52 protein-coding genes and 1 pseudogene (1 of these 53 running past the window's edge) are annotated in these 55515 nt (G+C 66.9%); 13 read left to right on the top strand and 40 right to left on the bottom strand.

All coding sequences use genetic code 11. The annotated features are described in order from the left end of the window. Positions 1-175: the beginning of a 2,5-didehydrogluconate reductase DkgB gene (gene dkgB / locus UB43_RS00700; RefSeq protein ID WP_045207432.1), read on the bottom strand. Its footprint begins 629 nt before the window's first position; only the first 175 of its 804 coding nucleotides appear in the window; the start codon lies at positions 173-175; the stop codon falls past the left edge of the window. 21 nt (positions 176-196) lie between these two features. Then, the gene (locus UB43_RS00695; protein WP_045207429.1) at positions 197-1396 is read right to left on the bottom strand and encodes an MFS transporter; all 1200 of its coding nucleotides are present in this window, start codon (positions 1394-1396) and stop codon (positions 197-199) included. Between the two features lie 154 nt (positions 1397-1550). On the opposite strand from UB43_RS00695, the gene UB43_RS00690 reads away from it, so the two are divergent. Continuing rightward, on the top strand, positions 1551-1916 hold the full coding sequence (locus tag UB43_RS00690) for a GFA family protein (protein WP_045207427.1): 366 nt from the start codon (positions 1551-1553) through the stop codon (positions 1914-1916). Positions 1917-2089: 173 nt separating this feature from the next. On the opposite strand, the gene UB43_RS00685 is transcribed toward UB43_RS00690, so the two are convergent. Continuing rightward, positions 2090-3541, bottom strand: a complete 1452-nt coding sequence (locus UB43_RS00685; protein WP_045207425.1) for a sodium:solute symporter family protein — start codon at positions 3539-3541, stop codon at positions 2090-2092. A 383-nt stretch (positions 3542-3924) separates the two neighbouring features. On the opposite strand from UB43_RS00685, the gene UB43_RS00680 reads away from it, so the two are divergent. From UB43_RS00680 to UB43_RS00670, 3 genes are all read left to right on the top strand, one after another. Continuing rightward, positions 3925-4533 carry a DedA family protein gene (locus UB43_RS00680; protein WP_045207423.1) on the top strand — a complete coding sequence of 203 codons (609 nt, stop codon included), beginning with the start codon at positions 3925-3927 and terminating at the stop codon, positions 4531-4533. A 67-nt stretch (positions 4534-4600) separates the two neighbouring features. After that, positions 4601-5482, top strand: a complete 882-nt coding sequence (locus UB43_RS00675; protein WP_045207421.1) for a Dyp-type peroxidase — start codon at positions 4601-4603, stop codon at positions 5480-5482. A gap of 259 nt (positions 5483-5741) precedes the next feature. After that, entirely contained in the window at positions 5742-6161 is a 420-nt protein-coding gene (locus UB43_RS00670; RefSeq protein WP_045207418.1) for a cupin domain-containing protein, read from the top strand. A 120-nt stretch (positions 6162-6281) separates the two neighbouring features. On the opposite strand, the gene UB43_RS00665 is transcribed toward UB43_RS00670, so the two are convergent. Next, a complete protein-coding gene (locus tag UB43_RS00665) occupies positions 6282-7616 on the bottom strand; it encodes an MFS transporter (protein WP_045208814.1) in 1335 nt (444 codons plus the stop codon). A gap of 535 nt (positions 7617-8151) precedes the next feature. Here UB43_RS00665 and quiC point away from each other — a divergent pair. Together quiC and UB43_RS00650 are read left to right on the top strand one after the other, a co-directional pair. Beyond that, complete coding sequence (gene quiC / locus UB43_RS00655; protein ID WP_045207415.1) at positions 8152-10062, top strand: 3-dehydroshikimate dehydratase QuiC; 1911 nt, start codon at positions 8152-8154, stop codon at positions 10060-10062. Between the two features lie 98 nt (positions 10063-10160). Further along, on the top strand, positions 10161-10826 hold the full coding sequence (locus UB43_RS00650; RefSeq protein ID WP_045207412.1) for a TetR/AcrR family transcriptional regulator: 666 nt from the start codon (positions 10161-10163) through the stop codon (positions 10824-10826). Positions 10827-10962: 136 nt separating this feature from the next. Here the strand turns inward: UB43_RS00650 and UB43_RS00645 are convergent, their stop codons facing one another. The 6 genes from UB43_RS00645 to UB43_RS00620 all read right to left on the bottom strand — a co-directional run bounded on the left by UB43_RS00645 (position 10963) and on the right by UB43_RS00620 (position 17673). Further along, a complete protein-coding gene (locus UB43_RS00645) occupies positions 10963-11811 on the bottom strand; it encodes a shikimate dehydrogenase (RefSeq protein WP_045207410.1) in 849 nt (282 codons plus the stop codon). A gap of 5 nt (positions 11812-11816) precedes the next feature. Next, positions 11817-12257: a type II 3-dehydroquinate dehydratase gene (gene aroQ, locus UB43_RS00640; protein ID WP_045207409.1), complete on the bottom strand. Its 441-nt coding sequence runs from the start codon at positions 12255-12257 to the stop codon at positions 11817-11819. A 426-nt stretch (positions 12258-12683) separates the two neighbouring features. Next, complete coding sequence (gene lpdA, locus UB43_RS00635) at positions 12684-14108, bottom strand: dihydrolipoyl dehydrogenase (protein ID WP_045207407.1); 1425 nt, start codon at positions 14106-14108, stop codon at positions 12684-12686. After that, positions 14108-15391, bottom strand: a complete 1284-nt coding sequence (locus tag UB43_RS00630) for a dihydrolipoamide acetyltransferase family protein (RefSeq protein WP_045207405.1) — start codon at positions 15389-15391, stop codon at positions 14108-14110. The genes lpdA and UB43_RS00630 overlap by 1 nt, the downstream gene beginning before the upstream one ends. Next, positions 15392-16444 carry an alpha-ketoacid dehydrogenase subunit beta gene (locus UB43_RS00625; RefSeq protein ID WP_017518320.1) on the bottom strand — a complete coding sequence of 351 codons (1053 nt, stop codon included), beginning with the start codon at positions 16442-16444 and terminating at the stop codon, positions 15392-15394. Then, positions 16441-17673: a 3-methyl-2-oxobutanoate dehydrogenase (2-methylpropanoyl-transferring) subunit alpha gene (locus tag UB43_RS00620; protein WP_045207393.1), complete on the bottom strand. Its 1233-nt coding sequence runs from the start codon at positions 17671-17673 to the stop codon at positions 16441-16443. The genes UB43_RS00625 and UB43_RS00620 overlap by 4 nt, the downstream gene beginning before the upstream one ends. Before the next feature lie 287 nt (positions 17674-17960). Here UB43_RS00620 and UB43_RS00615 point away from each other — a divergent pair, with 287 nt between their 5' ends. Next, positions 17961-18422, top strand: a complete 462-nt coding sequence (locus UB43_RS00615) for an Lrp/AsnC family transcriptional regulator (RefSeq protein ID WP_024762520.1) — start codon at positions 17961-17963, stop codon at positions 18420-18422. 206 nt (positions 18423-18628) lie between these two features. On the opposite strand, the gene UB43_RS00610 is transcribed toward UB43_RS00615, so the two are convergent. Then, positions 18629-19591, bottom strand: a complete 963-nt coding sequence (locus UB43_RS00610) for a GlxA family transcriptional regulator (protein ID WP_045207390.1) — start codon at positions 19589-19591, stop codon at positions 18629-18631. Positions 19592-19852: 261 nt separating this feature from the next. On the opposite strand from UB43_RS00610, the gene UB43_RS00605 reads away from it, so the two are divergent. Continuing rightward, entirely contained in the window at positions 19853-20095 is a 243-nt protein-coding gene (locus UB43_RS00605; RefSeq protein WP_045207389.1) for a DUF2790 domain-containing protein, read from the top strand. A gap of 1 nt (position 20096) precedes the next feature. On the opposite strand, the gene UB43_RS30225 is transcribed toward UB43_RS00605, so the two are convergent. The 11 genes and pseudogenes from UB43_RS30225 to UB43_RS00555 all read right to left on the bottom strand — a co-directional run bounded on the left by UB43_RS30225 (position 20097) and on the right by UB43_RS00555 (position 32440). Next, the gene (locus UB43_RS30225; protein ID WP_371319001.1) at positions 20097-20852 is read right to left on the bottom strand and encodes a methyl-accepting chemotaxis protein; all 756 of its coding nucleotides are present in this window, start codon (positions 20850-20852) and stop codon (positions 20097-20099) included. Positions 20853-20954: 102 nt separating this feature from the next. Then, positions 20955-21119: pseudogene (locus UB43_RS30220) on the bottom strand (HAMP domain-containing protein); the annotation flags it as partial. Positions 21120-22252: 1133 nt separating this feature from the next. Then, entirely contained in the window at positions 22253-23590 is a 1338-nt protein-coding gene (locus UB43_RS00595; protein WP_045207386.1) for a hypothetical protein, read from the bottom strand. Positions 23591-23817: 227 nt separating this feature from the next. Next, positions 23818-24765: a helix-turn-helix domain-containing protein gene (locus UB43_RS00590; RefSeq protein WP_045207384.1), complete on the bottom strand. Its 948-nt coding sequence runs from the start codon at positions 24763-24765 to the stop codon at positions 23818-23820. 92 nt (positions 24766-24857) lie between these two features. After that, positions 24858-25892 carry a phosphotransferase enzyme family protein gene (locus UB43_RS00585; protein ID WP_045207381.1) on the bottom strand — a complete coding sequence of 345 codons (1035 nt, stop codon included), beginning with the start codon at positions 25890-25892 and terminating at the stop codon, positions 24858-24860. 9 nt (positions 25893-25901) lie between these two features. Then, entirely contained in the window at positions 25902-27176 is a 1275-nt protein-coding gene (locus UB43_RS00580) for an aspartate aminotransferase family protein (RefSeq protein ID WP_045207378.1), read from the bottom strand. Next, positions 27169-28488 (bottom strand): amino acid permease, encoded by a 1320-nt coding sequence (locus tag UB43_RS00575; RefSeq protein WP_045207375.1) that lies wholly within the window; start codon positions 28486-28488, stop codon positions 27169-27171. Before UB43_RS00575 ends, UB43_RS00580 begins: the two co-directional genes overlap by 8 nt. A 434-nt stretch (positions 28489-28922) precedes the next feature. Continuing rightward, a complete protein-coding gene (locus UB43_RS00570) occupies positions 28923-29624 on the bottom strand; it encodes a YebC/PmpR family DNA-binding transcriptional regulator (RefSeq protein ID WP_045207373.1) in 702 nt (233 codons plus the stop codon). A gap of 75 nt (positions 29625-29699) precedes the next feature. Next, complete coding sequence (locus UB43_RS00565) at positions 29700-30125, bottom strand: PaaI family thioesterase (protein WP_045207372.1); 426 nt, start codon at positions 30123-30125, stop codon at positions 29700-29702. Continuing rightward, complete coding sequence (locus UB43_RS00560; RefSeq protein WP_045207370.1) at positions 30122-30922, bottom strand: RNA polymerase sigma factor; 801 nt, start codon at positions 30920-30922, stop codon at positions 30122-30124. The genes UB43_RS00565 and UB43_RS00560 overlap by 4 nt, the downstream gene beginning before the upstream one ends. A gap of 117 nt (positions 30923-31039) precedes the next feature. Continuing rightward, complete coding sequence (locus tag UB43_RS00555) at positions 31040-32440, bottom strand: PLP-dependent aminotransferase family protein (protein ID WP_045207367.1); 1401 nt, start codon at positions 32438-32440, stop codon at positions 31040-31042. Between the two features lie 183 nt (positions 32441-32623). Here UB43_RS00555 and UB43_RS00550 point away from each other — a divergent pair, with 183 nt between their 5' ends. From UB43_RS00550 to UB43_RS00540, 3 genes are all read left to right on the top strand, one after another. Next, the gene (locus UB43_RS00550) at positions 32624-33397 is read left to right on the top strand and encodes a class II aldolase/adducin family protein (RefSeq protein WP_045207365.1); all 774 of its coding nucleotides are present in this window, start codon (positions 32624-32626) and stop codon (positions 33395-33397) included. A gap of 81 nt (positions 33398-33478) precedes the next feature. Further along, positions 33479-34507 carry an ABC transporter substrate-binding protein gene (locus UB43_RS00545; RefSeq protein ID WP_045207362.1) on the top strand — a complete coding sequence of 343 codons (1029 nt, stop codon included), beginning with the start codon at positions 33479-33481 and terminating at the stop codon, positions 34505-34507. 638 nt (positions 34508-35145) lie between these two features. Continuing rightward, on the top strand, positions 35146-36051 hold the full coding sequence (locus tag UB43_RS00540) for a LysR substrate-binding domain-containing protein (protein ID WP_045207361.1): 906 nt from the start codon (positions 35146-35148) through the stop codon (positions 36049-36051). 3 nt (positions 36052-36054) lie between these two features. Here the strand turns inward: UB43_RS00540 and UB43_RS00535 are convergent, their stop codons facing one another. The 3 genes from UB43_RS00535 to UB43_RS00525 form a co-directional block, all read right to left on the bottom strand. Continuing rightward, the gene (locus UB43_RS00535) at positions 36055-37542 is read right to left on the bottom strand and encodes a DHA2 family efflux MFS transporter permease subunit (RefSeq protein WP_256204886.1); all 1488 of its coding nucleotides are present in this window, start codon (positions 37540-37542) and stop codon (positions 36055-36057) included. Between the two features lie 101 nt (positions 37543-37643). Next, on the bottom strand, positions 37644-38771 hold the full coding sequence (locus UB43_RS00530) for an HlyD family secretion protein (protein WP_045207360.1): 1128 nt from the start codon (positions 38769-38771) through the stop codon (positions 37644-37646). A gap of 11 nt (positions 38772-38782) precedes the next feature. Beyond that, the gene (locus UB43_RS00525) at positions 38783-39271 is read right to left on the bottom strand and encodes a helix-turn-helix domain-containing protein (protein ID WP_045207359.1); all 489 of its coding nucleotides are present in this window, start codon (positions 39269-39271) and stop codon (positions 38783-38785) included. 636 nt (positions 39272-39907) lie between these two features. Here UB43_RS00525 and UB43_RS00520 point away from each other — a divergent pair. Then, positions 39908-41236 (top strand): OprD family porin, encoded by a 1329-nt coding sequence (locus tag UB43_RS00520; RefSeq protein WP_045207358.1) that lies wholly within the window; start codon positions 39908-39910, stop codon positions 41234-41236. A 255-nt stretch (positions 41237-41491) separates the two neighbouring features. Further along, positions 41492-42136, top strand: a complete 645-nt coding sequence (locus UB43_RS00515; RefSeq protein ID WP_045207356.1) for an alpha/beta hydrolase — start codon at positions 41492-41494, stop codon at positions 42134-42136. Between the two features lie 6 nt (positions 42137-42142). Here UB43_RS00515 and UB43_RS00510 read toward each other — a convergent pair whose 3' ends face one another. The 15 genes from UB43_RS00510 to UB43_RS00450 all read right to left on the bottom strand — a co-directional run bounded on the left by UB43_RS00510 (position 42143) and on the right by UB43_RS00450 (position 55352). Continuing rightward, positions 42143-42406: a hypothetical protein gene (locus tag UB43_RS00510; protein ID WP_045208809.1), complete on the bottom strand. Its 264-nt coding sequence runs from the start codon at positions 42404-42406 to the stop codon at positions 42143-42145. Positions 42407-42444: 38 nt separating this feature from the next. Further along, complete coding sequence (locus UB43_RS00505) at positions 42445-42822, bottom strand: hypothetical protein (protein ID WP_045207353.1); 378 nt, start codon at positions 42820-42822, stop codon at positions 42445-42447. Positions 42823-42879: 57 nt separating this feature from the next. Further along, entirely contained in the window at positions 42880-44244 is a 1365-nt protein-coding gene (locus tag UB43_RS00500; protein WP_045207350.1) for a DUF1329 domain-containing protein, read from the bottom strand. A gap of 13 nt (positions 44245-44257) precedes the next feature. Continuing rightward, a complete protein-coding gene (locus UB43_RS00495) occupies positions 44258-46189 on the bottom strand; it encodes a DUF1302 domain-containing protein (protein ID WP_045207347.1) in 1932 nt (643 codons plus the stop codon). A 149-nt stretch (positions 46190-46338) separates the two neighbouring features. Beyond that, complete coding sequence (locus UB43_RS00490) at positions 46339-46896, bottom strand: hypothetical protein (RefSeq protein ID WP_045207345.1); 558 nt, start codon at positions 46894-46896, stop codon at positions 46339-46341. A 1-nt stretch (position 46897) separates the two neighbouring features. Next, positions 46898-48139: a sterol desaturase family protein gene (locus UB43_RS00485; protein WP_045207343.1), complete on the bottom strand. Its 1242-nt coding sequence runs from the start codon at positions 48137-48139 to the stop codon at positions 46898-46900. 242 nt (positions 48140-48381) lie between these two features. Beyond that, positions 48382-48567 carry a helix-turn-helix domain-containing protein gene (locus UB43_RS28955; RefSeq protein ID WP_256204885.1) on the bottom strand — a complete coding sequence of 62 codons (186 nt, stop codon included), beginning with the start codon at positions 48565-48567 and terminating at the stop codon, positions 48382-48384. A gap of 162 nt (positions 48568-48729) precedes the next feature. Then, a complete protein-coding gene (locus UB43_RS28950) occupies positions 48730-48939 on the bottom strand; it encodes a helix-turn-helix domain-containing protein (RefSeq protein ID WP_256204884.1) in 210 nt (69 codons plus the stop codon). 138 nt (positions 48940-49077) lie between these two features. Beyond that, complete coding sequence (locus UB43_RS00480; protein ID WP_045207341.1) at positions 49078-50097, bottom strand: AraC family transcriptional regulator; 1020 nt, start codon at positions 50095-50097, stop codon at positions 49078-49080. Between the two features lie 91 nt (positions 50098-50188). After that, on the bottom strand, positions 50189-50893 hold the full coding sequence (locus UB43_RS00475) for an SDR family NAD(P)-dependent oxidoreductase (RefSeq protein ID WP_045207339.1): 705 nt from the start codon (positions 50891-50893) through the stop codon (positions 50189-50191). A gap of 128 nt (positions 50894-51021) precedes the next feature. Continuing rightward, the gene (locus tag UB43_RS00470) at positions 51022-51300 is read right to left on the bottom strand and encodes a gamma-butyrobetaine hydroxylase-like domain-containing protein (RefSeq protein WP_045207338.1); all 279 of its coding nucleotides are present in this window, start codon (positions 51298-51300) and stop codon (positions 51022-51024) included. Then, entirely contained in the window at positions 51297-52268 is a 972-nt protein-coding gene (locus UB43_RS00465) for a HEAT repeat domain-containing protein (protein ID WP_045207336.1), read from the bottom strand. The genes UB43_RS00470 and UB43_RS00465 overlap by 4 nt, the downstream gene beginning before the upstream one ends. Further along, entirely contained in the window at positions 52265-53113 is an 849-nt protein-coding gene (locus tag UB43_RS00460) for an ABC transporter ATP-binding protein (protein ID WP_045207334.1), read from the bottom strand. The genes UB43_RS00465 and UB43_RS00460 overlap by 4 nt, the downstream gene beginning before the upstream one ends. Then, positions 53110-53898, bottom strand: a complete 789-nt coding sequence (locus UB43_RS00455) for an ABC transporter permease (RefSeq protein ID WP_045207333.1) — start codon at positions 53896-53898, stop codon at positions 53110-53112. Before UB43_RS00455 ends, UB43_RS00460 begins: the two co-directional genes overlap by 4 nt. A 47-nt stretch (positions 53899-53945) precedes the next feature. Beyond that, on the bottom strand, positions 53946-55352 hold the full coding sequence (locus UB43_RS00450; RefSeq protein ID WP_045207332.1) for an ABC transporter substrate-binding protein: 1407 nt from the start codon (positions 55350-55352) through the stop codon (positions 53946-53948). Between the last annotated feature and the right edge of the window lie 163 nt (positions 55353-55515).

The raw sequence follows: 55515 nt of genomic DNA, 5'->3' as shown, positions 1-55515 counted from the left end.
GCTCGTCACGCTTGACCCTGGCGCCGGCGATGGCCTCGCCGACGTCGGCTTCGTTGCCGTAGATCTGTGCGGTGTCGATGGCACGGTAGCCCAGGTCCAGCGCAGTGCGGATCGAGTCGATGACGGTCTGGCCCTTGAGGCGGAAGGTGCCGAGGCCGAAGGCGGGAACGCTCATGGAAGAACTCCTTGTGGTCGATCAGTGAGTGGGAACCGCGCCGACGGTGCTCGGTTCCATGGAATTGCGCCGGTCCAGACGGCCGCTCAGGGCGGTCAGGCCGAAGGCGGCGAGAGTGACGACAGCGGCGATCCAGGGCGTATGGCCCAGGCCCAGGTGGCTGACGACTAGACCGCCCGCCCAGGAACCGCCGGCCACGCCGAGGTTGAAGGCGGCGATATTGAAGCCGGCGGCCACGTCCACGGCGTCCGGCGCCACGCGCTCGGCCTGTTGCACGACATACACCTGCAGACCGGGGACGTTGCCGAAGGCCACTGCGCCCCAGGCCAGCACCGTCAGTACCACCAGCCAGGGGTTGCCGGCGGTGAAGGTGAGCACCAGCAGCACCGAAGCCAGCAGGCCGAAGATGATTTTCAGGGCGCTGACCGGGCCGCGCTTGTCGGCCAGGCGGCCGCCCCAGATATTGCCGATGGCCACCGAGACACCGTAGGCCAGGAGTACGGCGCCGACCATGTTCGGGCTGAATCCGGCCAGGTCCTGGAGGATCGGCGCGAGGAAGGTGAAGGCGATCAGCGAGCCGCCGTAGCCCACCGCAGTCATCGCATAGACCAGCAGCAGGCGCGGTTGCAGCAGCACGCGGGCCTGGCGCAGCAGCGGTGCCGGCGGCGTGTGCTGGATGTTCTTCGGCACGAACAGCAGGCTGCCGAGCAGGGCGACCACGCCGAAGGCGGCGACCACCAGGAAGGTCACGCGCCAGCCCAGGTGCTGGCCGATGAAGGTGCCCAGCGGGATACCGGTGACGAAGGCCACGGTCATGCCGCTGAACATGGTGGCGATGGCGCTGGCGGCCTTGTCCTTGCTCACCAGGTTGGTGGCGATGATCGAGCCGACCGAGAAGAACACGCCGTGGGCCAGGCCGGTGAGGATCCGCGCAATGATCAGCGATTCGTAGCTGGGCGCCCGCCAGGCCACCAGGTTGCCGACGGTGAACAGCGCCATCAGGCCGACCAGCAGCGCCTTGCGCGGGATGCGCCCGGTCATGGCGGTGAGCAGCGGTGCGCCGATGGCGACGCTCAGGGCGTAGAGGCTGACCAGCAGGCCGGCGGAGGGCAGGGTGACGCCCAGGTCGGTGGCGATGGTGGGAATCAGGCCGACGATGACGAACTCCGTCGTGCCGATGGCGAAGGCGCTCAGGGTCAGCGCCAGGAGAGCGAGTGGCATGGTGGGGGGCTCCGGACGAATGGGATGCGATGGAGGCATTGTCCGGAAGTCAGGCTTTGAGAAAAACGCGGTGAACGTCAAAGGATAGTTGAGCAGAAGTCACGAATGGTTCGACGGTCTACGCTGGAGGTCATGTCACCCGAGGAGTGGGACCATGCACTACACCGGTAGCTGCCACTGCGGTGCAGTGGCCTTCGCCTTCGAAGCCGACCTGGATGAACTGGTGCGCTGTGATTGTTCGCTGTGCGGCAAGCGCAATGCCCTGATGGCGACTGTGCCAAAGGACCAGTTCCGCCTCACCCGCGGCGACCAGGCGTTGCGCCTGTACCGCTGGAACAGCGGCGTCGCGCTGCATTATTTCTGCGGGACTTGCGGCATCTATGTCTACCACCAGCGCCGCAGTAATCCGGCGCTGCTCAGCGTGAATGCCAGCTGCATCGACGGCCTCGACCCCGAGTCGATCCCGACGCGGCGGGTGGACGGCAAGAGCATGAGCACGGTAGCCGGGCCGAGCGTGTAGGAGCGAGCTTGCTCGCGAACCCGCCCTCGCAGCGGGGCTGTTCGCGAGCAAGCTCGCTCCTACGATGGGGCATCGCATGGGTGTTCATCCGTGGGGCGCGTTGTGGCCATCCTGGGCCGCGCCCACAAAAAAGCCCCGCACAAGGCGGGGCTTCTTCTTTATCCAGGTGGCGATCAGTTGGCGGCAGCGGCGGCCATGTCCGCCACGCTCTCGCCACGGTGTGCGCTGAACTGCGGAGCCAGCGACCCGACGACCATGCCGATGGCGCTGCAGATCAGGCCAACCAGTTGCGGCGGCCAGAAGTCGCCTTCCTGGTAGCCCAGTTCCAGCGATACCCAGCCGATCAGGCCGCAGGCGATGGCGGTCAGGGCGCCCTGGGTGGTGGCGCGCTTCCAGAACAGGCCGAAGAACAGCGGCACCACGGCGGCGACCAGGGTCACCTTGTAGGCGTTGCCGACCATCTCGTAGATGCTGGCGTTGGACAGCAGGGCGAACAGGCAGGTGGCGACGGTCATCGCCAGTACGCTGCAACGCATGGCCAGCAGGGCCTGGCGGTCGTTCATGTTGGGCAGGAAGTGCTTGACGATGTTCTCGGTCAGGGTCACCGACGGAGCCAGCAGGGCGCCCGAGGCAGAGGACATGATGGCCGAGAGCAGGGCGCCGAAGAACATGATCTGGGCGAACAGCGGGGTACGTTCCAGGATCAGGTGCGGCAGGATCTGCTGGGAGTCTTCGGCCAGCCAGTGCTTGACCATCTCCGGCTCGATCATCGAGGCGGCGTAGATCAGGAAGATCGGCAGCATGCAGAAGACCAGGTAGCAGCAGGCACCGGTCATGGTGGCGCGCTGGGCGATCTTCTCGGTCTTGGCCGACATCACGCGGGCATACACGTCCTGCTGCGGGATCGAGCCGAACATCATGGTTACCGCGGCGCCGAGGAAGGCGACGATGTCCTTGGCCGAGGTGCCGTGCAGGAAGGTGAACTTGCCTTCGCTGGCGGCGTGGCTGATCACGTTGACCGGGCCACCGGCCATGTCGCCGATCAGCCAGACCAGGTAGAACAGGCCGCAGACGATGATGATCATCTGCAGGAAGTCGGTCAGCGCCACCGACCACATGCCGCCGAACAGGGTGTGCAGCAGGACGATGATGGTGCCGATGATCATGCCCTGGGTGGTGGTCAGGCCACCGTCGGAGAGCACGCTGAAGACCACGCCCAGCGCAGTGATCTGCGCGGCGACCCAGCCCATGTAGGAAATGATGATCACCAGGCTGGTGAAGATTTCCACGTGCTGGCCGAAGCGCTTGCGGAAGAAGTCACCGATGGTGAGCAGGTTGAGGCGGTACAGCGGGCGGGCGAAGACCACGCCGACCAGCATCAGGCAGCCGAAGGAGCCGAAGGGGTCTTCGATGATCCCGGCGAAGCCTTCTTCGAGGAAGGTGGCGGGAATCCCCAGCACGGCTTCGGAGCCGAACCAGGTGGCGAACACCATGGTCACGACGAGGGGGAAGGACATGCTCCGGCCAGCGGCGGCATAGTCCGAGGAGTTGTGCACGCGGGTGGTGGCGTAGAAACCGACAGCTACGGTGATCACCAGATACACCGCTACAAACCAGATCAGCATTTGTTCGTTCCGTTGGCTCGCCGGGAACCATGCTGCCGAGACGAAGCTCGGGCAGGTGGGCCACGACTGACAAAGTTGTTTTTGTTGGGTTGCGCGGCCGAGGTCATCCGGTGCACCAGGCAGTGGGAGCCGGAAAAACGTAACCAGTTGCGACAACGGGCCGCAGTCTGCCAAATCCGTCAAATATGTCAAACACTTGAGTTGCGCATGAGCGAAAAAAATTACATCTCAAGACGAATGGTGTAGTTAAAGGATTGATTTGATTGGTTGCTAACGATTCTGACTGACCAGTTAGTCGTTTATTTTTTACAGGGCATGTTCGATAAGCAGAACATTCCACAAGCCGCTAGGCTCTTGGCACGGCACGATTTCGAAGGACCTTCATGTTCGAGCATCTCGACCTCGCCCAACTGCTTTCCAGCTACGGCTATCCGGTGCTTTTCCTCGGTTGCCTGCTGGAGGGCGAGTCGATGCTGCTGTTGGCGGGCATCGCGGCGCACCAGGGGCTGCTCGGCTTCACGCCGGTGGTGGTCTGGGCGACGCTGGCGGGAACGCTGGGCGACCAGTTGCTGTTCTGGGGCGGCCGCCGCGCGGGCGACCGTGCCGTGCCCTGGCTGCAACGGCGCGGGCTGGCCATCGAGCGGGTCACCGGGTTGATCGAGCGCTATCCGCACCTGTCGATCTTTGCGGTGCGCTTTCTCTACGGAATGCGGCTGGCCGGGCCACTGCTGATCGGCGCGAGCCGGGTAGGGCCGCTGCGTTTCCTGCTGATCAACCTGCTCGGCGCTTTCTGCTGGGCGCTGCTGTTTGCCAGTGCCGGGTACTGGGCCGGTCAGTTGCTGGAGCAGTGGCTGGGTAACCTGCGGCCTTACCGACTGCCGATGTTCGTCGCGGTGGTGCTGGTGTTCGGTGGCCTGGCGTTGTGGCGCTACGGGCGGCATCGGCACAAGCGCAAGCTCGACACATCCGCGAACCGATCGCCAAGTCCTTGATACAGAGCGGTTTGGATTCGTGCGCGGGGCGATTAGAATCGCCGCTCTTTCGTTCAAGGACGCTGTCATGAGCCTTTACCAGCCCGGCATTCTCGCCACCCCGGTTCCCGCCCACGCCCGCCACCTGTTCTTCGATCTGAAGTCGCTGCAGGATCTGCCCGCCGCGCTGGATCGCCTGATGCAGTTCGCCGATGGCGAGCGTGCAGTGGTCGGCTTCGGCGAGTCGCTGGTGCGTGCGCTGGGCCGCCGTATCGAGGGGCTGCGCGAGTTCCCGGCGATCTCCGGCGTGGGCGTCGACAACCCGTCCACCCCGCATGCGCTGTGGGTCTGGCTGCGTGGTGACGAGCGCGGCGAATTGCTGCTGCGCACCCAGGAAGTCCAGGCCCTGCTGGCCCCGGCGCTGGAGCTGGGCAGCCTGACCGAAGCCTTCCGCCACGGCAGCGGCCACGACCTGACCGGCTACGAGGATGGCACCGAGAACCCGCAGGACGATGACGCCATTGCGGCTGCCATCGTCGAGGGCGACGCCGGCCTGGCCGGCGGCAGCTTCGCCGCGATCCAGCAGTGGCGTCACCAGTTGCAGGACTTCGCGGCGCTGCCGCAGCACGAACGTGACGACATCATGGGCCGTCGCCTGAGCGACAACGAGGAGCTGGACGACGCGCCGGAGTCCGCCCACGTCAAACGCACCGCCCAGGAGAGCTTCGAGCCGGAAGCCTTCATCGTGCGCCGCTCCATGCCCTGGACCCAGGGCCAGGACGCCGGGCTGATGTTCCTCGCCTTCGGCTGCACCCTGGATGCCTTCGAAGTCCAGCTGCGTCGCATGAGCGGGCTGGAAGACGGGATTACCGACGCGTTGTATCGCTTCAGCCGCCCGCTCACCGGTGGCTATTACTGGTGCCCGCCGCGCAAGGATGGGCTGCTGGACTTGAGCGCGCTGCTCGGCTGATCCTTTGCCGCACCTCGAAAGCCCCGCCAGCGTGCGGGGCTTTTTTATGGCCGCTGCACGGCCAGATCGCGGGCATGGCCCGCTCCTGCAGGGGAGCGACGTGTTGTTGTAGGAGCGGGCCATGCCCGCGAACCCGATGTGGCACAGGAGGCCCGGCGGTTACCAATGGCACCCTGATCTTCCGCGGAATTGGCTGTTGGTCCGATGCACCCCGAGGCGTAGCGTGAACCCCACGTTCCCACTGCCCGAGGTACTCGCCATGCACGCATCCACGACCCTGAAACTGTTGTTCGCCGGCCTCGGCCTGGCCCTGAGCCTGCCGGTGTTCGCCCATGGCGATGCGGCCAATCCCGAGAAGATCGAAGTCCAGCAGGAACAAAAACTCCCCGACGCCGCTGGCAAGAAGGGCCTGATGATCACGGTGTCCTACGAGCCGGGGCAGGCATCCGGTGCCCACGTGCACAGCGGCTCGGTGTTTGCCTACGTGCTCGAAGGTGCGGTGATCTCCCAGCTGGAAGGGCAGAAGCCGGTGACCTACCGGGCCGGCCAGTCCTGGTACGAGGCGCCGAATACGCCGCACCTGGTCTCGCGCAATGCCAGCGACAAGAAGCCAGCCAAATTGCTGGTGTGGATGCTGCTGGACGAAGGCGCGCCGGTGCTGACGCCGCTGAAGCAGTAAGCGCAAAACGCAGAACCCCGCCGATTGGCGGGGTTCTGCTTTAGGGTCCGGGCAGGAATTCGTAGGGCGCATGACGCGCCAGCGTTATCCGCCGCTGGAGTGCCCTGCGCAGGCTGAGCATCACTCCGCCGCGCCGGGCACCTTGCGCGGGGCCATGAAGAACATCCAGGCCAGCGCGAGGAAGTACATGGTGGGGATGATGGTGAAGAGGATCGCGTAGTTGTTGTGGGTGACGGTGAGGATGTAGCCGACGATCTGGGTCATGAACATGCCGCCAATCGCCGCGAACATGCCGCCGAAGCCGAACACCGTGCTCATCAGGTGCTTGGGCGTGTAGTCCATCACCAGGCTCCAGATGTTCGCCGTCCAGGCCTGGTGCGCGCCCACGCCCAGGGCGATGGCGGCCACGGCGATCCACAGGCCGCTGGCCTTGGCGGCGAAGATCACGCCGATGATGGCGCAGGCGCAGATGAACATCGACAGCAGGCGCGCATGGATGGAGTTCATGCCGCGGCCGATCAGCCAGGACGAGAGGATGCCGCCGCCGATGCTGCCGAAGTCGGCGGTCAGCCAGATCAGCATCAGCGGGATGCCCATCTGGGTGACGCTGATGCCCAGGCCGTACTGCTGGTTGAGGAAGGGCGGCAGCCAGTAGAGGTAGAACCAGAACACCGGCGCGGTCAGCGAGTAGGCCAGGGCGAAGGCCCAGGTGCCACGCATGCGCAGGATGGTGGAGAAGGGCACGCGCTCGGCGGGCGGCTCGTCGGCTTCCTGGATGTAGTCCAGCTCGCTCTGCTTCACCGTCGGGTGCTCTTCGGGGTTGAAATACTTCAGGCTCCACAGCACCACCCAGACGAAGCCCAGCGCGCTCATGCACAGGAAAGCCGCCTGCCAGCCCCAGGCCGCAAGGATCAGCGGCAGCAGGGCGGGGGTGACCATGGCACCGACGTTGGTGCCGGCGTTGAAGATGCCGGTGGCCATGGCCCGCTCGCCAGCGGGGAACCACAGCCGCGTGGTTTTCACGCAGGCCGGGTAATTGGCGGCCTCGGTCAGGCCGAGGATGAAGCGGCAGACCATGAAGCCGGCCGCCGAGCTGGCCAGCCCGTGGGCGCCGGTGGCGAAGCTCCACAGCAGCACGGCGAAGAAGAATGCGCGCTTCACGCCGATGCGGTCGATCAGCCGGCCCTGCAGCACGAAGCCGATGGCATAGCCGACCTGGAACCAGAAGTTGATGTTGGCGTAGTCCATGGCCGTCCAGGCCATCTTCTCGGCGAGCACCGGCTGCATCACGCCCAGGGCGGCGCGGTCGATGTAATTCAGGGTAGTGGCGAAGAACACCAGGGCGAGCATGCCCCAGCGCACCTTGCCGACGGCCATGGCGCCACGCACCTTGCCGAAGAAGGAAGAACCGTGCGGAGCGACCGCAGCAAGGGGAGCGGATTGCGTATGGATCATGATCGGGGCCATCCGTTATCGGGCTGACGCGCAGCCTCGGGAATGATTGTCGTGCCGCAGGCGCTCCGTGTAGCCCACCGCTGATCGGCGTGGGCTGAGGGAAGACGTGCGGTGGCTGGCGAAAATCAGTGGGCGCGATGGCGTCCGAGCAGGCTGCACAGGCCTGGCATCAGGCGGGCCAGGACGGTTTGCGGATGACGGATGGGGGCGGCGAGGCGAGGTTGAGGGATGTACATGAGCAATTACCCGTTCTTGAAATTGTTATGGATGACACGCAGGCCATCTCGCAGCGGCTGTGGGTGTTGCGGGGATTGAGGCAGGTCCCCGGCGAGCCGGATTGCGTCGACGTGGCTAAATCTTGAGCAGCGGCCGGAACAGCGTCAATTCGATAAACGGCCTTTGGTTCGGTAATCGAACACAAAACTAACCAGTTAGTACACTTTAAATTGCCGGCATCCCGGACCGCCAGAATAATCAGACTCAGCCGGAGACCGATTCCAACAAGCCCCTCACACCGCCCGGCAGGAGTCCAGAGATGCAACGTTCGATCGCTACCGTTTCCTTGAGCGGAACCCTGCCGGACAAACTCGAAGCCATCGCCGCCGCCGGTTTCGACGGCGTGGAAATCTTCGAGAACGATCTTCTCTACCATGGCGGCAGCCCGCGCGACGTGCGCCGCCTGTGTGCCGACCTGGGGCTGGCGATCACCCTGTTCCAGCCGTTCCGCGATTTCGAGGGCTGCCGCCGCGACCGCCTGCCGCGCAACCTCGACCGCCTGGAGCGCAAGTTCGACCTGATGCAGGAGCTGGGCACCGACCTGGTGCTGATGTGCAGCAACGTCGCCGCCGACTCCCTGGGCGAGCGAGAATTCCTCCTGGAAGACCTCGGCCTTGCCGCCGAACGTGCCGGCGCCCGAGGCTTGCGGGTGGGCTACGAAGCCCTGGCCTGGGGCCGCCACGTGAACACCTGGCAGCAGGTCTGGGGCCTGGTGCGCGAGGTGAACCACCCGGCGCTGGGCGTGATCCTCGACAGCTTCCACACCCTCTCGCTGAAGGGCGACCCGGCCGGCATCGCGCAGATTCCCGGGGAGAAGATCTTCTTCGTGCAGATGGCCGACGCGCCGATCCTGGCCATGGACGTACTGGAGTGGAGCCGCCACTTCCGCAACTTCCCCGGCCAGGGCGAATTCGACCTGCCGGGCTTCCTCGGGCCGATCCTCAAGAGCGGCTATCGCGGGCCGCTGTCGCTGGAAATCTTCAACGACGGCTTCCGCGCCGCACCGCCGCGGGCCAACGCCGCCGATGGCCTGCGTTCGCTGCTGTACCTGGAAGAGAAAACCCGCGAGCGCCTGCTCGGCGAAGGCATGCCGCAGGAACAGCTGGACTGCCTGTTCGCGCCACCCCCGGCCAGCCAACTGGAGGGTGTGGAGTTCCTCGAATTCGCCGTCGACGAAGCCCTTGGCGCACGCCTGGGCAATTGGCTGGAGCGCCTGGGCTTCGCCCGCGCCGGCGAACACCGCTCCAAGGCGGTGAGCCTGCTGCGCCAGGGCGATATCAACATCGTGCTCAACGCCGAACCCTATTCCTTCGGCCACAGCTTCTTCGAGGCCCACGGCCCGTCGCTGTGCGCCACCGCGTTGCGCGTGCGCGATGCCGCCAGCGCGCTGGAGCGCGCGCAGGACTACAAGGGCCAGCCGTATCGCGGGCTGGTCGGCCCCAACGAGCGCGAAATTCCCGCCGTGCGCGCGCCGGACGGCAGTCTGATCTACCTGGTGGAGGAGCGTGCTGCCGGGCAGACCATCTATGACGTCGACTTCCGCCTCGATCCTGAAGCCAAGGCCAGCGGCCAGCTGCAGCGCATCGACCACATGGCCATGGCGCTACCGGCGGATGGGCTGGACAGCTGGGTGCTGTTCTACAAGGGCCTGTTCGACTTCGAGGCCGACGACGAAGTGGTGCTGCCCGATCCCTACGGCCTGGTGAAGAGCCGTGCCCTGCGCAGCGCCAACGGCAGCGTGCGATTGCCGCTGAATATCTCGGAGAACCGCAACACGGCGATCTCCCATGCGCTGTCCAGTTATCGCGGCTCCGGCGTCCACCACATCGCCTTCGCCTGCGAAGACATCTTCGCCGAGGTGGCGCGGGCCAAGGACGCCGGAGTGCCGCTGCTGGAAATCCCACTCAACTACTACGACGACCTCGCCGCGCGTTTCGACTTCGACGACGAGTTCCTCAGCGAGCTGGCCTACTTCAACGTGCTTTACGACCGCGACGCCAGCGGCGGCGAGCTGTTCCACGTCTACACCGAGCCGTTCGAGGAGCGCTTCTTCTTCGAGATCATCCAGCGCCGTGGCGGCTATGCGGGATACGGCGCAGCCAACGTTGCCGTGCGCCTGGCGGCCATGGCCCAGGCGCGCAACGGCACGACCCGTCGGCCGAAGGTCTGAGTCTTGGCGCTTTGCCTGAACGGCGCGGGGGCGCGCATAATCCGCGCACCCCTTCACCACAGCAGGCGTCCCTGGCGTCTGCCCGACGATGCAAAGCCATGACCGACAGCGCCACCCAGCCGATTCCCGCCGAAACCGCCCGCCGGGGTCGCAAGAACAACCCGGAGAAGACCCGCGAGGATATTCTCCAGGCGGCCATCGTCGAGTTCGTCCAGCAGGGCCTTTCCGGCGCGCGGGTGGATGCCATCGCCGAGCGCATGAATACCTCGAAGCGGATGATCTACTACTACTTCGGCAGCAAGGAGCAGCTCTACCAGGCGGTGCTGGAGAAGCTCTACGGTGACATCCGTGGCACCGAGCAGACGCTGCACCTGGCCGAGCTGGAGCCGCTGGAGGCCATGCGCCGGCTGGTGGATTTCACCTTCGATCACCACGACCGCAACGTCGACTTCGTGCGCATCGTCAGCATCGAGAACATCCACTACGGCCAGTTCGCTTCCGGCTCGGAGGCGATCCGCTCGATGAACAGCAACATCCTGCGCACCATCGAGGACATCCTCCAGCGCGGCGCCGCCAGCGGCGCGTTCCGCGCCGGCTTGCCGGCCATCGACGTGCACATGCTGATCAGCGGGTTCTGCTTCTATCGCGTGTCCAACCGCCACACGGTCGGCTCGCTGTTCCAGGTCGAGCTGGAAGACCCGGCGATCAAGGCGCGGCACAAGGACATGATCGTCGAGGCGGTGTTGCGGTACGTGCAGCCCTGAACCGAGCCGGAAATGTAGGAGCGGGCCATGCCCGCGATTGTTTCCGGCGGGTGGCGGCCGACCCGGTGAATCCGTGCCGCACTGTCGCCGGCCCTGCCGGCGGATCGCGGGCGTGGCCCACTCCTACAGGTGCGCGTCACATCCCAGCGAAATGCGCCAGCATTCGCTCGGCGTTCGCGGCGACACCACTGAACAGCTCGAACGCCTTCACCGCCTGGAACACCGCCATGTTGCCGCCATCCAGCGTGCGGCAACCGAGGCGGCGAGCCTGCCTGAGCAGCTCGGTCTCCAGCGGGAAGTAGATGATCTCCGCCACCCATAGGCGCGGGTGCAGCAACTCCAGCGGCAGCGGCGCGCCGGGCAGCTTGGCCATGCCCACGGGGGTGGTGTTGACCAGTCCGTCCGCCTCGGCGACCGCGCTGGCCAGGTCGTGACCGACCCGCGCACGTTGGCCACCAAAGTGCGCGTTGAGGTTGTCCGCAAGCGCCTGGGCGCGGGCTGCGTCCACCTCGAAGATCGTCAGTTGTCCCACGCCTTCGCTGAGCAGCGCATGGGCGACCGCAGCGCCTGCGCCGCCAGCGCCCAGTTGCACCACGCGCTCGCGCGGTGCGTCGCTGAGGTTGCGTCGGAAGCCTTCGGCAAAGCCCAGGCAGTCGGTGTTGTGGCCGATGCGCTTGCCGTCGCGCAGCACCACGGTATTCACCGCGCCAATGCCGCGCGCCTCGTCGGACAGCTCGTGCAGCAGCGGAATCACCGCCTGCTTGCACGGAAAGGTGATGTTCAGCCCGGTGTAGCCCATGCGCTCGGCGGCGGCGAGCAGATCGGGCAGGGCGGCCGAGTCGACGCCCAGGGTGTCCAGGTCGACCAACCGGTAGAGGTAGCGAAACCCCTGGGCGTCGCCTTCGCGTTCGTGCAGCGCCGGGGTGCGCGAAGCCTGGATGCCGGCGCCGATCAGGCCGGCCAGGACGGTGCGGTGCTCGCTCATCGGGCTCACTCCTGCAGCCGCTTGGCAAAGTACTGGATCCCGGCGCGGTAACCGTCGCTGCCCAGCCCGGCAATCACGCCCACGGCGATGGCGGAGACGAACGAGTGGTGCCGGAATTCTTCCCGCTTGTGCACGTTGGACAGGTGCACTTCGATCACCGGCAGCTCGACGGCGGCGAGCGCGTCGCGGATGGCCACCGAGGTGTGCGTCCAGGCGGCGGGGTTGATCAGGATGCCGGCGCAGCGGCCGCGCGCCTGGTGGATCCAGTCGATCAACTGGCCTTCGTGGTTGGTCTGGCGGAATTCGATTTCCAGGCCGTTCTCGGCACCGGTGCGCTGGCAGAGCGCGGCGATGTCGTCGAGGGTTTCGTGGCCGTAGGTGGCCGGCTCACGGGTACCGAGCAGGTTGAGGTTCGGCCCGTTGAGCACGAGCAGGGTGTGAGGCATGAGAAGGGGCTCCGTTGTTCTTGTATGGCCGTGATGGAAAGGCCTGCAGGAGCAAAATGTACCAAATGGTTAATTTGGTCAATGCATGCACGGATCAACGGAATTTGTCGCGAACAACAAGTTTTGAGCGGTTAACGTGCGGGCAACATCGATGATTGCCTGGGATTTACGGCCCTATCCGCAGGCCCCGGAAAAACCACATTCCGTTCGGTGATCGACCATGGGTAGGAGCGGACTGCGTCCGCGAACGGTTCGTCGTGACACCAGGTTCCGGGGGCGGACGTTGTCCGCCGTTCGCGGGCATGGCCCGCTCCTACACCACCTCGGATCTGTAGGAGCGGGCCATGCCCGCGATCTGCGCTGCACGATAGCGACCGGCAAAAAAAGACCCGCCAGGTGGCGGGTCAGGGGAGGGTGACGCTGGATTCAGATGTGCAGTGCATGCCCCAGCGCGCGCAACGCAGCTTCCTGCACCGCTTCGCCGAGGGTCGGATGGGCGTGGATGGTGCCGGCGATATCTTCCAGGCAGGCGGCCATTTCCAGGGACTGCACGAAGGCCGTGGACAGCTCCGAGACCGCCTTGCCGACGGCTTGCCAGCCGAGGATCAGGTGATTGTCCTTGCGCGCCACCACGCGGACGAAGCCATCGCTGGACTCCAGGGTCATGGCGCGGCCATTGGCGGCGAACGGGAAGCTTGCCGTCAGCACCTCGTAGCCAGCGGCCTGGGCCTGCTCGGGCGACAGGCCGACCACCACCACTTCCGGATCGGTGAAGCACACCGCCGGGATCGCCGTGGGGGTGAAGGCGCGGCGCTTGCCGGCGATGATCTCGGCGACTATCTCGCCCTGGGCCATGGCGCGGTGGGCCAGCATGGGCTCGCCGGCGATGTCGCCGATGGCCCAGACGTCGCGCATGGAGGTGCGGCATTGCTCGTCGATGCGCACGGCGCGGCCGTTCATGTCCAGGCGCAGAGTGTCGAGGTTCCAGCCGGCGGTGTTGGGGTGGCGGCCGACGGCGACCAGCACCTGGTCGGTCTCGATCACCCGCTGCGAACCGGCACCGTCCTGTACGCGCAGGCCTTTGCCGTCCGGCTCCAGGCCCATCACGCTGTGGCCCAGGTACAGCTCGATGCCGAGCTTGCGCAGGGCATTGGCCACCGGCTTGGTCAGTTCCTCGTCGTAGGTCGGCAGGATGCGCGGCTGCGCTTCCACCACCGTGACCTCGACGCCCAGCTTGCGGTAGGCGGTGCCCAGTTCCAGGCCGATATAGCCGCCGCCAACCACTGCCAGGCGCTTGGGCAACGCCTTGGGCGCCAGGGCTTCGGTGGAGGAAATGACGTTGCCGCCCACCGGCAGGAAGGGCAGCTCGACGGATTTCGAACCGGCCGCCAGCAGCAGGTGTTCGGTGTGGATGTGCTGGGTGCCGCCTTCGCTGAGGTCGACTTCCACGGTCTTGCCGTCGACGATCCTGGCCCAGCCATTGACCACGGTGACGCCGTGCTTCTTCAGCAGCGCGGCGACGCCGGTGGTCAGGCGGTCGACGATGCCGTCCTTCCATTCCACGGTGCGCTGGATGTCGATGCTCGGCGCCTGCACGCTGATGCCCAGCGGCGACTTGCCGGCGAATTCGCGGGCCTTGAGGTATTCCTCGGCGGCGTGGATCAGCGCCTTGGAAGGGATGCAGCCGATGTTCAGGCAGGTGCCGCCCAGCGAGGCGCCTTCCACCAGCACGGTGCGGATGCCCAGCTGGCCGGCGCGGATCGCTGCGACGTAGCCGCCGGGGCCGCCACCGATCACCAGCAGGGTGGTTTCGAGAGTCTGGTTCTGTTTCACGTCTCTGGCTCCACTCATCAGTCGATGAACAGGGTGGCGGGATGTTCGAGCAGGGCGCGCACGGCCTGGATGAAGGCGGCCGCGTCCATGCCGTCGACCACCCGGTGATCGAAGGACGAGGACAGGTTCATCATCTTGCGCACGATGATCTGCCCGTTGATCACCATCGGCCGCTCGACCATGCGGTTGACGCCGACGATGGCCACTTCCGGGTAGTTGATCACCGGCGTGCTGACGATCCCGCCGAGCGCGCCGAGGCTGCTCAGGGTGATGGTCGAGCCGGACAGTTCCTCGCGGCTGGCCTTGCCGTGGCGAGCGGCTTCGGCGAGGCGCGCGACTTCCGCGGAGTTGCCCCACAGGTCGCGGGATTCGGCGTTGCGCAGCACCGGCACCATCAGGCCGTTGTCACTCTGGGTGGCGACACCCAGGTGCACCGCGCCGTAGCGGGTGATCACGTCGGCATCGTCGTCATAGCGCGCATTGAGCTGCGGGAAGTCGCGCAGGGCGACGACCATGGCGCGGGCGATGAAGGGCAGCAGGGTCAGCTTGCCGCGCGCCGCGCTGTGCTTGGCGTTGAGGTGGACGCGCAGGGCTTCCAGGTCGGTGACGTCGATTTCCTCGACGTAGCTGAAGTGCGGGATGCGCCGCTTGGCCTCGGCCATCTTCTGCGCGATCTTGCGGCGCAGGCCGATCACCGGAATCTGGTGCTCGTCGTGGCGCGCGGCGTAGCCGGAGGCAATGGTCGCGCCGCCATGTTCGAGGAAGTGCTCCAGGTCTTCCCGGAGGATGCGTCCGGCCGGGCCGCTGCCCTGGACGAACTGCAGTTCCACGCCCAGGTCGCGGGCGCGCTGGCGCACCGCCGGCGAAGCCAGCGGCTTCTCGCCCGGCGCGCGGCGCGGAGCCGGAGAGGGCGCAGGGCGCGCGGCCGGGGCGACGGGTTTGCTCTCGACGCGGGGCGCCGGCCTGGGCGCCTCGGCGACCGGTTCAGGCTTGGCCGCCGGCTGGGCCGGTGTTTCTTCGTGCGGCTTGGGCTGCGCGGCTTCCTTGTGGTTGCCGTGGCCTTCGACTTCCAGGCGGATCAGTTCGCCGCCCACGGCCATCACCTGGCCGGGCACGCCGCCCAGGGCGAGGATCTTGCCGGCCACCGGCGAGGGGATTTCCACGGTGGCCTTGTCGGTCATGACTTCCGCCAGCAGCTGGTCCTCGTGGACCTCGTCGCCGACCTGGACATGCCACTCCACCAGCTCGACCTCGGCGATGCCTTCGCCGATGTCCGGCATCTTGATGACGTGAGTGCCCATTCAGACCTCCATGGCGCGCTTGAAGGCCGCGCCGACGCGTGCGGGGCCGGGGAAGTAGTCCCATTCCTGGGCGTGCGGGTAGGGCGTGTCCCAACCGGTGACGCGGGCAATCGGGGCTTCGAGGTGGTGGAAGCAGTTCTCCTGCACCAGCGACATCAGCTCGGCGCCGTAGCCGCAGGTGCGGGTGGCTTCGTGGACGATGACGCAGCGGCCGGTCTTCTTCACCGACTCGACGATGGTGTCCAGGTCCAGCGGCCAGAGGCTGCGCAGGTCGATGATCTCGGCGTCGATGCCGGTTTCCTCGGCGGCGGTCTGGGCCACGTAGACGGTGGTGCCGTAGGTCAGCACGGTCAGCTCGGAGCCGGGGCGGGCGATGGCGGCCTTGTCCAGCGGCACGCTGTAGTAGCCCTCGGGCACCTGGCTGGCCGGGTGCTTGGACCAGGGCGTCACCGGGCGGTCGTGGTGGCCGTCGAACGGGCCGTTATACAGGCGCTTGGGTTCGAGGAAGATCACCGGGTCGTCGTTCTCGATGCAGGCGATCAGCAGGCCCTTGGCGTCGTACGGGTTGGACGGCATGACGGTGCGCAGGCCGCAGACCTGGGTGAACATCGCCTCCGGGCTCTGGCTGTGTGTCTGCCCGCCGTAGATGCCGCCGCCGCAGGGCATGCGCACCACCATGGGCACGGTGAAGTCGTTCACCGAACGGTAGCGGATGCGTGCGGCTTCCGAGACCAACTGGTCGGTGGCCGGGTAGACGTAGTCGGCGAACTGGATTTCCACCACCGGGCGCAGGCCATAGGCGCCCATGCCGACGGCAGCGCCGATGATGCCGCTCTCGGAGATCGGCGCATCGAATACCCGCGAAGTGCCGTACTTCTTCTGCAGGCCCTCGGTGCAGCGGAATACGCCGCCGAAGTAGCCGACGTCCTGGCCGAACACCACGACGTTGTCGTCGCGCTCGAGCATCACGTCCATGGCCGAGCGCAGCGCCTGGATCATGGTCATGCTGGTGACGGCCTGGGCGTTCTCGTGTTGCGGGTTCATGGCATTCATACCCCAAGCTCCTGGCGCTGCCGGCGCAGGTGTTCCGGCAGGTCCTTGTAGACGTCGTCGAACAGGTTGGCGGCGCTGAACACATGGCCGTCCACCAGCGAACCGTGGCGTTCGGCTTCCTTCTGCGCGGCGATCACTTCGGCTTCCAGTTCCTTCTTCAGCGCTTCCTGCTGCTCCTCGGACCAGATGCCGAGGCCGATCAGGTGCTGTTTCAGGCGGGCGATGGGGTCGCCGAGGGGGAAGTTGGTCCAGTCGTCCGCGGGGCGGTACTTGGACGGGTCGTCCGAGGTGGAGTGCGGGCCGGCGCGATAAGTGACCCATTCGATCAGGCTCGGGCCATGGCCACGCCGGGCGCGCTCGGCGGCCCATTGCGAGGCGGCGTAGACCGCGAGGAAGTCGTTGCCGTCCACCCGCAGCGAAGCAATGCCGCAACCCACGCCACGGTTGGCGAAGGTGGTGCCTTCACCGCCGGCGATGGCCTGGAAGGTGGAGATCGCCCACTGGTTGTTGACCACGTTGAGGATCACCGGCGCGCGGTAGACGTGGGCGAAGGTGAGGGCGGTGTGGAAGTCGGATTCGGCGGTGGCGCCGTCGCCGATCCAGGCGGACGAGATCTTGGTGTCGCCCTTGATCGCAGAGGCCATGCCCCAGCCGACGGCCTGGATGAACTGGGTGGCGAGGTTGCCGGAGATGGAGAAGAAGCCCTTCTCGCGGCTGGAGTACATGATCGGCAGCTGGCGACCCTTGAGCGGGTCCTGCTCGTTGGAGAGCAGCTGGCAGATCATGTCCTTGAGCGGGTAGTCGCGGGTGATCAGGATGCCTTGCTGACGGTAGGTCGGGAAGGTCATGTCGCCGTCGCGCAACGCCATGGTGTGGGCGGTGGCGATGGCCTCTTCACCCAGGCACTGCATGTAGAAGGACATCTTCTTCTGGCGCTGGGCGGTGAGCATGCGCGCGTCGAAGAGGCGCGTCTTGAGCATCAGGCGCATGCCGCGCAGCAGCTGTTCGTGGCTCAGCTCCGGGGCCCAGGGGCCGACGGCGTTGCCGTCTTCATCGAGCACGCGTACCAGGCTGAACGCAAGGTCAGTGGTCTGCGCCGGTTCGACGTCGATGGCGGGCTTGCGCACTTCGCCGGCGGGCGACAGGTGCAGGTAGGAGAAGTCGGTCTTGCAGCCCGGGCGTCCGGTGGGTTCAGGGACGTGCAGGCGGAGTGGGGCGTAGTCGGTCATGGCGGGTCTCCAGTTGTGATCGTGGGGTGTGGATCAGCAGACGGAAGAAGCCATGCCTGGCGGGCGCACCCGGCCGGGTCGGGCTACGGTGCAGGTGCCGCGCGGGGTCGCGCAGCGGGTGGTGACATCACTCATGGTGAGGTCCTCGGTTGTTGTAGTTGTGGTTTCAGTATAGGTGTGACCGATTGGTTTTTTGCTCCAAATTGACTAGCTCAGAGCTTACGGATTAGTGTGTTTGCACTATAAAAACAGCACTGAGTAGCTCATGTTTAAAGGGCAGACCAAAAATGGCTGATCTCGACCGCACCGACCTGAAAATCCTCCGCGCCCTGGCCGACGACGGCCGCCTGTCCTGGCGCGATCTGGCGCAGAACATCGGCCTGTCGCTGACCCCGACCTTGCGCCGGGTGCGCCGCCTGGAAGAGGAGCACTACATCCAGGGTTACTTCGCCCGGCTCGACGAGGAACGCCTGTCCGGCGGCATGAGCGTGTTCGTCTCGGTGTCCCTGGAAAAACAGACCGGCGACTACCTCGCCCGGTTCGAAGAACGCATCGTCCAGGCGCCGCAGGTGATGAGCTGCTTCCAGATGACCGGCGACGCCGACTACATGCTGCGGGTGGTGGTGAAGGACTTGTCGGCGTACCAACTGTTCCTCACCAACACGCTGACGCAGATTCCCGGCGTGGCGGGGATCAAATCGGCCTTTGCGTTGAAGTCGGTGATGCTGCGCTCGGCCCCGCCGATCTGAGAGACGAGTGCTGTGTAGGAGCGAGCTTGCTCGCGAACCTGCGGCTCGGTGTGGCGCCGACCCGATCGCGGATGAATCCGCTCCTACAGCAGCCGGCCCGTCCCGCCCAGGCGTAGGAGCGGACTTCGTCCGCGATGGATTACCGCAGGCACTGAAACATCGGCAGAGTGCGGTTCGCGAACAAGCTCGCTCCTACAAAAAACAGATCAACCGTTGCGGCGGAACTGCTCGCGATACTGCGTCGGCGTCACCCCCAGGCGCTGTACGAACACCCGTCGCATGCGCGCGGCACTGCCGAAGCCGCAGCGCCAGGCGATCACTTTCAGCGCCAGATCGCCTCCCTCGAGCAGCCCGCGCGCCGCGTCGATGCGCGCGCGCTGGACGAACTCGGCCGGCGTCACGCCTGCTTCGCGGACGAACACGCGGGCGAAGCTGCGCGGGCTCATCGCCACTTCCGCAGCCAGTTGCGGCACGCCCAGCGGCTGGTCGAGGTTTTCCTGCACGTAGCGCTGGATGCGCGCCACCGGCGAGCCTGCATCGGCCGGCGCCTGCAGGAAGGGGCTGAACTGCGACTGCCCGCCCTGGCGCTGGGCTACCACCAGCAGGCGCTTCGCAACGGATAGCGCCACTGCTGCGCCGTGGTCCTCGGCGACCAACGCCAGTGCCAGGTCGATACCGGCAGTCACGCCCGCCGAGGTCACCAGCGCGCCATCGCGCACATGGATCCGATCGGGTTCGACCAACGCCCGCGGGAACAGCCCGGTGAGCCGCCGCGCATCGCTCCAGTGGGTCGTCACGCGCTTGCCGTCGAGCAGCCCGGCGTGGCCAAGCAGGAAGGCGCCGGTGCAGATCGAGCCGTAACGCGGCGCCATGGCGCAGGCCGCGCGCAACCAGTCGAGCAACTCGGGCGCAGGACACTCATCCGGCAAGGCCGGCCCGCCCGGCACTAGCAGGATGTCGGCAGCGCCCTGGCCCTGTTCGAGGCCGAAGTCGGCGCCGAGCAGCTGGCCGTTGGAGGCGCGCAGCGGCAAGGGCGGCGCGGCGAGGGTCACCACCTGGTAGCCCTGGCCGGCAGGGACGAAGGCATTGGCCTCGGCGAACACATCCAGCGGCCCGGAGACGTCCAGCGCCTGCACGCCGGGGAACAGCAGCATGGCCACGCGTTTCATGGCGCCTCCCGATCCGATCGATGGCGTTCATTCTTGCGGCGTATCGCCCTGGCTGCAATCGGCCGATGGGAACGAATGCTGCCATTCTGGCAACGGGAGACGTCACAATCACAGGAGAAGGTGCGCCCGCAAGGCGATATTGTTGCGCTAACTGAAGAAATCCGTTGTCGAAGTCGGTCTGTGTAGGAAAGGTCTCATCGGCTAGATTTATGGCAGTGGGCCACGATCGACGCGACCCGCGTGATCCCTGAGGTTCCTGCCATGAAATCCACTCTTTGCGCGCTCTTCGCCATTCCTGCCTTGCTGTTGTCCTTCAGCGCTTTCGCCGACGACGCGGCCGTCTACCACTACGGCATGCCGCTGGACGTGGCCAAGGTGCTGAGCATTTCCCAACCCAACGAACGCTGCGAAGTCAGCCAGGCCACCATGGTCTACCTGGACTCGCAAGGCCAGCAGCACACCGTCAAATACCTGCGCCAGACCCCGCGCTGCAGCGACATCTGAGTCAGGCGCGGAACTGCTCCACCAATCCCTGCTGCCGGCTGGCCAGTTCGTTCAGTGAACGGCTGGCACCGGCGGCCTGCTGTGCGTGGTCGGAAATGGTCTGGGTGACGTCGCGGATGCCGGCGATGTTGCGGTTGATCTCCTCGGCGACGCTGCTCTGTTCTTCTGCTGCGCTGGCGATCTGCAGGTTCATCTCGCTGATCAGGTTCACCGCCTCGCCGATCCGCCGCAGCGCGTCGATGGCCTGGCGCGCCTGATCGACGTTGCCCTGGGCCTGGGCGAAGCTGCCCTGCATCGCGCTGGTCACTGAGTGGCCGCGGGCTTGCAGGTTCTCGATCACCTCGCGGATTTCCTCCACGGACTCCTGGGTGCGCCGGGCCAGCCCGCGCACTTCGTCCGCGACCACGGCGAAACCGCGCCCGGCATCGCCTGCGCGCGCCGCTTCGATGGCGGCGTTGAGGGCCAACAGGTTGGTCTGCGCGGCGATGCCGCAGATGACTTCCAGGATCGAACCGATCTGCTCGTTGCTCGCCGCCAGTTGTTGCAGCTCGGCCATGGCCTGGTGCATGCCGCTGGCCAGCAGGTCGATGCCGCTGTTGGTCGCGTCGAGGGTGCGGAAGCCGTCATCGCAGGCCTGTTCCGCGGTGCGCGCGGCTTCGGCGGCGCGAGCGGCGCTGCGGGCAGAATCCTGCGCGGTGGCGGACATCTCGTGGAGCGCCGTGGCGACCTGGTCGATCTCGCGGAACTGCTGCTGCATGCCGTCACTGGTCTGCCGGGCGATCTGCGCCGAGCGGTCGGCGGTGGCATGGGCTTCGCGGGTCGCCGATTGCACGGCGGCGATGCTCGGTTGCAGTTTGTCGAGGAAGCGGTTGAAGGCGGTGGCCAGCCGGCCCAGTTCGTCGCGGCGCGGGTAATCGAGCCGGCGGGTGAGGTCGCCTTCGCCGTCGGCGATGTCTTCGAGCATGCGCGCCAGGCGCAGGATCGGCCGGCTGATGCCCAGCGCGGTGAGCGCCACCAGCAGCATGCCGAGCAACCCGACAGCGATGCCGACGCCGGTCTCCAGCGCGGTGCTTTTCCAGCGCAGCTCATCCAGCGTGCCCTTGAGGCGTTCCGCCGGGGCGAGCATCACCGCGCGCGGCACGCTGAGCAGGATGCCCCAGGGCGCGGCGTCCGGCACCGGGGCCAGGCTGTGCAGCACGCTGATGGATTCGCCGTCGTCTTTGGACGGCGAGCGCCCGGCGGCGATCTCGGCGAGCACGGTTTTGTCTGCGAATTTCTGCCCCAGCTTGGAGGCATCGCCGCTGTCGCTGGCAACCAGGCCGTTGGGGCTGAGGATGCGGATGCGGCCCTGGCCGTCGAACAGGCTGCGGCTGCCCTCTGCGCTGCTTTGCTGAAGCGCCGCCAGATCGATGTCGAAGCCCACCGCGGCGATCGCCTTGCCGTTCTCCAGTAGCGGCAGGGTGACGCTGGTGACCAGCCGGCGCTGGCCGGAGGCGTCGTCGAAATACGGATCGAGCACGCAGGGGCGGGCGCGCCCGGTGGAGCAGGTGAAGAAGGCATTGTAGGGCTGGCCGCTGGGGCCGGGCGTGGTGTCGCCGAGGACCTGCTCGGTGCCGATCACCCGCTGGGTTTGCCCGCCGTTCTGCAGCAGGTAGAGGGCGAAGCGGCCGGTCTCGTTGCTGCCCAGGTCTTCGCGGGCGGCGAACTGGCGGTCGGCGGCGTCCAGCGCATCGGGCTGGAACACCAGGAACAGGCCGAGCAGTTCCGGGTGTGCGCCGAGGGTGTCGGCCATCGAATGATTGAGGGCGGTGCGCAGCGCGGCGGGGTCGAGGACGCCCTGGTGCTGTTGCGCTCGCAGGGTCTGCACGGTGCGCAGCAGGCCTTCACCGAGCAGCAGGTTGTTCTGCAGGCGTTCGCGGATCAGCAGGGCCTGCACCTGGCCCTGGGTTTCCAGGTTGTGCCGCGCGGCAACGGCGAAGAGTTCGCCGCTGTCGTGCTGGATGGTGTGGCTGTCCTGCCGCGCCTGGTACAGCGAGAGGCCGATCAGGACGCTGGCGACCAGGATCAGGCAGAGACCCGCCAGCCAGGTGATGCGGCCCTGGATCGAAGTCAGGAGGCTGGGCATGGCGGGTTTTCCTTGCGCTTTGAAGCTGTCGATCAGAACGTGGTGGAGAACAGCAGCTGGCTGTAGAGGTTGCTGTTGTCGTTGCCGATCTGGGTGCCGCCTTCGGCCGCGCTCTTCTTCGGCTGGTACAGGCCCACCAGCGGGATGATCACCAGGTGCTCGTTGATCGCCCACTCGGCGTAGAGGTCCAGTTCGCGGCCGTCGGTGTTGCCCAGGTCGGTATCCAGGGTGTGGAAGTCGAAGTACTGCGCGCCAATGGAGAGATTCTCCAGCGGGGTGACCTTGGCGCCGACGTTGTGTACGCGGGTGTTGTTGTTGAACGGCCCGGAGTAGTTGCCCGCCACCTCGCCCTGGAACCAGGTGCCGAAGCCACGGCTGAAACCGTAGAAGAGGGTGTCGTAGCCTTCGGAGAAGCGGCTGAAGCGATAGCTGACGTAGGGCTTCCAGCTGACGTCGGAGAAGGTCCAGCCGGCTTCCAGGTACCAGGCATTGGCGGTGTCGTCGCTGTACTGGGCGTTGTCCTTGTCCTGCCAGGCGTATTCGCCGGAGAGGAACAGGTTTTCCACGCCGGCGTTGCCGGTGCCGCGCAGGCTGTAGGTCTTCATGTCCTTGCGGTCGAGCTGGATCGGCGAGGCGTAGCGCTCGTCGACGTCGGTGACGTCGATGTAGGTCAGGCCGAAGGTGGCTTCCGGGGCGACGTGCTCGAGGGTGGCGACATACAGGTCGGAGTTGGCCTGGGCGCGGTTGTCGGATTTGAGGCGCATCAGGTCCCCACGCCAGCCTTCCTTGCCGCCGATGCGCAGCACGGCGGTCTCGTCGAAGTCACGGCGCGCTGCCAGGTAGTAGCCACCGCCACGGTTGTATTCGCCATCGGCCAGGCCCTTGCCCATGTTCAGGGCATCGCCGTCGATCAGGAAGCCGTCGCCGACCACGATGTTCTGGCGGCCGAAGGACAGGTCGATGCCGTCTTCGCCCAGCATCGGGAACAGGCCCGCCGAGCGCCAGCCGGCGTAGGCATCCTCGATCTTGGTGGTGCGCTCGGAACCGTCGCTGAAGCCCGCGGCGTCGCCGTCGCCCCAGGTGCCGGAGCTGAGCAGGTTGAAGGCGCCGTAGGCGGTGCCCGCGCCGCCGAGCTTCTGGTCGCCGCTCAGGCCGTACTTGATGAAGCCTTCCTGCCAGGAGGAGGAGCCTTCATCCAGCGTGCCGGTCATGTTGTAGCGCTCCTGGCTGTGGAACAGCCCGAAGGTCGCCGAGAGGTCGGCGTTCAGGTGCGTGTCGTCGGTCGCGTACAGCTCGTAGGCGCTGGCGGAACTGGCCCCGGCGATGAGCAGGACGAGCAGGGTGGGGCGCAGCACGGCGGCGTGGGTCATGGTGAAGGCATCCGTTTCGTTATTGTCGATTGAGGGGATGTGACTTCTGCCGATGCTATGTAAGGGCTGGCGTTGTGCCGTTGCTCCTGTCTGCCAAGTGATTGGGTGTGGTTGCCAGATCCGACAGTGGTGCTTTTTGTAGGAGCGAGCTTGCTCGCGAACGAGCCATCCGACGGCGCCAGCGTCAAGCGGGTTCGCGAGCANGCTCGCTCCTACAAGGGCAGGATTTAGCGCGAGCGCGAGATCAGTGACGGCTGTTCCGCATACAACCGCTTGTACAAGGTCGAAAAATGACTGGAACTGGCAAAGCCCAGGTCCAGCGCCAGGTTCGTGATGCTCTGCTGCGGCTCCTGCTTGAGTCGGCGGCGCGCCTCGGCCAGGCGCAGGCTGAGGAAGAACTGCTGCGGCGTGCTCTGGCAGATCTGCCGGAAGCAGTACTGCAGGGTGCGCTGGCTGGTGTTCAGGCTCTGGCTCAGCTCCAGCAGCGAGAGCGGCTCGGAGAGGTCCGCCTGCATACGCTCGATGGCCGCCAGCACCAGCCGGCGATGTTGCTGCAGCGAGCGCGGCGCGCCTTCGCGGTCGTTGCCGGGGAGGATTTCCTCCAGTGCCTGTAGCACGTGGCTCAGCACCAGGGCGACGGCATGCCCGGCCTGCTGTGGGTCGTCCACCCGCCAGGGCTCGCCTTCGAAGGCGGCGAGGGCGTCGCACAGGCTGCGGCGCAGATCGCCGGCCCCCGTTGGCGACAGTTGCAGGCGCCGTTGCTGCAACGCGCGTTCGAACAGCTCGCGCTCCTCGGCGCCGAGCAGGCGTTCCAGCTGCGGCTGGCTGAAGGTCAGGCCGAGCATGTGGATTTCCCCGGCGGCGCAGATTTCCAGTTCGCGGCCTCCTTCGAGCACCAGCAGGGTGTCGTCGTGCAGGGCCTGGCCATTGAAGCGCGAATCGGCACCGGCGCGCAGGGGAATGCCGATCACCAGATGGCCGGCGGGCGGCGCCATGTTCTCGTGCAGGTGCAGGTTGGAGTGTTCGTAGATCAGCGAGGCGCCGGGCAACTGCACATGCAGCAGCTCCGCCTGCAGGCGGCCGTGGCCGAGCTGGGTGTAGTCCTGGCTCCAGCCGGCGAGGGCGCAGGCCAGTTCATCGGAGTCGGTTGCCTGGTGGCGGGCTATGCCGGTCATGGCGGTTCACCTCGGTTGTGCGCCGAGTATCGGGCAGTGCTGGCGCGCAGGCTTGTGCCTGCGCGCCAGGGTGTTGCGGCGCTCTGCCAGTTTCAGCGGCCGGCGAGGTAGGCGGCGGCCAGTGTACAGGCGCGCTCGATCAGCATGGGCGCCAGTTCCCGCGCGGTTTCGCTGTTGCGCCGGGTATGCACCCAGCCCAGGTAGGTGGTGCCGCGCAGGGCGAGGAACAGCGGAAGCGCGGCGCGGTCAGCGGCGGACAGCGGCTTGACCGAGTCGTAGCCGGCCAGCAGCGCCGCCTGGATCTGCGCCAGGCGTGGGTCGTCCAGGCAGAAATACAGCGCGGTGGCCAGTTCGAACATGTGCCAGCCGAAGCCGGCATCGTCGAAGTCGATCAGCTGCAGTTCGCCGCCTTCGAGCAGCAGGTTTTCCGGCACCAGGTCGGCGTGGATCATGCCGAAGTTGTCCAGGCTGCGGCCGTAGTGGCGCAGGTCGAGACGCGCTTCCTGGCGCGCCCGCTGCAACAGTTCGTGCTGCTCGTCGCTGAGCAGGTCCAGCTCCCAGAACCGTCCCCAGAACGGGTTGGCGCCCACCAGGCCTTCTTCGTCCCAGGCGTGCCGGGTGAATTCGTTGGGCTGGCGCCATTGGGCCGAATTCAGGTGGATGCGCGCGGCCACGGCACCGGCCTGACGGAACAGCGCCTCGATGTCGCCGTCGGCGCTCAGGCCCTGCTCGGCGGAGCCCAGGGTGCTGCCGGACAGCCAGCCGAGCATGTCGACGAAGCGCGATTCCTCAAGGGCGGCGCTGCGCACCTCGGCCAGGTGTTCGCCGTTGCGGGTGCGGATGATGCTCGGCACGCCGATGCCACCGGCGGCCAGTCGCTCCATCCAGGTCAGCTCCGAACGCAGCGCCGCCTCGCTGTGGTAGCCGCCGCGGTGCACGCGCAGGGCGCTGCGCGTGCCATCGCTGCGGGTGGCGCAGAACACCGCGTTCTCGCGGTACTTGAGCAGTTCCAGGCCGACGAAATCGCCTTCCCAGTGGCGCAGGGCGTCCAGCGCCAGGTCACGCAGGCAGGCGATCTGCTGGTCGTGATCAAGCTCTGCGAAACAAGCCTTGGAAAAGTTGTTCATGGTGGCTCCTCAGAGTTCGCTCAGGACCTGGTCCAGGGTGTCGATGAACAGCTCGCCATGCTCGGCCGCGAACACCAGTGGCGGGCGGATCTTGAGGATGTTGTCGTCGCCGCCGATCTTGCTGATCAGCACGCCGCGCTGGCGCATGGCATTGACGATGCGCCGCGCTTCGAGGCCGGCCGGCTCGCGGCTGGCGCGGTCGCGCACCAGTTCCACGGCGAAGAACAGGCCCTGGCCGCGCACGTCACCGATGATCGAGTGGCGCTCGGCCAGGCGGTGCAGTTCGGCGCTGAGCCTGGCGCCCTGGCGCCGGGAGTTGCCTTGCAGGTCCTGCTCGGCGATCACGTCCAGCACCGCCTGGCCGACGGCCGCGGCCACCGGCGAGCCGCCGAAGGTGTTGAAGTACATATTGCTGCGGCCGAAGGTTTCCACCCGCTCGCGGCTGGTCACCACGCCCGCCAGGGGGAAGCCGTTACCCATGGGTTTGCCGAGGGTGACGATGTCCGGCACCAGCGGGTGCGACTGGTGGCCCCACATGTGCTCGCCGGTGCGGGCGAAGCCCGATTGCACCTCGTCGGTGATCAGCAGGCCGCCGGCATCGCGCACCAGCTTCGCCACGCGCTCCAGGTAGCCGGCTGGCAGGCGCGGGATGCCCTCATTGGCGAACAGGGTGTCGATCAGCATGGCCGCGAGGCCGACGCCGGCCGCCTGCAGCTCGGCGATGGCTTCGGCGACCTTGGCCACGTAGCGCTCGGCAATCTGCCCGGGCGTGCCGTCGGCATGGTAGAGGCAGGGGATCGGCACGGCCCGCGCGTGGGCCGAGAACGGCTCGGAGCTGGGTAGCGCGGTGGTCACCGCCGCCAGCGTGGTGGTGTTGCCGTGGTAGTTGTAGTCGCTGACGATCACGCCCTTGTTGCCGGTGGCGAAGCGCGCCATGCGCAGGGCCAGCTCGTTGGCCTCGCTGCCGGTGCAGGTGAACATCAGGCTGTCCAGGGGCTCTGCGAAGGTCGCGGTGAGGCTCTCGGCGTAGCGCACCACGCGTTCGTTGAGGTAGCGGGTGTGGATGTTCAGCGTCGCCGCCTGTTCGGCCATGGCCGCCACCACCTTCGGATGGCAATGGCCGACGCAGGGCACGTTGTTGTAGCAGTCCAGGTAGCGCTTGCCGGCGGCGTCGATGAGCCAGACGCCTTCGCCTTTCACCAGTTCCAGTGGCTCGTCGTAGAACAGCGGCGAGGCATCGCCCATGACCTGGTGGCGGCGTTGCAGCAGGGTGGGTTCAGACATTCTCGGCATTCTCCAGGGGCTTGCCGGCGCGGGTGGCGGCGCGCAGCAGGTAGTTGAGGATGAGGGCGGCGACCACCAGGGCCAGGGCGCTGAGCATCGCCACTTCCAGCTGGAAGCAGGCGGCAATCACGACCAGTGTCAGCAGCATGCCGACGCTGGCGATCAGCGGGCCGCCGCGCAGGCGGAACGGGCGCACCAGGCCGGGTTGGCTGCGGTGCAGGCGCAGGTAGGCGGCGAACAGCACCAGGTGGCAGCTGCCCAGCAGCAGGACGATGCACAGCAGGAGTTTTTCCGGCGGCACCAGGGTCAGCGGCAGGCCGATCACCGTCAGCACCAGCAGGGCGACGTAGGGCGCGCCTCGGCGGTTGGTGCGGGCCAGCGCGGCGGGGAAGAAGCCGTCGCGGGACAGGGCGAACAACTGGCGGGAAGCGGAGAACACCACCGAGAAGAAGGTCGCCAGCAGGCCGCACACGGCGCCGGAGCCGACCAGCAGCGGCAGCCAGTCGCGCTCGCCGTAGAGTCCGCCGTGGGTCATGGCGGCGTACAGCGGGTCGCCCGCATTGCCGACCACTTCCACACCGGCGGCGCCCGGCGCGCTGATCACCACGGTCAGGGCGGTCAGCAGCAGGGTGCCAACCGCGGCGATGATCCCGCGCGGCATGCTGCGGCCCGGCTCGGCGGCTTCCTCGGCGGCGGAGGCGACCTGCTCCAGGCAGATGAACATCCAGATGGCGAAGGGCACGCAGGCGAACACGCCGGCCACGCTCACGCCCGGCAGTGCGCTGCCGGCGCTGGGCAGGAGGTTTTCCCAGTGCACGTGGGGCAGCATGGCGCCGCCGAAGGCCAGCAGGGCGATGGCGGCCACGGCGCCGGCGAGCAGGGTCAGCCCGAGTGCTTCACCGACGCCGATGATGTGGATGCCGATGATCACCGCGAACAGGCCGATGCGCACCGGCCAGCCGCCGAAGCCGAACACCGATTCCATGTAGGCGGCGAGGAAGTTGGCGGCCGCGCCGGTGCCGATGGTCAACGCCAGCGCGCAGGCGGCGCCGACCAGGTAGCCGACGAAGGGCCCGAAGGCCAGCTGCGCGTAGGCGAACACGCCGCCGGCATGGGGCCGCGCGGTGGAGAGCTCGCACACGCACAGCGCCAGGCCGCCGCAGAGCACGGCCATCAGCAGGGTGGCGACGAGCATGTTGGCCCAGCCGCTGCTGGCCAGGCCGTAGTTCCAGCCGGAGAACTGCCCGGCGATGACCAGTGAAATGCCGAGCCCGGCGATCTGGGGCCAGCGGAGTACGCCTTGTTTGAGCATGTTGAGTGTCCCTTGCCTGTGAGTGATGAGGGGTGAGCGGCAGTCAGCCGCGTGCGCCGGAGCGCAGCGGGCAAGGGAGGGCGCCGGCGATTGCCGACGGTCGGATGCGTGAAGTCATGGAGCGGCCCTTCTTGTTGTTTTATGGGGTATGCACGCGCCCGCCGTCAGGTACGGCGGGCAGGGAGAAGGTACGAAGGGCGCGGGATGGGCGATATCAGAAATGCGCAAAGACGCAAGGCGGGGATTTTCGCGGGAGAAGGCAGGGGGGAGCCAGGCGGCTCTGATGGAGGAGGAAACTGGTAGGAGCGAGCTTGCTCGCGAACAGCATGCGCATGATGCGTCAGGTGCGAGGCAGGTTCGCGAGCAAGCTCGCTCCTACGAAGAGCCGGTTGTGCCGGTTCCTGAAGGGGCGAGCTTGCTCGCTGGTAGCGATATCAGGCCAGGCCGACGTAGAGGTTCTGCACGTCGTCGTTGCCGTCCAGCGCATCGAGGAAGGCTTCGACTTCCTCCAGTTCCGCGCCGGACAGGCTCACCGGGTTCTTCGCCTTGTAGCCGAGCTTGGCCGAGGCGACGGTGAAACCGTGCTCGGGGAGGGCGCGGCAGACGGCGTCCAGGTCGGTGGAGTCGGTGAGGAACAGGGTATCGCCGTCTTCCTCGCCCGGCTCGAAGTCCTGGGCGCCGGCTTCGATGGCGGCCAGTTCCGGGTCGGCGTCGGCGCTGGCCGGGGTGGCCTCGACCAGGCCCAGGTAATCGAAGTCCCAGGATACCGAGCCGGAAGCGCCCAGCTGGCCCTTGCGGAACAGCACGCGGATTTCCGCGATGGTGCGGTTCACGTTGTCGGTCAGGCATTCGACGATCACCGGCACGCGGTGCGGGGCGAAGCCTTCGTAGACCACGCGCTCGAAGGTGGCGGCGCCGTCCAGCAGGCCGGCGCCCTTCTTGATGGCGCGCTCCAGGGTGTCGCGGGGCATCGAGGCCTTCTTGGCCTGCTCGACGACCAGGCGCAGTTTCGGGTTCATGTCCGGGTCGGCGCCATTGCGCGCGGCGATCATGATTTCCTTCGACAGTTTGCCGAACACGCGGCCCTTGGCGTTGGCGGCGACTTCTTTATGTTTGGCTTTCCACTGGGCGCCCATAGTGATCTCTTGCTGGCGGTTGCTGATGGACGGCAAGTCTAAGGCCTTGCGCGGCGGCTGGCGATATCTGCCGGATCAGCGTTCCGCTGGTACGGCGAACACGGCGCTGGCCTGGGCCACCACCTTGTCCCCCACCGACAGCAGCGCGTTGGCAAAAGCCATCTGCCGGCCGCGCCGGCTGTGCAGCAGGCGGATGCTCAGCCAGTCGCCGACCTGGGCGCTGGAAACGTAATCCAGGGGCAGGCTGGCGGTGACCAGCGGCTGCGGCGGTTGGCTGGAGAAGGCCATGGCGTAGCCCATGCCGATGTCCGCCAGGGTGGCGAGAATGCCGCCGTGGACGCCGCCACGGCTGTTGGTGTGGCGCTCGTCCAGCAACAGGCCCAGCTCCAGCGAATCGCCCTCGCCACGCACGAGGAATGGACCGAGCAGGTCCAGCAGCGGATTGCGCCGTTGCAGCGGCTGGAAGCCTTCGGGATAGCCCAGATCGGCGAAAGCGTTCATTGCCAGCCTCCGGTGTGCTGCTGCAGCACGGCGCGCACGGTTTCGATCACTCGTTGCGGCACCTGGTAGTCGGGGTGCGCGCGGAACACCGCTGCCGCGTCGGCAAGGCGAGTGAGGGCAAGCAGTTCGCTTTCGGCCTTGCGGGTGTCATTCAGGCCGGCCGGCAGGGCCAGCGCCTGGCGCTCGCAGGAGCAGGGCGCCTGGGGGTTCACCAGGGCGCAATGCTGCTGCATGAAGTCATCCAGCCGCTGGCGCGCCCGCGACAGGCGCTTGCGGTAGGTCGCCGGTTCGACCTCCAGCACCGCGGCGGCGGTTTCCGAATCCAGGCCGAAGGCGATGTCCAGCACGTAGGCCAGGCGCTGTTCACGCTCCAGGCACATCAGCATGCCCTGGGTGCAGGCCAGCGCGATGCGTTCGGCGGCGAGTTTGTCGGCAGGCTCCAGCGGGCGCTCGTTGGCCTGGGCCAGGCGCAGGCCGAGGTCGAGCTTTTCGGCCAGGGCTTCCAGCGACACGGTGGGCGCCTCGCGAACCTTGGTGCGTGCAGTCAGCAGCGCGTTGCTGGCGATGCGGAAGGCCCAGGTGGAGAACTGGCTGTCGCCACGGAAGCTGGCCAGGTGCGTGGTGATGCGCAGGAGGATTTCCTGGCTGGCGTCCTGGGCGTCTTCACGGCGGCCGAGCATGCGCAGGGCGAGGTTGTAGACCGGTGCCTGCAGGGCCAGCAGAAGCGCATCGAGGGCGGCGGGTTCGCCGCGCTGGGCGCGTTGCAGTTGCTCGTTGTCGACGGTTGGAAATTTCACGGTGTCCTCCTGACGTGGCCGGGGAAATTCCGGCTGTTCTTCCTTGGACTCGGCGTCCGCAAGTTTTGTGACCGCCAGGCTATCCGGGCCCTGGGCGGTTCGCGAGCAAGCTCGCTCCTACACGGGGGCATCTCCTTGTGCGGAGAGGAAGCGGTACAGCCGCTCATCCAGGGAGTGCGCCACGTTGAAGCGCATCCACGGCACGCTGCGGCCGTCGGGCATGAACAGCTGGCCGGGGAACAGCAGGATCTTCGCCTCCTTGGCGCGGCTGGCGAGCAGGGTGGCGTCGTCCACCGCGCGGTGCCGGGCCCAGAGGAACAGGCCGGCGCGGGGTTCGTGGAAGATCTCCAGGCCGGCGGCTTCCAGGCGCCGCGCCACGCTGTCGTGGGCTTCGCCGAGCTGGTCGCGCAGCTGGCGCACGTGCTTGCGATGGCGACCCTGCAGGAGGATGTCCAGGGCCAGGGTCTCGGTGAGCTCCGAGCTGGTCAGGCCGCTGACCATCTTCAGCGGCACCAGCTCTTCGATCAGCTCGGGGTGGGCGGCGATGAAACCGGTACGCAGCGCCGGCGCTATGACCTTGGACAGGCTGCTGATGTAGATCACCCGTGCCAGCTGGTCGAGGTTGGCCAGCAGCAGTTGGCCGGCGGGGTCGAGCTCGGCGTAGATGTCGTTCTCGACGATGAGGAAATCGTACTTTTCCGCCAGCTGCAGCAGGCGGTGTGCGGCGGCCAGCGACAGGCTGCCGCCGGTGGGGCTCTGCAGGCGCGCCTGGGTGAAATAGACCTTGGGGCGGTGTTCGCGGGCCAGTTGCTCCAGGCGGTCGAGGTCCAGCCCGTCGGCGCTGCGCGGTACGCCCAGCAGTTGCGCGCCCTGCAATCGCAGGTTGAGGAACAGGTTGTGGTAGCCGGGTTCGTCCACCAGCACCGGGTCGCCGCGCTGCACCAGGTAGCGCACGGTGAGGTCCAGCGCCTGGCTGGCGCCGGCGGTCAGCAGGATCTGCTCGGGGCTGGCGGCCACACCCGCATCGCCCAGGCGGTCGGCGAGCTTGCCGCGCAGCTTCAGGTTGCCCTTGCTGTGGCCGTAGTTGCCGAACTGGGTCGGTTCTTCCCGCGCCAGGCTGCGCAGCCCGCGCAGCAGGCCTTCGCCATCGAGCCAGTGCTCGGGCAACAGGCCGACGCCGGGGCGCAGCTCCATCCCCAGCGGCTGGAAGACCTTGTGCAGCAACAGGTGCGCATCGAAGTCGAATTCGGTGGGCGCCACATCGCTGGCGCTGTCCTCGACTGCCGGGCCGCGCACGTAGAAACCGGCGTTGGGCACCGCGTTCAGGCAGCCGCGCGCCACCAGCCGGTCGTAGGCCTCGACTACGGTGAAGTGGCTGACGCCATTGGCCTGGGCGAACTTGCGGATCGAGGGCAGCTTGGCGCCGGGACGCAGGCGCTGCTCGTCGATGGCCTGGGCGATGCCATCGACGATCTGGGTGACCAGGGGAATGTCCGAGGTGGGGTCGAGCAACAGCATCCGAAGGTCCGCTTCTTGTGTGGGTGAGCGATGGGCAATCTGTACAGGTCCGCGGACCATAACAGCACTGCAATTTCTGCGTTATCCCTGTGCATGGTGCGGACCGGGCGTGGCCAGCACACTCGGTCCCAGACGGCGGCAATACGCCGCATAGCCTGAAACAAGAACAAGGGACAGCCCGTCATGCGTGACACAGCTTACAACATCGATCCGTCGAGCATTTCCGCCGAGGAGTGGCAGGCGCGCTGCGACCTCGCCGCGCTGTACCGGCTGATCGCTCACTTCCGCTGGACCGATCACATCGACACCCATATTTCCGCGCGTGTGCCGGGCGAGCCGGGCCATTACCTGATCAACCGCTACGGCGTGCTGTTCCACGAAATGCGCGCCTCCGACCTGGTGAAGGTCGACCATGCAGGCGACGTCATTGACCCGCGCTTCGGCCCGAAAAGCGTCAATCGTGCCGGCTTCAACATCCATTCCGCGGTGCACGCCGCCCGCGAGGACGTGGCCTGCGTGATCCACACCCACACCGCCGCCGGCATCGCGGTGTCCGCCCAGGAAGACGGCCTGCTGCCGATCAGCCAGCACGCGCTGAAGTTCTACGACCGCCTGGGCTACCACGACTACGAAGGCATCGCCCTGGACCCGGACGAGCGCTCGCGCCTGGTCAACGACCTGGGCAGCCACATGGTGATGATCCTGCGCAACCACGGCCTGCTGGCCGCCGGGCGCTGCATCGCCGAGGCCTTCAACCAGATCTACTTCCTCGAACGCGCCTGCCAGGCGCAGGTCCAGGCCCTGGCTGGCGGTCGCCAGCTGCGTTACCCGCCGCACGCCGTGTGCGAGCGCGTCGCCGTGCAGGAAGAGGAAGCGCTGGTCGACGGCCTGCACCTGCTGGCCTGGGAGTCGGCGCTGCGCCTGATCGAGGACGGTGAGGCCGTCTATCGCAGCTGACCCTGTTATCGTGCCCGGTCCGCAGAGACCGGGCGCCTGCGTGCTTGAACCATCTGCCAACAACAAAGCCAAGAGGTGGAAATGAAAAACCCGATTCTGGGAGCCCTGCTCATGGGCGTGGCGTCCGGCGCCATGGCTGCTGACCTGACCGTGATCTCCTTCGGCGGTATCAGCAAGGACGTACAGACCGAAGCCTTCTACAAACCCTTCGAGAAGAAGGAAGGGATGAAGGTGATCGCCGGCGAGTACAACGGCGAAATGGGCAAGATCAAGGCCATGGTCGACACCGGCGGCGTCAACTGGGACGTCGTCCAGGTGGAAGGGCCGGAGCTGCTGCGCGGCTGCGAAGAAGGCCTGTTCGAACATCTGGACCCGGCGATCCTCGGCAAGGCCGAAGACTATGTGCCGGGCACTATCTCCGACTGCGGCGCCGGCCTGCTGGTCTGGTCGATGGCCATGGTCTACGACGGTAAACGCCTCGCCAACGGCCCGACCGGCTGGACGGATTTCTGGGATACGAAGAAATTCCCCGGCAAGCGCTCGCTGCGCAAGGGCGCCAAGTACACCCTGGAGATCGCCCTGCTGGCCGATGGCGTCAAAAAGGAAGACCTGTACAAGGAGCTGTCCACCAAGGAAGGCGTGGACCGCGCGTTCAGGAAGCTCGATGAGATCAAGCCGTCGATCCAGTGGTGGGAGTCCGGCGCGCAGCCGATGCAGTTCCTCGCCAGCGGCGACGTGGTCATGAGCACCGCCTACAACGGCCGCGCCTTCGCTGCGCAGGAAGAGGGCGTGCCGATGAAGGTGGTGTGGAACGGCAGCCTGTATGCCATCGACTCCTGGGCGATCCCCAAGGGCAGCCCGAACAAGAAGGCCGCCGAGGACTTCATCGCCTTCTCGCTGTCGCCCGAGCAGCAGAAGATCCATACCGTGAAGCTGGGCTACGGCTCGGTGAACCTGGGGACCACCAAGCTGATCGAGCCGAAGCTGGTGGAGCGCCTGAACACCGCACCGGCGAACCTGGAGCAGGCGGTGCCGGTGAACTTCGAGTTCTGGGTGGACCACGGCGAGGACCTGGAGCAGCGCTTCAACGCGTGGGCAGCGAAGGGCTGATCGGTATCGCCTGCATGACCGATTCATGAGTGCGGGAATCCGCTCCGTCGATGGCGTTGGCCGCGTAGGAGCGGACTCCGTCCGCGAACTGTTTACTCCGCTCCCGCCAATCAGGGAGACCGCCCTACGCTCCGGCACAGCGCCAAGGCATCACCTGTAGGAGCGAGCTTGCTCGCGAACAGGCTCCGTGCCGTCGTGCCGTGCCGTGCCGTTCGCGAGCAAGCTCGCTCCTACGAAAAGCCGGAACGTGCGGTGAATGGTGCGTAGGAGCAACTGTCTTCTCTGGATAGTACGTCGCTGCGTCTTCCCCCTCACCCCTGCCATGGTTGCGCGCCCCGCTCCTCAGGGAGAGGGGGCAGTCCGAGCCGACTGTCGCGAAGGTTTCATCCTGCACCGAACGGTCCCCTCTCCCCTTGGGAGAGGGCCAGGGTGAGGGATGGCCCAAGCGCAGAGGTATTTCGCAGGAGCGGACTCTGTCCGCGCTTTACGCGGCGCCGCTCCGGATAAACAGGCAGCGAGGCCAGCCCATCGCGGACGGAGTCCGCTCCTACGCGAGGGGTACGCCGGGGTTGGTCTGGGAACGTGTCTGATACGGTAAGATCCGGCGCTTTCCCAGCGTTCCATGCGGAGAACGATCCATGGAAGACCTCAACACCCTCTATTACTTCACCCAGGTGGTGGAGCAGGGTGGTTTCGCCGCTGCCGGCCGCGCGCTGGACATCCCCAAGTCCAAGCTCAGCCGGCGCATCGCCCAACTGGAGGAACGCCTCGGCGTTCGCTTGCTGCACCGCACCAGCCGGCACTGTTCGCTGACCGAGATCGGCCAGGAGTACTACCAGCGTTGCGTGGCCATGCGCATCGAGGCGGAAGGCGCTTCCGAGGTGATCGAGCGCAACCGCGCCGAGCCGCGCGGCCTGGTGCGGCTGGCCTGCCCGACGACGCTGCTCAATTCCTGGGTCGGGCCGATGCTCACCCGCTACCTGCTCAAGTACCCGCTGGTGGAACTGTTCATCGAGAGCACCAACCGCCGCGTCGACCTGCTCCACGAGGGCTTCGACATCGCCCTGCGGGTGCGCTTCCCGCCGCTGGAGAACACCGACATGGTGATGAAGGTACTGGGCAACAGCACCCAGTGCCTGGTGGGGCGCCCGGACTTCCTCGAGCGCATGGCCGGCGACAGCTCGCCCATGGGCTTCGGCCAGCTGCCCAGCCTGCACTGGGGCGGCATGCAGCGCGAGTACCAGTGGGAGCTGTTCAACGAGGAGGGCGAGCGCCTGCTCATCTCGCACAAGCCGCGCATGGTCACCGACGACCTGCTGGCCCTGCGCAACGCGGTGATCGCCGGCGTCGGCATCGCCCACGTGCCGCGTGTGGCGGTGCGCGAAGACCTGGCCGCCGGCAGGCTGGTCGAGCTGCTGCCGGGCTGGTCGCCCAAGTGCGGCATCGTCCACGCGATCTTCCCTTCGCGCCGTGGCCTGCTGCCCTCGGTGCGCACGCTGATCGACTTTCTTGCCGAGGAATTCAGCGCCAGCGACATGGCCTGAGGCTCAATGACTATCCGCGCTGGGCTGCGTGGGCGGGGCGATCTTCCTCATCAGCGGCACCAGCAGCAAGGTCACGGCGAAGCAGGCGCCCACCAGCAGGAAGGCATCGGCGAAGGTCAGCGTCTGCGCCTCGCGCCAGGTCAGGTCCCACAGGTGTTTCAGCGCCTGCTGCGAGGGTTCGCCATTGACCTCCAGCGACGGCGCCAGCCAGTGGTTGAGCGCTTCGTTGCCGCTGTTCAGGTGTTCGGCCAGGCGCAGGAAGTGCAGGTTGGCGCGGTCGTTGAGCACCGTGGCACAGGCGGCGATACCGATGGCGCCACCCAGGTTGCGCATCAGGTTGAACAGCCCGGAGGCGAGCTTCAGGCGTTCCGGCGGCAGCGAACCCAGTGCCAGCGTCACCGTGGGGGCGACGCAGAACTGCTGTGCCATGCCGCGCAGAGCCTGCGGGAACATCAGCTGCGCCGCGCCCCAGTCGTGGGTCAGCGGGGCGAACTCAACCATGGACAGGGTGAACATCAGCATGCCCAGCAGCAGGATCCAGCGCAGGTCGAAGCGCCGCGCGAGGGCGGCGTAGAGCGGGATGCTCATGATCTGGAAGATGCCCGTGGAGAAGATCGCCAGGCCGATGTCCAGCGCGCCGTAGCCGCGCACCCGGCCCAGGAACAGCGGGGTCAGGTAGATGGTGGCGAAAATGCCGATGCCGGTGACGAAGCTGAACAGGCAGCCGAGCGCGAAGTTGCGTTCCTTCAGGGCGCGCAGGTCGACGATGGGGTGCGCGGCGGTCAGGCTGCGGTAGATGAAGGCCACGCCGCACAGGCCGGAAATCCACGCGGTGGCGACAATGGTGTCGTCGCTGAACCAGTTCCAGCGCGGGCCTTCCTCCAGGGTGTATTCCAGGCAGCCGAGGAACAGCGCCATCAGCACCATCGCCGGGTAGTCGGCGCCCTTGAGCAGCGACAGGTCGGGCTTGTCGATGCGCACCATGACCGGCACCACGATGGCAACGAACAACCCCGGCACCAGGTTGATGTAGAACAGCCAGGGCCAGGAAGAAATATCGGTGATCCAGCCGCCGACCACCGGGCCGAGGGTCGGTGCGAGGGAGGCGATGGCGCCGATGGTGGCGGCGACAATCACCCGCTGCTTGCCGTCGAAGTAGAGGAAACCGGTGGTGAACACCATGGGGATCATCGAGCCGCCGAGAAAGCCCTGCAGCGCGCGGAAGGCGATCATGCTCTGGATATTCCAGGCCATGGCGCAAAGCAGGCTGGTGAGGGTGAAGCCCAGCGCCGAGGCGGCGAACAGCCAGCGCGTGGACAGCACCTTGGACAGCCAGCCCGACAGCGGGATGACGATGATCTCGGCGATCAGGTAGCTGGTTTGCACCCAGGCCAGTTCGTCGGCACCGGCGGAGAGGCCGCCGCCGATGTCGCGCAGCGAGGCGGAGACGATCTGGATGTCCAGCAGGGCGATGAACATGCCCAGGCACATGCAGGCGAAGGAGATCACCTTGCGGCCGGTGGACAGGCTCTCCACCGGCACCACCTCGCTGCTCCAGTGCTTTTCGATCCAGAGTTGGCTGCCGGAGCGGTTCACGGTTGGTTGCCCAGGGCGACGCGCTGGTCGGCGTCGCCCTGCTGGTGGGCGCGGGTGTCCACTTCCACCAGCACGGAAAGGCCGGGGCGCAGGTCGCCGAGGCGGCCGTCGGCGTCGTCCAGGTGCACGCGCACCGGCACGCGCTGGACGATCTTGGTGAAGTTGCCGGTGGCGTTCTCCGGCGGGAGGATGCTGAACTGCGCGCCGGTGGCGGGGGCGAGGCTGTCCAGGTGGCCGTGGAAGACCTTGCCGGGCAGGATGTCGGCCTCGATGGTCACCGCCTGGCCGGGCTGCATGCGCGCCAGTTGATCCTCCTTGAAATTGGCGTCCACCCACAGGCCTTGCGCGGGCACCACGGCGAGCAGCTGGGTGCCGGCGGCGACGTAGCTGCCGACCCGTGCGCGGCGGTTGCCGATGTAGCCGTCCACCGGGGCGCGCAGCTCGGTGTAGCTGAGGTCCAGACGCGCCAGGTCGCGGGCGGCGATGGCCTGCTCCAGCGCGGCCTGGGCCTGCTGTCGCTGGCTCTGGATCACATCGAGCTGGCGGCGGGCGGCGAGCAGGCTGGCGCGGGCCTTGTCGCTGTTGGCGCGGGCGGACTTGAAGCTGGCATCGGCACGTTGCGCAGCTTCCACGGAAACGGCGTTGGTCCGCACCAGGGTGGCGTAGCGGTGCTGGTCGTCGCGGGTGCGGACTTCTTCGGCGGCCGCCGCGTCGATTTCCGCCTGGCTCTGGCGAATCAGCGCATCCTGCAGCGAGGCCTGCGCAGCGACATGGGTCAGCGCCGCTTCCTCGGCGTGCACGGCGCCATCCGCCTTGGCCAGTGCGGCGCGGTAATCGCGATCATCGATGCGCGCTAGCAACTCGCCGGCATGCACCCGCTGGTTGTCGCTCACCTTCAACTCGGCGATATAGCCGGCCACGCGCGGACTGATCACCGTCACGTCACCGCCGACGTAGGCGTCGTCGGTCTTCTCCAGGAAGCGGCCGTCGAGCCACCAGTGCCCGGCATAGGCGGTCGCGCCGAGGATGGCGGTCGTGGCGATTGCCAGCTTCAGCGCCTTGCGGGATTTCGGTTTGGCCGTATCGACGGCGGGCGTGGCGGGGAGGGTGACGGGCTGGTTCATGGCGGCCTCGCTCAGGCGTGATCGGCTTGGGGGACTGTTGGCGGGAAGACGGGGACGAGCCGGCCGCCCTCGCGTCGGTGAATCTGGTGATGCGGGCCGATGGGTTCGCCGCTGTCGGCGTCCACCAGGGCGATGCGCACCGGTCGGCCGCTGCGGATGTCCACCAGCTCGGTGTCTCCGGCCATGCCGGCGTGGCGCTTGCCCCACTGCAGCAGGGTCAGCAGGACCGGGCGCAGGTCGCGGCCGCGCTCGGTGAGCAGGTAGTCGAAGCGCGGCGGATGGTCGTTGTACTGGCGGCGTTGCAGCAGGCCGCTGCCCACCAGGGCGCGCAGGCGGCGGGTGAGCACGTTGCTGGCGATGCCCAATCGTGCGAGGAACTGGTCGAAGCGGGTGGAGCCGTAGAAGGCTTCGCGCAGGATCAGCACGTTCCAGCTGTCACCGATCAGGTCCAGCGCCTGGGCCACGGGGCAGGGCAGGTGGTCGAAGCGGGTTCTGCGCATGACTGCACCTCTTTACATGAATATCGTCATCTAATGGGGCCGCCTTGTCTCGGGCCTGGCAGGGCGACAGGCAAGGTCTGGCTGGTAAGATTATGGTTGTAATTTAAATCGGTGACTTGCTTTGCGCAAGCGACTCATCGGGGGAGACATGGCGCAGGGGATGAACGGTGTGGCGGGTGAACGTCCGGCTGGCGCAATGGTTGCCCGATCCTGCGGAACTTGCCCGATGAAGTTCAGGGAAAGTTTGCGGGAAGTGCCGTCCGGATAACTCGGGAAGTGGCCGGGATAATTATCCGGGAAATGGTCTGGAACGGCTGTTCCATAACTTAGTTCCAGGCAAAAAAAGGCCGCCTGGGGAGGCGGCCAAACCAAAGGATGATGAAGTGGAGCAATCCTCCGGACGCTCTGGAGCGGGCATCCGGGACTCATGTGCTTCATCGGGGCGCAAGCTTAATGGCGGTAGAGGGAAATACTGAATCATTCGTCTCGATATCGACTATCGACAAGGCTGGTTGGAGAGCGAAGCGGGGGATTGTTATCTCTTCGCTCGCTCTGCCTATGGCGGGGAAACATAAGAAAGTTATCCAGGATTCAATCGATAAGCCTGCCAAGACAAGTCCAACAAAGGGGTAGCAGATGTCCGTTTTCCGTCTTTCAATGCTCGGTGCCATCGTCGCCGGCATTCCGTTCCAACTGGCGCATGCCGCCGCCGTTTCCGACCAGTCCGAAGCCACCGGCTTCATCGAAGGCAGCACCGCTTCGCTGCTGATGCGCAACTATTACTACAACAGCGACCGCAAGTCCGGTGCCGGCGACCGCAAGGACTGGACCCAGGGCTTCTCGCTGAACTACAGCTCCGGCTTCACCCAGGGCACCGTCGGTTTCGGCGTCGAGGCCTTCGGCAACTGGGGCATCCGCCTGGATGGCGGCGCCGGAACCTCCGGCACCGGCAACCTGCCGGTGCGCGACGATGGCTCGCCGGAAAGCGAATACGGCCGCGCTGGCGGCGCGGTGAAGCTACGTGTCTCGAAGACCGAACTGCGCTGGGGCGACCTGCAGCCCACCGCTCCGGTGTTCGCCGCGGGCGGCACGCGGCTGTTCCCGCAGACCGCCACCGGCTTCAACGTGCTCAGCAGCGAGATCGAGGGGCTGGACCTGGACGGCGGCCACTTCACCGGCGGCAACGGCCCGGTGACCACCAACGGCGACCATGGCATCTGGGCCTCCTACGCCAACGTCGAGGCCAGCAGCATCGACTACGTGGGCGGCAAGTACGCGGTCAACGACACGCTGAACTTCTCGCTCTATGCCTCCAAGCTCGAGGACGTGTGGCGCCAGTACTACGGCAACGCCAACTACACGTTGCCGCTGGCGGACGACCAGTCGCTGAACTTCGACTTCAACATCTACCGCACCAACGACGACGGCAGCGCCAAGGCCGGCGAGATCAGCAACACCACCTGGTCCGCCGCCGCCGCGTACACCTTCCTCACCGCCCACACGCTGACGCTGGCTTACCAGAAAGTGCATGGCGACACGCCGTTCGACTACGTGGCCTTTGGCGTCAACGGCCCCGGCGACACCGGTGACTCGATCTTCCTCGCCAACTCCATCCAGTACTCGGACTTCAACGGCCCGGAAGAGAAGTCCTGGCAGCTGCGCTATGACCTGGCGATGGCGACCTACGGCATACCCGGGCTGAGCTTCATGGCCCGCTACGTCAACGGCCACGGCATCGACGGCAGCAAGATGGCCGCCGACAGCCCCTACCGCGGCTACGGTTACGGCGATGACGGCAAGCACCACGAGACCAACCTGGAAGCCAAGTACGTGGTGCAGTCCGGGCCGGCGAAGGACCTGTCCTTCCGCCTGCGCGAGGCGATCCACCGCGGCAATGCCGACCAGGCCGAGGGCGACGTCAACGAGTTCCGCCTGATCGTGGATTACCCGCTGTCGATCCTGTAACGCCAGTGCAGCACCTTGCTGGGTGCTGCCCTGGGGGCTCTTCGTAGGAGCGAGCTTGCTCGCGAATGGATGACCCGGCCGCTCCAGCGCCAAGCGGTTCGCGAGCAAGCTCGCTCCTACAGGACCCGACGACCCGGTTCGCAGGGCGCATAACGCGCCGGCGTCATCCGCCCTGCGAGGGCTGTCTTCGGCGAGCCTGGCGTGCGGGCGGGGCGCTACAATCGGCGCTCCGTTCCCGTTCCGCGAGAAGAGTCGATGTCCGAAGAAGTGCGCCGCACGCAACTGATTGATGGCCCGGTGGGCAAGCTGCAATTGCTGATCGACCGGCCGGGTGTGCCGCCGCAGGGCATCGTGCTGATCAGCCATCCGCAGCCGCTGCTCGGCGGCAGCCCGAAACACCGTGTGCCGCTGACCCTTTCGCGCAAGCTCTGCGGCGCCGGCTGGCTGACGGTGCGGCCGAGCTTCCGCGGCGTGGATGGCAGCGAAGGCGAGTACGCCGAAGGCATCGGCGAGGCGCAGGACATGCTGGCGGTGATCGAGCATCTGCGCAGCGAGTATCCGGAGCTACCGCTGGCGCTGGTGGGCTTTTCCTTCGGCGCCTATGTGTTCGCCCGTGTTGCCAGCGAGCTGTCACCGGCGGCGGATGCGGTAGTGCTGATGGGCTTGCCGGTGGGGACGGTCCCCGGCGGTCGCGACTACCAGGCCCAGGCGGTGCCGGCCGATTGCCTGTTGCTGCACGGTGAAGCGGACGAAATGGCGCCGCTGGCCAACCTGCTGGACTGGGCGCGGCCGCAGCAGCGTGAAGTGCTGCTCTATACCGGCGCCGACCACTTCTTCAAGGGCTGCCTGGAACAGGCGGTGGAGAGGGTGATCCAGCACCTGCAGGGCGCGCTGTCCTAGGCAGGTTCAGAGGTCCTTCTTGATCTCCTTGTCCAGGTGCTTGTCTTCCTTGTGACGCTCCTTGTCGAGGTGGTCATCGGTCTTTTCCACCTCGTGCTTGTCGTGCTGGTAGCCCTTGTCGATCTCCTTGGCGTCGTGGTCGACGCCCTTGTCGATATCGCGATGCAGGTCGCGGACGTCCTTGGCGACATCGCCCTCGGCGTGGACGTACCCGGCCGAGGCGCCCAGGAGCAGGACGCAGGCGGCAAGCGTGAGCGTGACAGGTTGCATGGTGGCGACCTCCAGGGGGGACACGGGAAGTCGCAAGTCTAGTTCCTGATGGCGTGAGCGCTGTTCTCCGTGCGCAGGGCGTGCAGCGTCCAGAGGCCGCCGCAGAAGTCCACGGCGCCGAACAGCACCACTATGGGCTCGCACAGTTGCAGCAGGGCGAAGGCAGCGAAGCTGGCCAGTACCAGGGCGCGGGTATACACCGAGGCGAGGAACAGCGGCCGCGATTCGCTGCGGGCGGCGGCAAGGTAGTAGACGCCGATGTTGAAGGCCAGCACGCCGACGATCCGTATCCACACCTCCGACGTGGCAGCGATGTGGAACAGGCCGAGCAGCAGGTTGGGCACCAGCATCAGTGCCAGGCCCAGCAGCATCAGGTAGCAGCCGAACCAGTTGAGGGTGAGGGCGGGTCTGGACATCGATCGGAGTTCCTTGCAGAGGTTGGCGGGGCGCAGCGCCCCGCGATGGTCTGGGGGTCAGCGGGTGCCGCGTCGACGCAGGGCCGACGGGCTGAAGTACTCGCCGTCCGGCAGCGCCTGGGTGAAGTCGATGCTGGCCGGCTCTTCGTTGTCCAGGTTCATCGCCACGTAGCGGCGCGCCTGCAGGTCGTGGAAGACGTCGATTGAGGTCCAGGTGGTGGGCAGCTCGTAGTAGCTGCGCAGGTAGGCCATCGATACCCGCCACAGCTCGCCACGGCCGTCGTACTGGTCCACCTCGGCGGCGCCCCAGCTGTCCTCGTCGAGGAACAGCACGCGCTTGGAGTAGATATGCCGCGCGCCGGGCTTCAGCGTGCCTTCCACCACCCACACACGGTGCAGTTCATAGCGCGTGTACTGCGGGTTGAGGTGGTTGGGCGTGAGCAGGTCCTTGTACTTCACCTCGGCGCTGGCCAGGCGGAAGTTGTTGTAGGGGATGTAGATCTCCTTCTTGCCCAGCAGCTTCCAGTCGTAGCGATCCGGCGCGCCGTTGTACAGATCGGTGTCGTCGGCGGTGCGCAACCCGTCGGAGGAAGCGATGGGGGTGTCATACGCCAGGCTCGGCGCGCGCCGTACGCGGCGCTGGCCGGCGTTGTAGGCCCAGGCCTGGCGCGGCTCCTTCACCTGGTCCAGCGTCTCGTGCACCAGCGCGGCACTGCCAGCCAGGCGCGCCGGGCTCTTGGTGAAGGCGAGGAAGTAGAACATGCGGTTGCCCAGACCTTCGAAATTGCCACCGGGCTGGTAGTACTTGAACAGCGCTTCCTGCTGGGTGACCACCGGCGAGTAGTCGCCGTTGCGCTGCACGGCTGCCTCGGCAGAGCGGCGCACGATGAAGGTGCCACGGTATCGGGCGATGTGGTTCCACACCGCTTCCACGCCGCTCTGCGGAATCGGGAAGGGAATGCCGCCGAAGGCATCGACGAAGCCGTTGCCGTTCTCCGCCAGTTTGGCCGTGGTGGCGTTCTTCAAGGTGTTGTCGTAGACCCACTGCGGCGCCGAACCGCTGCGCCGGGTCGGGTAGACCGGAATCTGGAAGGTGTCCGGGTAGTTGTTGAACATCGCCAGCTGGCCCGGTGTGAGGTTGGCCTTGTACTGCTCCAGGTTGGCCTTGGTGATGGTGAACAGCGGTTTGTCCGCCGCGTAAGGGTCGATGGGGTGCTGGCCGGGCTTGAAGCCGGCCGGGGCCTGGGTGATGCCACCGGTCCAGGCGGGGATGGTGCCGGCGGCGTTGCCGGCCTTTTCCGCGCCCAGCGGGGTAAGAGTGGATTGCAGTCTGGCTGCGTCCTGCGGGGAAACCGCCGCCAGCGCACTGCCGGCGGACAGGGCCAGCGCAACGGCGCCGGCCAGGGTACGGATGTTGCCCATGGTGAATCTCCGCTCAGAAGGAGTACTTGACGTTGAAGCCGACGTTGTCGCGGTCGCGGGCGGCGTTTTCCTGCCCGGCGCCGTAGAACTCGGTGTACTGCAGCTCGGCCTCCAGGCTGTTCAGGTAGGTGGCCTTGAGGCCCAGGGTGTAGGCCTTGCGCCCGGCGATGAAGTTGCCGGCCTGCTGCGAGTTGCCGCTGAAGTCGTCCTTGTAGACGCCGTAGGGCGAGAGGTTGACCCCGGCGAACACGTCGTTCCAGGTACCGGTCAGCAGCAGGGTGGCGCCGTAGGCATTGCGGTTGACCTGGTCGCTGCGGTCGAAGCCGGAGACGTACGCGCCGTTGCTGCGGCCGGAGTAGTAGCGGGTGCTGCCGTCATAGGCGGTGTATTGCAGGCTGCTGCCGCGCAGTTGTTCGGCAGCCACCTCGAACACGCCCATGAAGGAGTCGAAGGACAGCGACGGGCCGAAGTTGTAGATCGTGCCCAGCGAGCTGTTGAAGGATTCCACGCGCTCGTAGTCGTGTACCGACCCGCCCAGGCCGACCATCTGCCCGCCGACATTGACCTTCTGCCCGTCGGCGATCTTGCCGGCCTGGGCGAGCATGTCGCCGAGCAGGTCGTTGGTGGTGGCCACACCGATGGGCAGGTTGGGCCGGTAGGCGATCTCGCCGAACAGCGAGGCGTCGCCCAGCGTGGTATTGAAGCTCAGGCCATACATGCGGATGTTCTCGACATACTCCCGGCGCGCGTTGGCCTGGTTGGCCATGTCCACCGCGGCGGCGGCGTTGATCAGGCCGAGCATCTGTCCACCGCTTTGCACCAGCGCGTCGTAGGACGGCGAGCCGACCAGCTGCGCGAGCTGGTCCATGTCCAGCCCGGCGTAGCTCTTGTTCAGGTCGGCATAGATCACCGGGTCCTTGGCGTGGTAGTTGACGAAGTAGAAGCCGAACTCGGTGGAGTTGAGCTGCTCGGCGATGTAGTGGAAGGCCACGCCGAACTGGCCGTCGTTCTTCGCGTTGATGTCCTGGCTGATGTGGCTGACCTTGAAGTAGCCGTTGCTGTCCAGGTAGTCGGTGCCCTGCAGGCCGGCGAAGTGGCTGGCCGAGAGCATCGGGTAGAGGCTCTGGAAGGTTGGGTCGGACAGCGCCTTCACCCGTGTGTAGCCGGTGTTGCCGCCGTCGGCGAAGAGGTCGGTTTCGGAGAAGAAGGTGCCGGCCTGGTCGAGGCGGGTTTCCTTCCAGTTCCACTGGTAGAAGGCGTCCATCGACAGGTTGTCGGTCAGGCCGACGTTGAAGCTGAGCGCTTCCACCGGCATCAGCACTTCCTTGAGCTCCGAGCCGGGCAGGCGGAATTTGGCGGCGTCCACCGGGTTGGTGGTGTTGATGCCGCCGCGGTAGAACACGCCTTCGCCCCAGTTGAAGACCTGGTTGCCCAGGCGTGCGCTCAGCGGATGGTCGGCGACGTCCCAGTTGCCGTAGAGGTAGGCGTCGAGGATTTCCGCGCGGTGCCCGGCGGTATCGCGGGTGGCGTCGGTGAAGTGGTCGTTGTGCGGGTAGCTCTGGCTGGGCTGCGGCGGCTCGTTGTGGTCGTAGTAGTCGTTGCGCTTGTCCATGATCTGCGTGTCGTAGAACGCCGAGCCGCGCATGAACAGACCGTAGTTCTGGTAGGTGGCCTCCAGGTCCGAGGTGATCTTGTACACCTCCGAGGCCAGCCCCGTGCTGAAGTTGCGGTTACCGTCGTTGCTGTTGACGTCGTTGTTGGTCTTGTCCTGACCTTGCACGCGCCACAGCGCGCCATAGGACACCGTGGTGTCCAGCGAACCGCTGAGCTGGTTGTCGAGGAAACTGAATTCGACGGCCTTCGACTGGCCGCTGAGCATCAGGGGTAAAACGCAGGCAAAGGCGGACCCGGTCTGCAAGCGACGCTTGCGGGATCTGGTGGTCATGTGAGGCTACTCCAACGACTGGTTCTTATTGTGTGTGTCATCAGATGGGGCCGCGTGGCGGCGCCCCTTCGGATAGTGCTCTGCGAAGGCAAACGGGCGTGTTGGGTTCACGCCGGGTGCGGCTCTCCGGTGGTGGGTGGCGCCCGCATTCAGCGGGCGAGGGAAGCTGGCGTGCCAAGCCGCCAACGCGTGCCGCGCAGCCGTGCCAGCGTCCAGCACAGCGTCGCCAGCATCAGCGTGAGGTGGTAGAGGTCCACTCGCGGGATACCCCGCCAGTCGCCTCGCCCGGCGATACCCAGACCGGCGAGGACAAACAGCAGGGCGCCGGCGATTGCCAGCGGCCAGCGCTGCGAGCGGCCGGGCCAGGCGATGGCGATCAGCGCCAGCAGGTTGCCGGCCAGCGCGAGGTTGTCCGGCAACCAGAGCATCAGCGCGGCGAGGGCGGCGAGCAGCAGATGGCGGGTCGCGCCGTGCAGGCTGCCGATGGCGATCAGCAGCAGGCTGATGCGCCCAGAGATGCCCGTCATGGTCTGGTGCGCTGGTCGCGCCGTCTCCAGGCCGCCATAGACCAGTGCGCCGAGCAACGCAGTGAAGGCGATCAGGGCGAATCCGGCCACGCGCCAGCCATGCCCGTTCTTCAGGCTGTCCGCCGCTGCCCAGACGCTCGCGGCGCACAGCAACAGTTCGCAGAGCACGCTGGAATTCATCTCAGACCTCCAGCGATTGCGGCTGGCGCAGCGAGCGCAGCAGCATGCCGAACAGGGTCAGTGTCGCGGCGAAGAACAGTGCTACTGCCCAGGCCACCGGCAGGCCCCATTGCAGGTGGCCGATGGCCGCCGGAATCGCCAGCGAGCACAGCCACAGCAACTGCCAGCGGCCATTGCCGGGAGCACCCTCGAGGCTGCGGCCCAGTACCCACAGCGAGGCGATGATCCACAGCGCACCGACTACCTTCCAGGCCAGCGGCAGCTGGTAGGCGAAGGCCAGGAAGCCCATGCCCAGTACCATCAGCAGGAGCATCTGCAGCAGGCAGTAGAAGGCCGTGGCAGCGGAAATGCGCGGGCGATAGATACGGAACGCGCTGATGTCATGGGGTGGTTTCGGATCGAGCCGCTCGGCGGCCGCCGGGCGCCAGCCGGGGCGGGCGAACCAGACGCGAACTTTGTCCCCCAAACTATCGGCCAGGCGGGCATCGGCGAGCAGGTCACGGTACTTGTGGAGGTTCGCCTTGAGCGGGTCGAAGGTTTTCAGCTGGCCGTGGATGCCATAGACGATCGGCTCCTCCGACTCCGGACGCTCCTTGGCGAAGGTGCCGAACAGGTGGTCCCAGAGCATCAATACGCCGCCGTAGTTGCGGTCCACGCAGTAGGCGTTCTGGCCGTGGTGCACGCGGTGGTTGGACGGCGAGGCGAAGCACTGGTCGAACCAGCCGAGGCTGCCGATGTGGCGGGTGTGAATCCAGAACTGGTAACCGAGGATCACCGCGCCGGCGACGATGAACACGGTCGGCGGAATGCCGATCAGCGCCAGCGGCCAGTAGAAGAACCAGTTGGTGAGGAAGCCCGTGCTGGTCTGCCGCAGCGCCGTGGAGTAGTTGAATTCCTCGCTGGAGTGGTGCACCACGTGGGACGCCCAGACCAGGTTGACCTCATGGCCCATGCGGTGGTGCCAGTAGTAGCAGAAGTCGTAGCCGAGCAGGCCGATGACCCAGACCCACCAGTGCGAGGTGGAGAGGTCGAACAACGCCAGGTACTGGTAGGCCAGCAGGTAGACGCCGAAGTTCAGGGCGCGTACGAACAGGTTGACCACCTGGCCGCTGAGCCCCAGCGAGGCGCTGGACAGGCTGTCGGAAAGAGCGAAGGTCTGGCGCCGCCGCCAGAAGCTCCAGAGCAGTTCGACCAGCAGCAGCACAAGGAATGCCGGCACGGCGTAGACGATCATGTTGGGCATGTTTCTGCCTCCTTTTTTTGTTGCACGGAGGCTAACGCGATGCGCCAGGGCGGGCGTGATGCAGGGCGCCAGTGCGCATGTCGCGCGACGTCAATCGGTGGCGCATTCGATTGGGTGATGGCGCCCCATAGCCGCCAGGACCGACCCTGCCTGTAGGAGCGAGCTTGCTCGCGAACCTGCACGGTACGGAGCTATGCGGTTCGCGAGCAAGCTCGCTCCTACAACGGCCCCGGCATCGGAGGTCAGGCGCTGCGCAGGGTCTTGCGGAAGTCTGCCGGGGAGATGCCGCGCGACTGGCGGAAGGCGTGGCTGAAGGCGCTGGCCTGGGAGACGCCGAGCATCAGGGCGATTTCCATGACGCTGGAGTCGGTACGCCGCAGGTAATGGTCGGCCAGTTCCATGCGCAGCGCATCTCGGGTGGCGTAGATCGGTGGCGCACTCGGCTGGGTGATGGTGCTTCATGGACGCCAGGAACGACCTTACCTGTAGGAGCGAGCTTGCTCGCGAACAAGACCGGACCTTACGCGGACATTTCGGGGGAATGCGGTTCGCGAGCAAGCNNGCTCCTACAACGGCCCCGGCACCGGAGGTCAGCCGGCGCGCAGGGTCTTGCGGAAGTCTGCCGGGGAGATGCCGCGCGACTGGCGGAAGGCATGGCTGAAGGCGCTGGCCTGGGAGAAGCCGAGCATCAGGGCGATTTCCATGACGCTGGAATCGGTACGCCGCAGGTAATGGTCGGCCAGTTCCATGCGCAGCGCATGTCGGGTGGTGTAGACCGGTGGCGCATTCGGCTGGGTGATGGCGCGCCATGGACGCCAGGAACGGCATTACCTGTAGGAGCGAGCTTGCTCGCGAACAAGACCGGGCCTGACGCGGACATTTCGGGGGGATGCGGTTCGCGAGCAAGCNNNCTCCTACAACGGCCCCGGCACTGGAGGTCAGCCGGCGCGCAGGGTCTTGCGGAAGTCTGCCGGGGAGATGCCGCGCGACTGGCGGAAGGCGTGGCTGAAGGCGCTGGCCTGGGAGAAGCCGAGCATCAGGGCGATTTCCATGACGCTGGAGTCGGTACGCCGCAGGTAATGGTCGGCCAGTTCCATGCGCATGGTCTCCAGCACCTGGGAGAAACTTTCGCCTTCGGCGGCCAGCTTGCGCTGCAGGGTGCGCGGCGACATGGCCAGTTCGCTGGCCAGCCCGTCCAGGCTGACTTCGCCGCCGGGCATGTGCTCGATCAGCAGCGCCCGTAGCCGCCCGATCACCGAGAGCGGCGCGTAGGAACGGCCCAGCTGCAGGTCCGCTTCCAGCAGCAGGCTCTTGTGGGTGCGCGGGTCGGCGCCCTGGATGCGTGCAGCGAGCATCGCCTCGGGGAATACCAGCGCGTTGCGCGGGGCGTTGAACTGCACGGGGCAGCCGAAGAAGTCGTCGTAGAGTGCGGCGTCGCCCTGCGCGGCATGAATCATCTGCACTTCCAGCAGCGGTGCGCTGCTGCCGATCAGCCAGCGGCCGAAAGCCGTCCAGCCCGCCAGCACGGCGTCCTGCTGGCAGGCGCAGTAGGGTTCCAGCTCGGTGATGCGCTGGTCTTCCAGCAGTACCCGGCCGTCCCCGATGACGATATGCGTCTGGCTCGACGGGCTGTCGAAGACGATCTTGCCGAAGCGCCGGATCATGCTCATGGACTCGCCCAGCGTGGCGCTGGTCATCGACACCGCCCCCAGCACGCCGTAGCTGCCGGGGCGTACCGCTGCGCCGACCAACAGGCCGAAGTGCGGCAGGCCGCTCATGCGCACCGCCAGCTCCAGCAGGGCCCGCAGCTGGTGCATGGGGATGCGCAGGATCGGGTCGGCGAGGCGCTCGCGCTGCAGGCCGATTTCGTTCAGCAGCAGTTCGCCGTCACAGCCGTATTGCTCGGCGGTGTTCAGCACGTGGTTGACGAAGGCGGCGCTGGCGGTGGCGGGGTGCATGGCGTGTGGGGCGATCCGGTGGTCCGGTTAGGGAGCGGGTGCAATCTAGCAAGTCGGGCGCCGCCGAGGCCAGCGGCGTCCGTCGGTACGCTCAGACGCGGCCGCTGACCGGAATCCCGGCGCCGGTGATGGCGGCAGCCGCATCGCCGAGCAGGAAGAGAATCACCCCCGCCAGCTGTTCGGCCGTGACCCAGCGGCTGAAGTCCGCCTCCGGCATGGCGGCGCGGTTCTGCGGCGTGTCGATGATGCTCGGCAGCACCGCGTTGACCGTGACGCCCTGGTCCTTGAGCTTTTCGGCGAGGCTTTCGGTCAGGCGCAGCACGCCGGCCTTGGAGGCGGCGTAGGCGCCCATGCCGAAGCCGGCCCGGCTGGCCGCGCCGGCGCCCAGGTTGACGATGCGCCCGGCGGCGGACTGGCGAATCAGCGGCAGCAGCGCCTGGCAGGCACAAAGGGCTGTGCGCAGGTTGAGGGTGTAGAGGCGGTCCCAGCACTCGACATCGCCTTCGGCCAGGGTCTGCCAGGCAAAGCCACCGGCGACGTTCACCAGCGCGTCGAGCCGGCCGAAGCGTTCGTCGATCTGGCGTGCAGCGGCCTGGGCATCGGCCAGCGAGGCGAGGTCGATACCGGTCAGCAGCAGGGCGCCGTCGGGAGTGTGGAAGTCCGCGGGCGGCGCTTCGGCCCGGTCGATCAGCACAAGCTGTGCGCCGGCTTCGGCGGCCTGGATGGCCAGCGCCGCACCGAGGTTGCCGAAGGCTCCGGTGATGGCGATGACGCGTTGGGAAAGCGATGAAGGCATGATGAATGGCGCTCGGTGGTTGGCGTTCTGGTAGGTATGCTGCGAACGCTAATCACCCTGCCGCCGCGCGGCATGTTCTTGCGCGCCAGTTTGGATGCGCCAGCGCGCCATCTGCATGACCGCCGGGTTCAGGCCAGACCGCGCAGGTAATCCCAGGGATAGATCCCGCGGTCATGGCCGTCGTCGAACACCAGTTGCACGCCGTAGCCCTGCAGGTTCAGCTGTTGCAGGGCTACGCCGGCCTTCACCAGCTCGATCCGACCTTGCAGCCGCGCTGCCCGGCATTGCGAGCAGGGGCAGGCGCCGCGCAGGCGGGTGAAGGCAATGCACTGCTCGACGCCGTCGTCCCAGCGGATGCGCAGTTCGCCGTCTGCGCTGGAGCGATGCAGCGCGACCGGCGTGTTCATGTCGACTGGCCCAACTGATTCAGGGCGATGCGCACGGCCTTGCGGACTTCCGGATCGCCGTCCTGCTCGGCGTTGCGCAGTGCCTCGATGGCATCGCCGCTGCCCAGTTCGCCCAGGGCCAGCGCGGCTTCCTTGCGCAGGTTGCTGATGCCGTGGCCGAGCACGACCTTCAATCCCTCCAGCGCCGGCAGGTAGCGCAGCTTGCCCAGCGAACGGGCGGCGCGCAGGCGGACCTGCCAGAAGTCGTCTTCCAGTGCCTGCACCAGCGCTTCGCCGGCTTCGGGCAGCGCGAGTTTGCCGAGGGTGCCGGCGGCTTCCTCGCGCACCTGCCAGGCCGGGTCGGCCAGGGCGGCCTGCAAGGCCGGCAGCACGCTGGCGTCGATGGCCAGGCCAAGGGCGCCGGCGGCGGCGCGGCGGACTTCGGCGTCCGGGTCGTCGCGGGTCAGGCGCGCCAGGTGCGGCAGCGCGTCGGTGCGCTTGAGCCAGCCGAGGATGCCCACGGCTTCGCGGCGCACGCCGGCGTCGGAGTCCGCCAGCGCAGTGAGCGCCGGTTCCGCAGCGGCTTCCAGGCGCAGTTCGCGCAAGGCGCGCAGGGCGCTGCGGCGGACGAAGATATCGCTGTGCGCCGCCCAGGGCAGCAGGCGCGCGCCGGCCTCGGCGGTCTTCAGCTCGCTGAGGCTCTGGGCGGCGGCTTCGCGCACGTCCTCGTCGCGGTCGGCCAGGGCTTGGCAGAGCGCGTCCACCACGTCGGGCTCTTCCCAGGCTTCCAGCAGGCGTGCGGCTTCGGCACGCACGCTGGCGGCGTCGTCATGGGTCAGCGCGTGGGCGAGCCAGGGGAGGCCGTCAGGGTCTTCCAGATCGGCCAGTTCGATCAGGGCGATGCGGCGCACGCCGGCATCGGCGTCCTGCAGGCGCGGTTGCAGGTCGAGGATGTCAGGATTATCGGTAGTCAGGCTGAAGTCGGTCATATGGCGAATCGCGGTATCCGTTGTGGAGTGGGCAGCCCCAGCGGCGTGAGGCGTGGCAGCTGGCGGCCGTCTTCGTGGCGCAGCAGTTCCAGGCAGTGGCGCTTGAGACGGGAGAATTCCGGGCTGGTGAGCAGGTCGGCGTGGCGCGGGCGCGGGAAGTCGAGGCGGATGTCTTCGAGGATGCGCCCGGGGCGCGGGCTCATGACCAGGATGCGGTCGGCAAGGAACAGCGCCTCGTCGATGTCGTGGGTGATGAACAGCACGCTGGTGCGCAGGCGCGTCCAGATATCCAGCAGCAGCTCCTGCATCATCATCCGCGTCTGCGCGTCGAGGGCGCCGAAGGGTTCGTCCATCAGCAGCAGGCGCGGCTGGTTGATCAGTACGCGGGCGATTTCCACGCGTTGCTGCATGCCGCCGGAGAGCTGCGACGGCCAGCGATTGGCGAAGCCGTTGAGGCCGACCAGCTGGAGCATTTCATCCGCCTGGCGATGGCGTTCCGCGCGGGGCACGCCGCGCATCTTCAGGCCGAAGGCGACGTTGTCGCGCACGCGCCGCCAGGGCAGCAGGGTGTGGTGCTGGAACACCATGCCGCGCTCGGGAGACGGGCCTGCAACAGGACCACCGTCCACTTCCAGTTTGCCGGCGCTGGGCGTCAGGTGGCCGGCAAGGGCGCCGAGCAGGGTGGACTTGCCGCAGCCGGACGGGCCGAGCACGCAGACGAATTCGCCGGGCTCGATGGAGAAGCTCAGGGACTGCACGGCCTCGAAGGCATCGCGGCCGTTGCCGAGGTGGATCGACAGGCCGTCGACGCGCACGCGCCCCGGTGCGCTGGCGGGCAAGGTCATGGCTTGCCTCCGGCCTGGCGCTGCCAGGGTGTGACGAGGCTGCCGAGCCGGCGCACCAGCAGGCTGCTGGCCATGCCGAGCACGCCGATCAGCAGCATGCCGACGACGATGTCGGGGTAGTTCTGCAAGGTATAGGACTCCCAGGTGTAGTAGCCGATGCCCCATTGGCCGGAGATCATCTCGGCAGTGACCAGGCAGAACCACGAGGTGCCCATGCCGATGGCCAGGCCGGTGACAATGCTCGGTGCGGCACCCGGCAGCACCACTTCGCGCAGCAACGCCAGGCGGCCGGCGCCGAGGCTGCGGGCGGAGGCGAGCAGGCGCGGGTCGACCGCTTCCACACCGTGGATGGTGTTGAGCAGGATGGGGAACAGCGCGCCGGTGAAGGTGATGAAGATCATCGACAGCTCGGAGCTGGGGAACATCAGGATCGCCAGCGGAATCCACGCCACCGCCGGGATCGGTCGCAGCACTTCCAGCGGCGGCAGCAGGCTGTCGCGGGCCCAGCGGCCGCAACCGATGAGCAGCCCGAGGAGAATGCCGGCGAAGGCCGCCAGCAGGTAGCCGGCGAGTACCCGCAGCAGGCTGCTGCCCAGGTGGCGACCGAGCTTGCTCGATTGCGCGAGGTTCCAGGCCGCTTCCAGCACGTCACGCGGGCCGGGCACGTTGGCGAAGGTGACCACGCCGAGGTTCACGTGGCTCGCACTGAGCACCTGCCAGAGCACGAGGCAGACCAGCAGCGAGGCCAGGCGCAGGCTCCAGCGGGTGAGGGTGGTGGTGTTCATCATCGTCCTCCGTCGAGCCCCGGTGCGCGCGGCACCGGGGCTGTACCTCAGCGGCTGGCGACCGCCTGCTGGCTGGCAGCCGCGAAGTCGGCGACTTCCCCGCCGTGCTGGCGGGCGAAGGCGTCGGCCTGTTCGCGCAGCAGGAAGGCATCCAGCGCGCCATCCTTGCCCCGCACGAACCAGGCCTGCCCGGCGAGCAGCTTGATGCCGCTGTCGCTGGCCTGGGCGTACACCGCGCGGATGTCCTTGCCCTGTTGCTTGAGTTCGGCCAGTTGGCCGAGCGCTTCCCGGGCGGTCGCGTAGCTGCGCACCTTCGGCTCGCCGCGAACCCAGATCTGCGCGACCTTGCGGGTATCGCTGATCGGCTTGTCGGTCAGCGCATCGTTGCCCAGCAGCGGCTGCTGCGCGTAGTTCTTCAGCGCGGCGTCGTAGTCGGCGCCGGAAGCCTTGAAGGCGGCGCGGATGTAGCGGTCGTCGACGAACTGCTCGACGTTCAGCCCGCGGTCGGCCTTCTTCAGCAGCTTCAGGGTGTCGATGGCGGTGGCGACGGCCTGGCGGTATTCCGGCTTCCAGGTCAGGTCGCGGGTCTGCAGGCCGAGCGGGCCGTGGAACAGGTAGTTCACCTCGGCGGGGATGCCGGCGACCTTCTCGATCAGCTCGCTGTACTTCTCCGGGTCTTTCGCCAGCAGCTGGTTGGCTTCATAGGTGGCGCGCAGGTAGGCCTCGACGATTTCCGGGTACTGCTGCGCGTAGTCGGCTTCCACCAGCGCACCGTGGAAGGTCGGCGCCTTGGCCTGGGAGCCGTCGTAGATCTTGCGGGCGATGCCACGGCTCTCGAACAGCTCGGCGAAGGGCACGAAGTCGGCGTGGGCGGCGATCTTGTTGGCCTGCAGCGCGGAGCCGGCGACTTCCGGCGGCTGCGCGATGATGGTGACGTCCTTCTCCGGGTCCCAACCCTGCGCGGCGATGGCGCGCAGCAGCAGGCCGTGGGCGGTGGAGGCGAAGGGCACGGAGATGGTCTGGCCCTTGAGTTCGGCCAGCGACTGCACCTTGGAGGACGCGGGCACGACGATGCCGTTGCCGCTGCCCTCGGTGCTGCCCGAGAGCACACTGATGAACAGGCTGCGCTTGCCGGCCGCTTCGTGGGCGACGCCGTTGAGCGAACCGGGGAAGTCGGCCATGGCGCCGAAGTCGAGCTTGCCGGCGACCATCTCGTTGGTCAGCGGCGCGCCGCTGGTGAAGTTCTTCCACTGCACGTCGTATTGCGCGTCCTGGTACTTGCCGTCGTGGGGCAGGTACTTGTCGAGCAGGCCGAGTTCGCGGATCAGCAGGCCGCCGGCGGCGCAGTTGATGGTGGTGTCCTGGGTGCCGATGGCGACGCGGATGGTCTCGCCGTGGGCGGTGATACTGGCAATGGCGAGCGCGAGGCCGGCCAGGGTAGTGCGCAAGGTCATGGGTGTTCCCCTCGAATCATGAGTGTTGGAATCGTCTCCGCCGCAGGCCTTGCGGTGGGAAACGAGGGGCGGTGCATCAGGCGTCCGGCGGTGGGGCCGGATGGCGTTTCCAGTGGTCGGTGTGTTGTCGGCGTTGCCCGGTGTTCACCTGTAGGAGCGGGCC

The sequence above is a fragment of the Pseudomonas sp. 21 genome, from assembly GCF_000955805.1.
GTDB lineage: Bacteria > Pseudomonadota > Gammaproteobacteria > Pseudomonadales > Pseudomonadaceae > Pseudomonas.
The sequence above is the reverse complement of the archived record's forward strand: the minus strand, read 5'-3'. Positions and strand labels throughout refer to the sequence as shown.

Excerpts from the sequence above, each read along its gene's own strand:
- UB43_RS00575 (WP_045207375.1), bottom strand. The coding sequence starts at position 28,488 with ATGCTCAAACAAGGCGTACTCCGCTGGCCCCAGATCGCCGGGCTCGGC.
- UB43_RS00610 (WP_045207390.1), bottom strand. The coding sequence starts at position 19,591 with ATGAAACGCGTGGCCATGCTGCTGTTCCCCGGCGTGCAGGCGCTGGAC.
- UB43_RS00495 (WP_045207347.1), bottom strand. The coding sequence starts at position 46,189 with ATGACCACCAGATCCCGCAAGCGTCGCTTGCAGACCGGGTCCGCCTTT.
- UB43_RS00475 (WP_045207339.1), bottom strand. The coding sequence starts at position 50,893 with ATGCCTTCATCGCTTTCCCAACGCGTCATCGCCATCACCGGAGCCTTC.
- UB43_RS00530 (WP_045207360.1), bottom strand. The coding sequence starts at position 38,771 with ATGAACCAGCCCGTCACCCTCCCCGCCACGCCCGCCGTCGATACGGCC.
- UB43_RS00545 (WP_045207362.1), top strand. The coding sequence starts at position 33,479 with ATGAAAAACCCGATTCTGGGAGCCCTGCTCATGGGCGTGGCGTCCGGC.
- UB43_RS00630 (WP_045207405.1), bottom strand. The coding sequence starts at position 15,391 with ATGGGCACTCACGTCATCAAGATGCCGGACATCGGCGAAGGCATCGCC.
- UB43_RS00570 (WP_045207373.1), bottom strand. The coding sequence starts at position 29,624 with ATGGGCGCCCAGTGGAAAGCCAAACATAAAGAAGTCGCCGCCAACGCC.
- UB43_RS00650 (WP_045207412.1), top strand. The coding sequence starts at position 10,161 with ATGACCGACAGCGCCACCCAGCCGATTCCCGCCGAAACCGCCCGCCGG.
- UB43_RS00455 (WP_045207333.1), bottom strand. The coding sequence starts at position 53,898 with ATGAACACCACCACCCTCACCCGCTGGAGCCTGCGCCTGGCCTCGCTG.
- UB43_RS00535 (WP_256204886.1), bottom strand. The coding sequence starts at position 37,542 with ATGTGCCTGGGCATGTTCATCGCCCTGCTGGACATCCAGATCGTCTCC.
- UB43_RS00510 (WP_045208809.1), bottom strand. The coding sequence starts at position 42,406 with ATGCAACCTGTCACGCTCACGCTTGCCGCCTGCGTCCTGCTCCTGGGC.
- UB43_RS00590 (WP_045207384.1), bottom strand. The coding sequence starts at position 24,765 with ATGACCGGCATAGCCCGCCACCAGGCAACCGACTCCGATGAACTGGCC.
- UB43_RS00465 (WP_045207336.1), bottom strand. The coding sequence starts at position 52,268 with ATGACCGACTTCAGCCTGACTACCGATAATCCTGACATCCTCGACCTG.
- UB43_RS00505 (WP_045207353.1), bottom strand. The coding sequence starts at position 42,822 with ATGTCCAGACCCGCCCTCACCCTCAACTGGTTCGGCTGCTACCTGATG.
- UB43_RS00470 (WP_045207338.1), bottom strand. The coding sequence starts at position 51,300 with ATGAACACGCCGGTCGCGCTGCATCGCTCCAGCGCAGACGGCGAACTG.
- UB43_RS00665 (WP_045208814.1), bottom strand. The coding sequence starts at position 7,616 with ATGATCCATACGCAATCCGCTCCCCTTGCTGCGGTCGCTCCGCACGGT.
- UB43_RS00565 (WP_045207372.1), bottom strand. The coding sequence starts at position 30,125 with ATGAACGCTTTCGCCGATCTGGGCTATCCCGAAGGCTTCCAGCCGCTG.
- UB43_RS00680 (WP_045207423.1), top strand. The coding sequence starts at position 3,925 with ATGTTCGAGCATCTCGACCTCGCCCAACTGCTTTCCAGCTACGGCTAT.
- UB43_RS00620 (WP_045207393.1), bottom strand. The coding sequence starts at position 17,673 with ATGACCGACTACGCCCCACTCCGCCTGCACGTCCCTGAACCCACCGGA.
- UB43_RS00685 (WP_045207425.1), bottom strand. The coding sequence starts at position 3,541 with ATGCTGATCTGGTTTGTAGCGGTGTATCTGGTGATCACCGTAGCTGTC.
- UB43_RS00450 (WP_045207332.1), bottom strand. The coding sequence starts at position 55,352 with ATGACCTTGCGCACTACCCTGGCCGGCCTCGCGCTCGCCATTGCCAGT.
- UB43_RS00645 (WP_045207410.1), bottom strand. The coding sequence starts at position 11,811 with ATGAGCGAGCACCGCACCGTCCTGGCCGGCCTGATCGGCGCCGGCATC.
- UB43_RS00625 (WP_017518320.1), bottom strand. The coding sequence starts at position 16,444 with ATGAATGCCATGAACCCGCAACACGAGAACGCCCAGGCCGTCACCAGC.
- UB43_RS00520 (WP_045207358.1), top strand. The coding sequence starts at position 39,908 with ATGTCCGTTTTCCGTCTTTCAATGCTCGGTGCCATCGTCGCCGGCATT.
- UB43_RS00480 (WP_045207341.1), bottom strand. The coding sequence starts at position 50,097 with ATGCACCCCGCCACCGCCAGCGCCGCCTTCGTCAACCACGTGCTGAAC.
- UB43_RS00675 (WP_045207421.1), top strand. The coding sequence starts at position 4,601 with ATGAGCCTTTACCAGCCCGGCATTCTCGCCACCCCGGTTCCCGCCCAC.
- lpdA (WP_045207407.1), bottom strand. The coding sequence starts at position 14,108 with ATGAGTGGAGCCAGAGACGTGAAACAGAACCAGACTCTCGAAACCACC.
- aroQ (WP_045207409.1), bottom strand. The coding sequence starts at position 12,257 with ATGCCTCACACCCTGCTCGTGCTCAACGGGCCGAACCTCAACCTGCTC.
- UB43_RS00605 (WP_045207389.1), top strand. The coding sequence starts at position 19,853 with ATGAAATCCACTCTTTGCGCGCTCTTCGCCATTCCTGCCTTGCTGTTG.
- UB43_RS00485 (WP_045207343.1), bottom strand. The coding sequence starts at position 48,139 with ATGCCCAACATGATCGTCTACGCCGTGCCGGCATTCCTTGTGCTGCTG.
- UB43_RS00555 (WP_045207367.1), bottom strand. The coding sequence starts at position 32,440 with ATGCTGTTGCTCGACCCCACCTCGGACATTCCCCTGGTCACCCAGATC.
- UB43_RS00615 (WP_024762520.1), top strand. The coding sequence starts at position 17,961 with ATGGCTGATCTCGACCGCACCGACCTGAAAATCCTCCGCGCCCTGGCC.
- UB43_RS00580 (WP_045207378.1), bottom strand. The coding sequence starts at position 27,176 with ATGTCTGAACCCACCCTGCTGCAACGCCGCCACCAGGTCATGGGCGAT.
- UB43_RS00595 (WP_045207386.1), bottom strand. The coding sequence starts at position 23,590 with ATGACCCACGCCGCCGTGCTGCGCCCCACCCTGCTCGTCCTGCTCATC.
- UB43_RS00585 (WP_045207381.1), bottom strand. The coding sequence starts at position 25,892 with ATGAACAACTTTTCCAAGGCTTGTTTCGCAGAGCTTGATCACGACCAG.
- UB43_RS00490 (WP_045207345.1), bottom strand. The coding sequence starts at position 46,896 with ATGAATTCCAGCGTGCTCTGCGAACTGTTGCTGTGCGCCGCGAGCGTC.
- UB43_RS00695 (WP_045207429.1), bottom strand. The coding sequence starts at position 1,396 with ATGCCACTCGCTCTCCTGGCGCTGACCCTGAGCGCCTTCGCCATCGGC.
- UB43_RS00525 (WP_045207359.1), bottom strand. The coding sequence starts at position 39,271 with ATGCGCAGAACCCGCTTCGACCACCTGCCCTGCCCCGTGGCCCAGGCG.
- quiC (WP_045207415.1), top strand. The coding sequence starts at position 8,152 with ATGCAACGTTCGATCGCTACCGTTTCCTTGAGCGGAACCCTGCCGGAC.
- UB43_RS00460 (WP_045207334.1), bottom strand. The coding sequence starts at position 53,113 with ATGACCTTGCCCGCCAGCGCACCGGGGCGCGTGCGCGTCGACGGCCTG.
- UB43_RS30225 (WP_371319001.1), bottom strand. The coding sequence starts at position 20,852 with ATGCAGCAGCAGTTCCGCGAGATCGACCAGGTCGCCACGGCGCTCCAC.
- UB43_RS00690 (WP_045207427.1), top strand. The coding sequence starts at position 1,551 with ATGCACTACACCGGTAGCTGCCACTGCGGTGCAGTGGCCTTCGCCTTC.
- UB43_RS00515 (WP_045207356.1), top strand. The coding sequence starts at position 41,492 with ATGTCCGAAGAAGTGCGCCGCACGCAACTGATTGATGGCCCGGTGGGC.
- UB43_RS00550 (WP_045207365.1), top strand. The coding sequence starts at position 32,624 with ATGCGTGACACAGCTTACAACATCGATCCGTCGAGCATTTCCGCCGAG.
- UB43_RS00500 (WP_045207350.1), bottom strand. The coding sequence starts at position 44,244 with ATGGGCAACATCCGTACCCTGGCCGGCGCCGTTGCGCTGGCCCTGTCC.
- UB43_RS00540 (WP_045207361.1), top strand. The coding sequence starts at position 35,146 with ATGGAAGACCTCAACACCCTCTATTACTTCACCCAGGTGGTGGAGCAG.
- UB43_RS00670 (WP_045207418.1), top strand. The coding sequence starts at position 5,742 with ATGCACGCATCCACGACCCTGAAACTGTTGTTCGCCGGCCTCGGCCTG.